A 55979-nucleotide genomic window follows, 5' to 3' on the forward strand; every position below is an offset into this window, starting at 1 on the left:
GCGTCATGATGCAAATCATGATCAGCGGCATGAGGATGCCGCACAGCGCATGGATGATCGCCACGCGGGAGTAGATCAGCTGGAAGAACACTTCCCAGTTGCTGCCCACGGTTGCCAGCTGACCGCCGAGCGTGGCCTGGTCCAGACCACCTGCGACACCCACCAGAATTGGCGTACCCACCGCACCGAAGGACACTGGTGTGGATTGCACCATCATCCCCAGCACCACCGCCGTCAGCGCCGGAAAGCCCAGTGCGACGAGTAGCGGCGCAGCGACCGCTGCTGGAGTACCGAAGCCCGAGGCGCCCTCAATGAAGCAGCCGAACAGCCAGGCCACGATCAACACCTGGACGCGCTTGTCCGGGCTCACGTTGGCGAAGCCCCGACGAATCGACGCGATACCCCCGGAGTGTTTAAGCGTGTTCAGGAGAAGGATGGCGCCAAAGATGATCCAGAGGATCGCGGCGGTGAGAATCAAGCCTTGCAGCGTGGAAGCCAGGACCCGGTTGAAGGTCATGTCCCAGGCCAGCAGCCCGATCAACGCAGTGAGCACGAAAACCAGCGGCATTGCGTACTTGGCCGGCCAGCGAAAGCCGATCAGCAGTACCCCCGCCAGCACCAGCGGCACGAAGGCCAGTATGGACAGCAGTGTCTGACTCATTGTTGGGTTCCTTGTTTTTTGTTGTGAACCGCTTACATCCGGGAAAGCCCGGTCCCACGCATGGCTGAAATGAAGAATCACCTCAGTCCGAGAAGCTGACTAGCAAGTCATGTTAGCCCGCCCCTCTTGCTCGAAAGCCCCGGACGCTGGAAGCGCCCGGGGCTCATCAAATCGCGTCGGCGATCAGCTCATGCTGACCGCCGACTGTCTTGCTGATGCCGCTCAACCGACCTGCTGCTTGAAGCGCTGACGCCAGGCATGCAGCAGCGGCTCGGTATAACCGCTGGGCTGCTCGCGACCCTTGAACACGAGGTCACAGGCCGCCTGGAAGGCCGCCGAACCCGCATAGTCGGCAGCCATCGGGCGATAGGCCGGATCGCCGGCGTTCTGCTGATCGACCACCTTGGCCATGCGTTCCAGGGTCTCGCGCACCTGCGCTTCATCGACCACACCGTGATGCAGCCAGTTGGCCAGGTGCTGGCTGGAGATACGCAGCGTGGCGCGGTCTTCCATCAGGCCGACATCATGGATGTCCGGCACCTTGGAGCAACCAACGCCCTGCTCGACCCAACGCACCACGTAGCCGAGGATGCCCTGGCAGTTGTTGTCCAGTTCCTGCTGGATCTCGTCGGCGGACCAGTTGCGCTCCGGCGCGACCGGGATGGTCAGCAAATCGTTGGTCAGCTTGTCGCGCTCGGCGGCGAGATCGACCTTTTCCAGCTCAGCCTGAACGGCCTGCACATCGACCTGGTGGTAGTGCAGCGCATGCAGCGTCGCACCCGTCGGCGACGGCACCCAGGCGGTGTTGGCACCAGCCTTGGGATGACCGATCTTCTGCTCGAGCATGGCGGCCATCAGGTCCGGCATGGCCCACATGCCCTTGCCGATCTGCGCCTTGCCACGCAGCCCGCAGTTCAGACCGACCAGCACGTTGTTGCGCTCGTAGGCCTGGATCCAGGCGGTGCTCTTCATGTCGCCCTTACGCAGCACGGCGCCGGCTTCCATGATGGTGTGCATCTCGTCGCCAGTGCGATCAAGGAAGCCGGTGTTAATGAAGGCCACACGGTTCTTCGCGGCGCCAATGCAGGCCTTGAGGTTGACGCTGGTGCGGCGCTCCTCGTCCATGATGCCGACCTTCAGCGTATGGCGCGGCAGGCCGATCAGGTCTTCGACGCGACCGAACAGCTCATCGGTGAAGGCGACCTCGGCAGGGCCGTGCATCTTCGGCTTGACGATGTACATCGAGCCGGTGCGCGAGTTGCCCTTGCGCTGCTGGTCATGCTTGGCGATCAGGCTAGTGACCACACCGTCCATGATGCCTTCGGGGATCTCGTGGCCTTCACCATCGATGATCGCCGGGTTGGTCATCAGGTGACCGACGTTACGGATGAACAGCAGCGAGCGGCCATGCAGCTTCAGGTTGGAGCCATCAGCGGCGGTGTACTCGCGATCTTCGTTCAGGCGGCGGGTGATGCGCTTGCCGCCCTTCTCCATATCTTCGACCAGATCGCCCTTCATCAGGCCCAGCCAGTTGCGGTAGACCAGTACCTTGTCGTCGGCATCGACCGCGGCGGTTGAGTCTTCGCAATCCATGATGGTGGTGACGGCGGCTTCCAGCAGCAGATCCTTAACCCCAGCGGCATCGGTCTGGCCGATGGGGCTGTTCGGATCGATCTGGATTTCGACGTGCAGGCCGTTGTTCTTCAGCAGAATCGCAGTCGGCTCGATTGCTTCGCCCTGGAAGCCAACGAACTTCTCAGGTTGCTTCAGCCGGGTGACACTGCCGTTTTCCAGGGTGACCTTGAGCTCGCCATCCTGCACACGGTAGCTGACCGAATCCGCATGGCTGCCTTCGGCCAGCGGCGCGGCCTGATCGAGGAAGTTACGTGCGAACGCGATGACCTTGGCGCCACGTACTTCGTTGTAGCCGGGGCCTTTCTGCGCGCCGTTCTCTTCGCTGATGGCGTCGGTGCCGTAGAGCGCGTCATACAGCGAGCCCCAGCGGGCGTTGGCGGCGTTCAGTGCATAGCGCGCATTGCCGATCGGCACCACCAACTGCGGGCCGGCCTGGGTGGCGATTTCGCTGTCGACGTTGCTGGTGCTGATCTTCACCTCGCCCGGCTCGGGCTGCAGGTAGCCGATGGACTCGAGGAAGCTGCGGTAGGCCGGCATGTCGCTGATCGGGCCGGGATGGCTGCGGTGCCAGTTGTCAAGCTCGACTTGCAGGCGGTCGCGCTCAGCAAGCAGGGCACGGTTCTTCGGCGCCAGGTCATGCACCAGCTGGTCGAAACCACTCCAGAAAGCAGCCGCCTCGACGCCGGTGCCCGGCAGAACTTCGTCTTCGATGAAGCGTTGCAGGTTGGCCGCGACTTGCAGACGGCCCAGGGTTACACGCTCGGTCATGTTGTTCTCCTATCCGAATCAGTTGGCGACAGCGGCAACGCCAGCCTTGGCGACCTGTGCATCTTGAGCAGCGGTCACGCCGGAGACGCCGACCGAACCGATCACCTGCCCATCGACGATCACCGGCACGCCACCTTCCAGCGAGCACACCACCGGCGCAGACAGGAAGGCATTGCGACCGCCGTTGACCATGTCCTCGTAGCCCTTGGTTTCGCGACGACCCACCGCGGCGCTGCGCGCTTTCTCAGTGGCGATGTAGGAGGCGATCGGCGCACAGCCGTCCAGACGTTCCAGCGCCAACGGATGGCCGCCGTCGTCGGCAACCACAATGGTCACGGCCCAGCCGTTGTTCTGCGCTTCGCTGCGCGCGGCGGCCAAAATGGCGGTCACTTCGGTCTGGGTCAGCATGGCTTTGGTTTTCATTGTTTCTCCTGTCTTCAGATTCGGTTGTTCGTTTGGGCCGCGGCCAGAGCTGCCAAGTTGACCGGTAGGGTGGGCCGGGCAACGTTCCGCTTCAGCCCACCGGGCGGCATGTGATCAGCTATTGGTGGGCTGAAGCCCGCCCTACTTCGACTTCGGCGATTTCAATCTAGCCTTCGACGTTGTCACCCCATCGCCTCCTCGACGATTTCGATCCAGTGCCGCACCGGTGTCCGCCCGGCGCCGTCGAGGTGCGTCTGGCAGCCGATGTTGGCGGTGACGATGACTTCCGGCTTGCCGCTTTCCAGTGCGTTGAGCTTGTTGTCGCGCAGCTGATGAGAGATCTCCGGCTGGGTGATCGAATAGCTGCCTGCAGAACCGCAGCACAGATGCGCATCCGGTACCGCGGTGAGATGGAAGCCGAGCCGGGTGAGCACGTCTTCGACCGCGCCGCCGAGTTTCTGTGCGTGCTGCAGGGTGCAAGGGCAATGAAAGGCCATGCGCTTGTCGGTCTCGACCTTGAGCCGTTCCAGCTCAGCGCTGCGCATCACTTCCACCAGATCCTTGGCCAGCTCGCTGACCCGCGCGGCCTTGGTCGCGTAAGCCGGATCGCCTCGCAGCAGATGACCATAGTCCTTGATGAAGGCACCGCAACCACTGGCGGTCTGAACGATGGCTTCGGCGCCGCCTTCGATGGCGGGCCACCAGGCGTCGATATTGCGGCGAGCACGGTCGAGGCCGGCTTCCTGGGCGTTCAGGTGATAGTCCACGGCCCCGCAGCAGCCGGCTTCACGCGCTGTCGTCACGCTGATGCCAAGGCGATCAAGCACGCGCGCCGTGGCGGCATTGGTGTTCGGCGACAGGCTCGGCTGCACGCAGCCTTCAAGGATCAGCACGCGGCGTGCATGCAACACCTGGGGCCGCGGCTTGGCGGGGGTAACCTGACGTGGCAGGTGCGCCTTGAGCGTCGCCGGCATCAACGGACGCAGCGTGTTACCGGCACCCAGCAGCGCCTTGAACAGACCCGGGCGCGGAATCACGGTGCGCAGGCCGGTGCGTAGCAGGCGTTCACCGGCCGAGCGCGGCACCTGCTGTTCCATGAAGTCGCGGCCGATATCCAGCAGATTGTGGTACTGCACGCCGGACGGGCAGGTGGTTTCGCAGTTACGGCAGGTCAGGCAGCGGTCCAGGTGGGTCTGGGTGGCCTCGGTAACTTCGCCGCCTTCGAACATCTGCTTCATCAGATAGATGCGCCCACGCGGGCCGTCCAGCTCATCGCCAAGCAACTGGTAGGTCGGGCACGTGGCGTTGCAGAAGCCACAGTGCACGCATGATCGGAGGATGCTTTCGGCCTCCTCCGCCCGTGGCAGCTTCTTCGCGGCTTCGCTCAGATTCGTTTGCATATCAGACCTCGGAATACATGCGGCCGGGATTGAAAATCCCCTGCGGGTCGAGCGCCGTCTTGAGCTGGCGGTGGTAACGCAGCAGCGGCTCAGCCAATGGCTGAAACGGGCTGGTGGTCGCGCCAGCGGTAAAGCAGATCGCATGACCCCCGACTTCACTGACGATGGCGCGAATGGTTTGCGCATCGGCATCGGATTTGAGCCAGCGCTGGGCGCCGGCCCAGTCAATCAGCTGCTCGCCGGGTAGCGCCAGCACCGGGGTATCGGTAGGCAGCGACAGACGCCACAGCGGACGGGCATCACCGAAGAAGCCCAGGCGCTGTTCGCGCAGTTCATTCCAGTAGCCAACGTCCAGCGTCTCGCCACCGATACGGTCGCAAGCGGCGTTAACCGAGCCTTCGCCGCCTTCGAGACGCAGATGCAGCGCCTGTCCGTCATGGCTCGCCGCCGTGATCGGCACCGGTTGCTGTCCCCACTCGGCGAGCTTGAGCAGTGCACGGTCGACCGGAATCTCGACCCGCAGGCTGCGACACAGGCGCGGCTTGGGCAGCACTTTCAGCGAGACTTCAGTGATCACGCCAAGACAGCCGAAGCTGCCGGCCATCAGCCGTGACAGGTCATAGCCGGCGACGTTCTTCATCACTTCGCCGCCGAAACGCAAGTGTTTACCGAGGCCAGTAATTACGCGTGTGCCGAGCACAAAGTCGCGCACAGAGCCGGACCAGGGCCGGCGCGGACCGGACAGGCCAGCGGCGATCATCCCGCCAACTGTGGCCCCTTCGCCAAGATGCGGCGGTTCGCACGGCAGCATCTGGTTGGCCTCGTCGAGCGCGGCTTCCAGCTCCGCCAACGGGGTGCCGGCGCGAACGCTGACCACCAGCTCGGTAGGGTCATAGGTGACGATGCCGCGATGGGCGCGGGTGTCGAGCAGCGTGCCCTGGACCTCGCGGCCGAGAAACGCCTTGCTGCCGCCGCCCTGAATGCGCAGCGGGATATTGCTGGCCAACGCCTGGTTGACCTGTTCCAGCAGCTGTTGGCTGTCGTCGAAGGAAACCGTCATCAGAAGCGCTCCAGTTCAGGGAAGGGCAACTGCCCGCCATGGACGTGCATGCCGCCGAATTCGGCGCAGCGATGCAGTGTCGGGATGTTTTTACCGGGGTTGAGCAGGCCGCTGGGGTCGAACGCAGCTTTAACCGCATGGAACAGGGTCAGCTCGTCGGCGTTGAACTGGGCGCACATCTGGTTGATCTTCTCGCGCCCGACGCCATGCTCGCCGGTGATCGAGCCACCCACCTTGACGCACAGCTCGAGAATCTTGCCACCCAGCGCCTCGGCGCGCTCCAGCTCGCCTTCGGTGTTGGCATCGAACAGGATCAGCGGGTGCATATTGCCGTCGCCGGCGTGGAACACGTTGGCCACACGCAGGCCGTATTCGTCGGAAAGATCACTGATGCCCTTGAGTACACCCGGCAGCTCGCGGCGCGGGATGGTGCCGTCCATGCAGTAGTAGTCTGGCGAAATCCGTCCGACCGCCGGGAAGGCGTTCTTGCGTCCGGCCCAGAACTTGACCCGCTCGGCCTCGTCCTTGGCCAGCCGCACTTCGGTGGCGCCGGCTAGCTTGAGCACCTCGCCCACACGGGCGCAGTCATCATGGACGTCGGCTTCGACACCATCCAGCTCGCAGAGCAAAATCGCCTCGGCGTCAACCGGGTAACCGGCATGGATGAAGTCTTCGGCGGCGCGAATCGACAGATTGTCCATCATCTCCAAGCCACCGGGGATGATGCCGGCCGCGATGATATCGCCCACCGCGCGGCCGGCTTTTTCCACCGAATCGAATGCCGCCAGCAGCACCTTGGCCACCTGCGGCTTGGGCAGCAGCTTGACCGTGACCTCGGTGACGATGCCGAGCATGCCCTCGGAACCGGTAAACAGCGCCAGCAGGTCGAAACCTGGCGAATCCAGCGCGTCGGAACCCAGTACCATGCGCTCGCCCTCGACGGTGAGGATCTCGACCTTGAGCAGGTTATGCACCGTCAGCCCGTATTTCAGGCAGTGCACACCACCGGCGTTCTCGGCGACGTTGCCGCCGATGGAGCAGGCGATCTGTGACGAGGGATCCGGGGCGTAATAAAGGTCATAGGGCGCCGCCGCTTGGGAAATCGCCAGATTGCGCACGCCGGGCTGGACGCGAGCGAAGCGACCGGCCGGGTCGACTTCGAGAATCTTGTTGAAGCGCGCCATGACCAGAAGGATGCCCTGCTCCAGCGGCAACGCACCGCCCGACAACCCGGTTCCCGCGCCTCGCGCCACAACCGGCACGCCGCGCTTATGAGCGATTTTCAGTAGGGTTTCGACCTGCTCGATGCGCTCGGGCAGCACCACCAGCATCGGCGTGGTGCGGTAAGCGGAAAGGCCATCGCACTCGTAAGGCTTGAGGTCTTCGCCGCGATGGAGAATGTCCATGTCGGGCAATTGCGCCTTGAGCTCGGCAAGCAATGCCGCTTTGTCGACCTTGGGCAGCTCACCATCGACGCGTTCGTCGTAGAGGATATTCATGGCAGTCGGTGCTCTCATTGTTCACCGCGCGCACGGCCAGCTGCGGTGGTTTGACGCATCATTAGCCCGACACCTTCCTGCCGTCCACACTAAAAACCACTGGTCCTACCAGTTTCTTTCATTAGCCTTTCAGCGGGAATGGCCACAAGCACCGGATATACGGGCCTTTAGCGGAGCGATTCGAGATTGATGTAAGATCCGGCCAAACTGGTCCTACCAGTAACGGAGCCCACTATGCTGACTGAAAACTCCCAGGATCGCCGCCAGCTGTCGGACGTAGTAGCCGAGCGTATAGAGCGCCTGATCGTCGACGGCGTGCTCAAGGTTGGGCAGGCGCTACCATCGGAACGGCGCCTGTGCGAAAAGCTGGGCATTTCGCGCTCGGCACTTCGCGAAGGGCTGCGGGTGCTGCGCAGCCGCGGGATCATCGAGACCGCCCAAGGGCGAGGCTCCCATGTGGCAAAGCTGTCCGGTGAGCAGGACGCGAGCCCACTGATGCACCTGTTCAACTCCCAGCCGCGCACCCTATACGACCTACTTGAGGTCCGCGCCTTGCTCGAAGGCGAATCGGCCCGGCTGGCCGCACTGCGCGGCACTGATGCCGACTTCATCCTGCTGCGCCGCCGCTACGAGGAAATGCTCGCCGCGCACACCACGGAAGAAGCCGACCCGCGCGAGCATGCACGCCTCGACCACGCCTTTCACCTGGCCGTCAGCGAGGCGTCGCACAACCCGGTGCTGGTGCATACGCTGCAGTCGCTGACCGATCTGATGCTCTCCACCGTGTTCGCCTCGGTGAACAACCTCTATCACCGACCGATGCAGAAGCGGCAGATCGACCGGCAGCACTCGCGGCTATTTCACGCCATTACCGAGCGCCTGCCGGATCAGGCCCAGCGCGCCGCGAGAGACCATATCCACGGCATTCGCGACAACCTCAAGGAGATCGAACAAGAGGAGCAGCGTCTGGTGCGGGCGACCATGCGACTGGAAGGCTGGGGCTGACGCCCACCCCGGCAGACACAATTGAGCCCTCAAAGCACGATGTTGACGCTAGGGAATATCCGCTGACTCTGCCCATCCCTCCCTTGCATGAATCCCTGCGCCGCCCCTAAAGGCTGTCCGCCCTGTAGTCCAGCGCGCCCGCCAGTCGTGGCTGGCTCCGACTGATTGCTGAACTGTGAAAGACGCTCCCTGTCGACTTTATTAAGCGCGGACGAACCGTCACAGGTTGCGCATATGCGCTGCCGCTTCGGCAATTCCGCGTCCTTAGCCAGTCATTCGGAGGAATGTTGCATGAACAGATCAGCCAAATTTGCACTCGGCAGCAGCCTGCTTGCGCTCATGCTCGGAGTAGGTGGTTGCACCATCGAGAAGGAAGAATCCGGTCGGTTGCCCGACGTAGATGTGCAGGGCGGCAACATGCCTGAGTACGACGTTAAAGACGCTGACGTCGATGTGGGTATCAAAGAACGATCTGTGCCACTTCCGAACGTAGACGTCGACACCGAGTGATAGCCCCTGGAAGCACCGGGCTCGATAGCGCCCTTACTAAGGAGGACCCGTGCGAAACAATCACCCCCGTCTCGCCAGCCGCAGCGATCAGACGCCTGACGGATAAACCGTGATTGCTCAGCAAAACCCCAACTATTACCTGTGAGGAATGAACGATGAACGCATTGAACAAGAAGCCACTAGCACTCGCCACCGCCCTGATGGCCGCCAGCCTAGCGCTGCCCGCCGCCGCCCAAGAGACGCAAAAGGGCATGCAGACTCAGCAGGCAGGCACCTCCATTCGAGTTGGCCATAACGTCGTTGATGCCGTTGACGATGTTCGCGAGAACGTTGCCGATTTGATCGGATCGCTGCGCCAGTCCGGGGTATCCATGGGCATCACCAACTGGCAGCAGAGCGATGGTCAGCTGGCAAAAATGGAACAACAGCTTAACCAACAGATGGAGCACCGGCTGGACGAGAAAGCCGAACGCACTGACGATGATTGGATTACCTGGATCCGCGACGAAGATTACAAGGTTGGCGTGACCAAACAGGTCAACGAGCTGGCCAGCAACTTGGACGAAGTGGCGAAGATGCTCAGCGGCGCGTCAAGCCAGAAGATGCAGGAAATCGACAGCGCCGACGTCGTGAATCAGGTCGATGACCTGCAGGAAACTGTCGAGGACTTGGTTCAGGCACTGCAGGACATGGACGGTATGAACGTCAACAAGCAGAACCTGCAGCAGGCACAGCAGCGCCTGGATACCCTGGAGAAGGAGCTGGACCGCCTGAATGATATGGCCGAGGCGGAATGGCGCACCTACGCCCTTGGCGAGCAGTTCAATCCCGCCGTTCATAAAAACATATCCGAGCTTGCGCAGATCCTGCGGAGCCTGTTCCAGCAAAGCTAACCCCGTCCTAGGACTCGGTTCGCACCAAGCCCCGCCAGCGCCAAAGAGTCGCATGGCGGGGCTCGCTCCCTCCCGTACAACATGCCCTCAGACCCCGACGCTTCGGTCGAGAAGGCGTTCAACCTCGAGCGCTCACGTCGCAGTGCTAAACGGTCTTGGTGCCCAAGGCAAACCCTACGCCTTTAAGCCCGCTAAGAGCCCCCATGCTAGACTGGCCGCCTCTTTCCGCTACCTGTTACCGCCCGTGCCCGATTCTCAAGCCTGGCTGCCTGCCGACCGCCTTTGCGCCCCACCCGCACCTGATCTGCACGACTGGCTTTACCTCGACAAGGGGTCGCTCACCCGTCGCCTGACCGAGCTGGCCGACGGCGCGTTCAGCGTCGAGCCCCTGAATGAAGGCTGGCAGGTCATGCGCGCTGACGAATGCGCCGCGCTGGACGTAGCTGAAGGGAGTGAAGGCTGGGTTCGCGAAGTCTATCTACGTGGCCACCATGAGCCCTGGGTATTCGCCCGCAGTGTCGCCGCCCGCCAGGCCCTGGAACAGTCCGGACTGGATCTGCCACACCTGGGTAGCCGCTCGCTCGGCGAACTGCTGTTCAGCGACCCGGCGTTCAGCCGCGGCCCACTGCAAGCCCGACGCTACCCCGCCGCCTGGTTGCCGCAGGATGTTCGCCAATCGCAGCTGTGGGCGCGCCGTTCCTGTTTCAGCCAGGACAAGCTGCGCGTGCTGGTGACCGAAGTGTTTCTGCCAGCACTGTGGCAGGCCGCACGGATCACCACCTGAACGCGGCACAGACTGCCCGTAACCGCCGCTCACCGACCGGAGCCCCGCCGATGTATCAAAAGCTTCTGCAATCGAGCAATCGCCTTCATCCGCGCGCCTGGGACTTTATCCAGCTGATGCGCCTGGATCGCCCGATTGGCACCTATCTATTGCTGTGGCCGACGCTCTGGGCGCTGTGGATCGCTGGCGAGGGGTCGCCCAGCGTGAAAAACGTCGCAATCTTTGTGCTCGGCGTGATCCTCATGCGTGCGGCCGGCTGCGTGATCAATGATTTCGCCGACCGCAACCTGGACGGGCACGTCAGCCGTACCAAGGGCCGTCCACTGGCGACGGGCAGGGTCACCTCGAAGGAGGCCTGGATCCTCTTTGCCGTCCTTGTCGCACTGAGCTTCGGCCTCGTCCTGCTGACCAACGCGGCCACGGTCTGGCTATCGTTTGGCGCGCTCGGTGTCGCATCGCTCTACCCCTTCATGAAGCGCTACACCTACTACCCGCAGGTTGTGCTCGGCGCGGCGTTCTCCTGGGGCATGCTGATGGCCTTTACCGCCGAGCGAGGCGAACTGCCCCCCGAAGCCTGGCTACTGTTCATCGCCAATGTGCTGTGGACGGTCGGCTACGACACCTATTACGCCATGGCCGACCGCGAGGACGACTTAAAGATAGGCATCAAATCCACGGCGATCCTATTTGGCGAGGCTGATCGGGTCATCATCGCCACGCTACAGGGCCTCGCCCTGTTCTGCCTGATTCTCGCTGGCGTGCGCTTCGAACTCGGGCAGTGGTTTCATCTTGGGCTGACCATCGCCGCGGCCTGCTTTGCCTGGGAGTTCTGGAAAACCCGCTCGCGCAAGCCACAGGTGTGCTTCCAGGCCTTTTTGCATAACCACTGGGCAGGGCTGGCGATTCTTGCGGGGATCATGCTCGACTACGCTACAAGAGCGGGCTAGTGCGCCCCAGCACGCAGCATGACCGAACCCAGCAGCTTCGAGACGCTTGCTAGACGGGGTTGGGCGGCATTCGTTCTGGGGCAGAGGCGCCAACTCCTGTCACATGGCTGCAACATTTCCGTTATCTAATGCCGAGCGACAATAAAACGGACCGAGAGCGGACATGAACGGTAAATGCATACTGATCGTCGATGACGAAGCGCCGATTCGGGAAATGATCGTGGTGGCGCTGGAGATGGCCGGCTACGAATGCCTTGAAGCGGAAAACGTCCAGCAGGCCCATGCGCTGATCATCGATCGCCAACCGGATCTGATCCTACTCGACTGGATGCTGCCCGGCACATCCGGCATCGAGCTGGCTCGGCGCCTCAAGCGCGACGAGATGACAGCCAACACACCGATCATCATGCTCACCGCCAAGGACGCCGAGGACAACAAGATCCAGGGCCTGGAAGTGGGCGCCGATGACTACATCACCAAACCCTTCTCGCCTCGTGAACTGGTGGCGCGCCTCAAGGCTGTGCTGCGCCGCGCCGGCACCAGCGACAACGAAACACCGATCGAGATCGGCGGTCTGCTGCTCGACCCCATCAGCCACCGGGTGACTATCGACGGCACACCCGCAGACATGGGCCCGACCGAATACCGCTTGCTGCAGTTCTTCATGACCCATCAGGAGCGTGCCTACACCCGTGGGCAGTTGCTCGATCAGGTCTGGGGCGGCAATGTGTATGTCGAGGAGCGCACGGTGGATGTCCATATCCGCCGCCTGCGCAAAGCACTGGGCGAAACCTATGAAAACCTGGTGCAAACCGTGCGTGGCACTGGTTACCGTTTTTCCACCAAGAGCTGAACAAGCCGCAACCGCCGAGCATGAGCTGGCGTTGTAGATGATTTCCGGCCGGCCTCAAGCTGCCTCAAGGAGCGTTAGCGGTGAATCAAGACTGGCAAGGCGCTCTGGCGCGCCGCCTGCTGTTGATACTGGCTGGATGCCTGCTGGTGGGCCTGGTCACGGGCGAATATGCCTGGGCACTGGTGATTGGCCTTACCGGTTACCTGGGCTGGACGCTGCGCCAGATCCGGCGCCTGTTGCTGTGGCTGAAGAGCGATCAAACCGATCAGCCTCCGCCGGACAGTCATGGCATCTGGGGAGAAATTTTCGACAACCTGTACCAGCTCCAGCGCCGCGATCTGCGTCTACGAGCCCAGCTGCAATCGGTGATCGACCGGGTGCAAGGCTCGACCACCGCGCTTCGAGATGCGGTGATCATGCTCGACAGCGATGCCAATCTTGAATGGTGGAACCCTGCCGCGGAGCGCTTGCTGGGTCTGAAGAAACCGCACGATACCGGCCATCCGGTGACCAACCTGGTGCGTCATCCGAGCTTCAAAGAATATTTCGACAAAGGTCGTCACGAGGAACCGCTGGAGCTGTCGTCGCCAGTCAACGACCGCCTCTGGCTGCAGATCACCATTACCCGCTACGGCAACAGCGAGCATCTGATGGTGGTACGCGACATCACCCGCCTGCATCTGCTGGAGCAGATGCGCAAGGACTTCGTTGCCAATGTGTCCCACGAGCTGCGCACGCCGTTAACGGTGATTGCCGGCTACCTGGAAACGATGCTCGAACATACCGACGAAATGCCTCCGCGCTGGCCTCGGGCGTTGAACCAGATGAGCCAGCAGGCCGGCCGCATGCAGCTCCTACTCAACGATCTGCTGCTACTGGCCAAGCTCGAAGCGACCAACCCGCCGACCAATACCCAGCCGGTGGCCATCGCCAAACTGCTGCAGTCCATCAAGAGCGACGCCTTGGCGCTGTCGGCCGAGCGCAACCACCAGATCACCCTGGAAGCGGACCCTACCCTGCTGCTCAAGGGCAGCGAGAGTGAGCTGCGCAGCGCGTTCTCTAATCTGGTATTCAATGCGGTGAAATACACGCCGGACAATGGCGAGGTGCATATCCGCTGGTGGTGCAACGAAAATGGTGCACACCTGGCCGTGCAGGACTCAGGGATCGGCATCGAACCCAAGCACCTGCCGCGTCTGACCGAACGCTTCTACCGGGTCGACTCCAGCCGCGCGAGCAGTACCGGCGGCACCGGCCTCGGCCTCGCCATCGTCAAGCACGTATTGCTGCGGCATCAGGGCCGTCTGGATATCAACAGCACGCCCGGCAAAGGCAGCACATTCACCTGCCATTTCCCACTGACCCAGGCCACGGTGCCGTGACCGCTGTGCAACCACCCGGCAGCTGACGCCTCAACGGCTCCTTGAAATAACCCCGAGCCGGCCCCATCCTTGGGCCGTCTTTGACTACCCGACACCCTAATGGACCCTTCCCCCGCTAGTTACGCCGCTTCATCCTACTTCGCCGATTTCGGCATGATTCTGTTTGCACTTTTCCTGGTCTTGCTCAACGGCTTCTTTGTGGCGGCCGAGTTCGCCATGGTCAAGCTGCGCTCCACCAAGGTCGAGGCGATCGCCAAGCAGCACGGCTGGCGCGGGCACATCCTGCGCAAGGTACACAGCCAGCTGGACGCCTACCTGTCGGCTTGTCAGTTGGGTATCACCCTGGCATCGCTAGGCCTCGGCTGGGTCGGTGAGCCGGCCTTTGCCCACCTGCTGGAGCCGGTACTGGCCGCCGCAGGCGTGCAATCCCAGGCAGTTGTACATGGCATCGCCTTTTTCACGGCTTTTTTCATCATTTCCTACCTGCACATCGTCATCGGCGAGCTGGCCCCCAAATCCTGGGCGATTCGTAAACCCGAGCTGCTGTCGCTGTGGACGGCGGCGCCGCTCTACCTGTTCTACTGGGCGATGTATCCAGCGATCTACCTGCTCAATGCCAGTGCCAACGCCATTTTGCGGGTGGCCGGCCAGGGCGAGCCGGGGAGCCACCACGAACACCACTACAGCCGCGACGAGCTCAAGCTGATCCTGCATTCGAACCGGGCGCTGGATCCGGCCAACCAGGACATTAGGGTGCTCGCCTCGGCGGTCGAAATGAGCGAACTGGAAGTGGCCGACTGGGCCAACTCCCGTGAGGACTTGCTGCAACTGGAACACAACGCTTCGCTGGCCGACATCCTCGACCTCATTCGGCGCCACAAGTACAGCCGCTACCCGGTCTATGACAGCGAGCAGGGCGACTACATTGGCCTGTTGCATATCAAGGATCTGCTACTGGCGATCGCAGGCGACGAGCAGCTGGCTGAGCATTTCGTACTCAGCGACATACTGCGGCCGCTGGAGCGGGTGCCGCGCTATCTGCCGCTGAACGTGCTGCTGGACCAGTTCCGCCAAGGTGGTGCGCATTTCGTGCTGGTTGAAGAAGGCGACCACAAGGTGGTGGGCTTCCTGACCATGGAGGATGTGCTGGAAGTGCTGGTGGGTGACATTCAGGACGAGCACCGCAAAACCGAGCGCGGCATTCTTGCCTATCAGCCAGGCAAGCTGCTGGTACGGGGAGACACGCCACTGTTCAAACTCGAGCGCCTGCTTGGCATCGACCTGGATCATATCGAGGCCGACACGCTGGCGGGACTGATCTACGAGACGCTAAAACGAGTGCCGGAAGAAAACGAAGAGCTGCTGGTGGATGATCTACAGATCGTGGTCAAGAAGATGCGCGGACCGAAGATCGTTCTGGCCAAGGTACTGAAGCAGGAATAAGCCCGCATGGAGCCGTCATGCGGCAAAGAGCGGTGGCGTCGAGCGTTTTGCTTTCAGTTGATGGGCTAGGGCTTGCAGCGGCCCTTAGTCCCCACCAACCGCAAAATTGGGCAGGCTGTTGACCGGCTGGGCGAAATCGAAGGGAATCGATTCGACGGCCAAACCGACGTTGCGCTGGACCACGAAATGCAAATGCGGGCCGGTGCTGTTGCCAGTGTTTCCGGAGCGGGCCAGCAAGCTGCCGGCTTCGATGTGCTGGCCTTCGCGTACGCTCACCGAGCCCTTCATCAGGTGCAAGTAAACGCCCATGGTGCCGTCATCGTGCAGGACCCGGACGAAATTGCCGGCTGGGTTGTTGCCCCGGCCACTCTGCGCGTTCTCGATTTTTACCACCATGCCGCCGCGCGCCGCCACGATGGGCGTGCCTTCAGGCATGGCGATATCGGCGGCGTAGCGACCTTTAGGCGTGAAGTGACTGTACTTGCCGTTGGCGCCCTGAGTCAGGCGGAACGGGCCGCCACGCCACGGCAACGGATACCGGTAGGGTTTGGGCAGCAGACGCGGATCACCCAACGCGTGACGTAGCTTGGGTGTGTACTTGAGCGGCTTTGATGGGTCGAGCGGCGCGAGTGTTGCCAATCGGATCTGGCTACGCGGCGGCAGTACCCAACGGATCGGTTTATCCGGGGCGCCGACGGCATTCTGTACGCCGGTCAGCTTGAGCTCAATATCCACGGGCGCAAACAGATCGTTGCGAACCAGCAGCGTCTCGCCCGCGGCATGCTTGCGGGTTTCCAGCTTTACCTGGTTGTCGAGTTTCTCGACCATGCGATCGCTGAAGGTGAATAACCTCGCGCCTGGTGCAGCCTGGTCGCTGTAAGTGACCACGCCGTTGGCGTCAGTGTATTTGTAGATGGTCAGGGCCGACGCGGGCGAGGCCAGCCAGAACGACCCGAGAACGAGAATGATGCGCCACGACATAACGGCAGACTTCATAGGGTTATGTAGTAAGAGGGCTGCAGACTAGCAGCGCAACGGTGCGCACGCGAGCCACCGACCGTCGGCCTGTGAAATTGTTCCGGCGGCACTGCAAATTTCAGATGACCGGAGCTTCTATTTGCAGACCTAAGCGGTGCTCGTCTCTATTCAGGCGCCTGGGACGAAGTGCCGTTGTGCTGTCCCGCGGGCGATGAGGCGTGACAGATAATCGAGCTTCTGCGGATCACGATCGACGAAGCGGAAGGTCAGCTGCAACCATTCACTGTCCGGCTTCGGCTCCAGCGCCGCGACGGCGTGAAGGTAACCGTTGAGGCGGGCCACCTCGCCGCCTTCGCCCTGCTCCAGATCAAGCACGGCACTTTCTAGCACTTGCGGCAGCGTCTCGCCGCGCTTGACCACCAGCAGCCCCTCTTTGAGGCTGAGGGCCTTGATTACACAGGCAAGCGTTCCGCTCGGCAAACGCAACTGGCCCTGGCCGCGGCCGCCGCTGGCCGCAGTCGGTTTGGCTGCGCCCGGCTGAGCGAGCGGCGCGGCGAACCCGGGTGCCGGCGAGGCGACCGGCGCAGAAGCCGGTTTGACAACTTCAGCTTTACCGCCCGTCAGCGCAGCCAGGGAATCGTTCGCCATTCCGGTATTGGTCGGCCGTGCCGGTGCGCTGGCGGCCAACGCGTCGAGCTTGCCGGCCCGTCCGAGCGCCTTGCGTACCTTGGTAGTCAACTGTTCGTTGGAGAATGGCTTGCCGATGAAATCGGACACACCTGATTGGATCGCCTGGACCACGTTCTCCTTGTCGCCACGGCTGGTGACCATGATGAACGGGGTGGTCTTGAGCTTTTCCTGGGCACGGCACCAGGTCAGCAGTTCAAGGCCGGACATTTCCGGCATTTCCCAATCACAAAGAATGAGGTCGAACGAATCCCGATCGAGCATCTGCTGGGCCTTGCGCCCGTTCACAGCGTCCTCGATACGAATCCCCGGGAAGTGGCTGCGCAACCCCTTCTTGATCAGATCCCGAATGAAGGGCGCGTCATCCACCACCAGCACACTGACCTTGCTCATCACTCGCTCCTGCTTGAATGGCCGCCAGCATAGCGTTAGCAGCCCGACGAAAAAAGCGTTCCAGATCAAAGCAGCGGCCAGCCTCCTACTGTACGCACGGCTGCTGCCTGCTCCCGATCAGGACAACGCCTGGATCTGGCCGGCATACTGCAGGTATTTCGCCCAGCAAAACGCGAGGCCTTCATGGTTCAGCACATTCTTGTCGCCCACGATCTCAGTCCCGATGCCGACCTGGCCCTGGGCCGCGCCGCACAGTTGGCGCAGCAGACCGGGGCACGACTGAGCGTCTTACACGTTCTGACCGGCAACCCAGGGGCAGCGGAGCAGCGAAATGCACAGAGCTATCTGCAGACAACGCTTGAGCGCCACGGCCTCGCCCAGCTGCAGCCCTGGATTCGTAAGGGCCGCGCCGCTGAAGAAATTCTTACCCAGGCCGCTGGGCTGGAAACCGATCTGCTGGTGATGGGCCGCCACCACCGCCAATCTCCGCAAGGATTTGCTGGCACCACACTGGAGCAAGTGCTGCAGAGCTGCACCGCACCGCTGCTTCTGGCTGTCGCACCGGCAGCGCCCTATTCACAAGCGCTCGCCGCGCTGGATTACTCCAGCTGCGCCAGCCGCGCGCTGCAGGCTGCGTGGCAACTATTGCCGGCTGCCAGCGATCTGACCGCACTGAACATCTACGAAATGCCGGACCTTGATCAGCCGAGCGAGCCCGACCTGGCATTGCAGCGCGAACTGTTCGATCAGTTGCTCAGCGACCTTCAAGCGGGTCTGGACAATTCCGGCGCGCGACTTCATTCGAACCTTCTCCACGGTGAGCGCAATAGTTGCCTCGATTCGGCCATCGCCGCGCTGCAACCGCAACTTCTCGCACTGGGGAGCCACAGCCGTGGTGAAATCAGCAACGCGCTGCTCGGCAGCCTGACTCGGCAATACCTCGACCTGCCGCCCTGCGATGTGTTGATCTCTCATTGACCGCCCAAGGCGGGCGACATGCGCGCCCCCAGTCCAACCGCCTGCGTGACACAAGCCGGGGCGCCACCGTTATGTCAGCTAGCCTGAGTGGCGCGCTTTACGGCTTTACGCTACGCGTATCGTCCGCCGCATTGAGTGAACACGAAGCGCGCTCATTCGATCAGCCCGCATTTTCCAGGTAGGTGTGCAGCTCGACGAACTGCTGCGTCAGCTTGTGCCGCGGGTCGAGGTGGATCAGCGGCGTGCAGACCTGATGCGACTCGCGCATGCGTACCGAACTCATCAGGTGCACCGGAAGTACGGGTAACCCCTCAGCCAGCAGTTCGTCGATCATCTGTTGCGGCAGGGCCGCGCGCGGCTGGAATTGGTTGACGACGATGCCTTCGACACGCAGCGCTTCGTTATGGTCTTCCTGCAGCTCCTCGATTTCGTCGAGCAGGCTATACAGCGCCTGACGGGAGAAGCTGTCGCAGTCGAATGGAATCAGGCAGCGGTCCGCAGCTATCAAGGCCGATAGGGTAAAGAAATTCAGGGCCGGTGGCGTATCCAGATAGATACGTTCGTATTCTTCGGAAAGACTTTCCAGCAGTTTGCGCAGCTTGTTGATCTTGTGCTTGGCTTCGAGCTTGGGTTGCAGATCGGCCAGTTCTGCGGTGGCGGTAATCAGGTGCAGGTTTTCGAAACGGGTTTCCGTGATCGGTGGGCGAGCCTTCTTGCCCGCCGGCCCTCCCGCCAGGATCTGCTTGAAGTAATCGGCGATGCCCGTTGGCAGTTCGTCGCCGGTGAGGCCGGTGAGGTAATGGCTGGAATTGGCCTGCGCATCCAGGTCGATCAACAGCGTGCGATAACCTTGCGCTGCGCTGACTGCCGCCAGGTTGCAGGCAATGCTGGACTTGCCAACACCACCCTTTTGGTTGAATACGACCCGTCGCATGCTCCGTCCTCTGATCATGGTTTCACCGGAGTCTATACAACGCAGATGGCACTCTGGCGACTTTTCATGGACCGAAGGCGCCGCAGGCCCACCGTTCAGCTTTGCTACCCTTGGCGCATTACGACAACGAGGAAAGACCTGTGCCGAGGTTTCTGATCGCTTTGCTGTTCGCCTTATTGAGCCAGCAGGCCGCCGCCCAATCACAAGGCGACGTGCTGCGTGTAGGCATCACGGAGGTCCCACCCTTCGTCATCCAGGAGGCCGATGGCAGTTGGAGCGGTATCAGCATTGACTTGTGGGAGGCGATCGCAGAGCAGGAAGGTTATCGCTACGAGCTGCGACCTTTGCCGTTCGACCAGCTGCTACCGGGCCTGCAGGACGATCGGCTGGATGTGGTGGTCGGTGCCCTGACCATGACTGCCGAGCGCGAGGCACTGGTGGACTTCACGCACCCGTTCAATCGCACCGGACTGGCAATTGGCGTTCCCCAGGATCAACAGGGTGCCGGCTGGGGCGCCGTCCGTGCGCTGTTCTCCTGGCAATTCGCAAGCCTGGTGCTGGGCCTGGGTGCGTTGCTGCTACTGGTCGGCGCGCTGCTCTGGCTGTTCGAGCGCCAGCGCAACCGCGAGCAGTTCGGCGGCAGCTCGGTTGAAGGGCTCGGTAACAGCTTCTGGTGGGCGGCGGTCACCATGACCACGGTCGGCTACGGCGACAAGGCACCCGTGACTCTCGGCGGTCGGCTGATTGCAATCGTCTGGATGTTCGCGGCATTGATCATGGTGTCGACCTTCACTGCAGCCGTGACCAGCACCTTAACGGTCGGCAGCCTGCAGAGCGGCCTGCAAGGTCCGGACGATCTGCGCAGCGCACACGTTGCGACAGTGGACGGCACCGTAAGCGCAGGCTACCTGCAAGAGCACCGCATCCGAGCCACCGCGTTCCCTGATGTGAGCCAAGCCATTAAAGCCGTGCTCGAAGGAGAAGCAGAGGCGGTGGTGTATGACCAGCCCATCCTGCAGTTCCGCAACACCGAGTTGCTGGGCAAAGGCTTGCGGCTGCTGCCCGGCACCTTCGAGCAACAGTCCTACGCCTTTGCAGTGCCCGCTGGCAGCCCCTACCGGGAGCCGCTGAGCCAAGCGATTCTGGACATCACCAACAGCACGCGCTGGCTAGACGTGCAGACGCGCTATCTCGGCGAGCAGTAATCCATAGCGCCCCTCACATGCCGAGAGCGGCGAGACATTCAGACGGCGACGGGCGCCTTGATGTGCGGATGGGCCTCGTACCCTACCAGCTCGAAATCCTCGAAGCGGAAGGCGAACAGGTCCTTCACGTCGGGATTGAGCTTCATCGTCGGCGGCGGTAGCGGTTCGCGGGTTAGCTGCAGGTCGGCCTGTTCCAGGTGGTTTGCATAGAGGTGGCAATCCCCACCGCTCCAGATGAACTCCCCCGGCTGCAGGTCGCAGACCTGAGCCACCATCAGCGTCAGCAGCGCATAGCTGGCGATGTTGAAGGGCACACCGAGGAAGATGTCGGCTGAACGTTGGTACAGCTGGCAGCTGAGCTTGCCGTTCGCAACATAGAACTGGAACAACGCGTGGCACGGCGGCAGGGCCATCTCGTCGACCAGCGCAGGGTTCCAGGCTGAAACGATCAGGCGTCGCGAATCCGGGTTCTTCTTGATCATCTCCACCAGCTTGCTGATCTGGTCGACCGACCCGCCGTTGGGGGCCGGCCAGCTGCGCCATTGGTAACCGTAGACCGGGCCGAGCTCGCCATTCTCGTCGGCCCACTCGTCCCAGATACGCACCCCGTTTTCCTGCAGGTACTTGATGTTGGTGTCACCCTGCAGGAACCACAGCAGCTCGTGAATGATGGATTTGAGGTGGCATTTCTTGGTGGTCACCAGCGGAAAGCCTTCGCTCAGGTCGAAGCGCATCTGATGGCCGAACACGCTGTAGGTGCCGGTGCCAGTGCGATCGCTCTTGAAGGTGCCGTGCTCGCGCACATGGCGCATCAGGTCGAGATACTGTTTCATCGATGGGCTCGAAGCGGGCGCCGTGGCGCTGTGGAAGAGATCCTGCAGATAGTAAAAGTTTGGCGCTCGGCTTGTCGCGTTTATGCGACAAGCCGGGCCTTGCAACTCAGGCTGATGCCTTGGCCGGCTCGTGGCGGTAGCCCCAGGCAATCATGCCGAGGCCGATCAGGATCATCGGCACGCACAGGACCTGCCCCATGGTCAGCCAACCGAACGCCAAGTAGCCGAGCTGCGCATCGGGTACGCGCACAAATTCAACGATGAAACGGAAGATGCCATAGCAGACGGCAAACAAGCCGGAGACTGCCATGGTCGGTCGTGGCTTGCTCGAGTAGATCCAGAGAATGACGAACAACGCCACGCCTTCCAGGGCGAACTGATAGAGCTGCGAGGGATGCCGCGCCAGCTGCTGCGGGTCGGTGGGAAAGACCATGGCCCAGGGCACATCGGTCGCCTTGCCCCACAGCTCAGCATTGATGAAGTTGCCGATGCGCCCAGCCCCCAGCCCGATCGGCACGAAAGGCGCGATGAAGTCCATCAGCTCGAAGAACTTCTTGCCGTTGCGCCGGGCGAAAATCCAGGTGCACAGCAGCACGCCAAGCAAGCCCCCGTGAAACGACATGCCCCCCTTCCAGACCTGGAAGATAAGCGTTGGCTCGTTGATATAGGACGCCAGATCGTAGAACAGCACATAACCCAGCCGCCCGCCAACGATCACGCCCATCGCCACCCAGAACACCAGGTCAGAGAGTTTGTCCTTGTCCCAGCTGGGATCGAAGCGGTGCAGGCGGCGGGACGCCAGCAGCCAGGCCCCGCCTATGCCGATCAGGTACATCAGGCCATACCAGTGGATTTGCAGCGGGCCTAGCGAAACGGCCACAGGGTCTATCTGCGGATAAGGCAGCATCCGGGTTTCCTCAAATCAAGAAATTGATACCAACGCCCAACAACAACAGCGCAAACAGGCGCCTCAGCATCAGCGCCGACAGCCGATGGGCCAGTTGCGCCCCGATACGGGCAAAAAACATACTGGTGATCGCGATGCCCAGCACCGCTGGGAAATAAACGAATCCAAAGCTCCAAGCCGGGAGATGCGGGTCCTGCCAGCCGACCACTGCGAAACTCAACGCGCCGACGATGGCAATCGGCAGGCCGCATGCGGCGGACGTCGCCACCGCCTTTTGAATGGGCACGCTGCGCCAGCTGAGAAAGGGCACCGTTAAAGAACCTCCACCGATTCCGAAGATCGCCGACGCCCAGCCAACCACGACACCAACCAGCGTGAGCGCCGGCTTACCGGGCACGCCTCGGCTGGCCTTGGGCTGAAGCGAAAACGCCATCTGAACGGACACAGCGATGGCGAAGACCCCGATGATTTTCTGCAGTAGCGGTCCTTGAATCGCAGCCGCCGTGAGACTGCCCAAGGCAGCGCCAAACAGAATGCCAAGGGTCATCCATAGCACCACGGGCCAGAGCACTGCACCTTTGAGATGATGAGCTCTGATCGAGTTCAGCGAAGTAAAAACGATGCTCGCCAGCGACGTGCCGACGGCCAGATGGGTCAGCACCAACGGATCGAAACCCTGGAGAGTGAAGCTGAAAACAAGCACCGGGACGATGATCATCCCACCGCCTACACCGAACAGCCCGGCCAGCAAACCAGCAAACCCGCCGAGCAGCAGGTAAAGCGCGAACTCCATCGGGCCATCCTGACCAAAACAAAGCAGCATGTTAGCGGAAAAACTGCCCGGAAGCTGAAAGCGGGTTGCCGAGCCGGGCGGCTTGGCTTCAAGCTTTCGCCTCTCGCACCCAGCTGAGCCTGACCATGTGCCTAATCGTATTCGCCTGGCGCCCGAGCCACGCATTGCCGCTCATCGTCGCGGCCAACCGTGACGAATTTCATGCGCGTCCCAGCCTGCCGCTGGGCCACTGGGACGACGCGCCAGAAATCGTAGCTGGGCGCGACCTCCTGGCGGGCGGGACCTGGATGGGAATCAGTGCAGCGGGACGCTTCGCCGCACTGACCAACATCCGCGCACCGGGTACCCCAGCCGGTGCGCGCTCACGAGGCGAACTGCCCGAGCGCTATCTGCGCAGTGATCTGTCGCCCCAGGCCTACCTGAGCAAATTGACTGGCCACCTCGAGCATTACTCGGGCTTCAATCTGCTGGTTGGGGATGCGCGTGAGTTGTGGTACCTGAATTCAAAGTCCGCCACACCGGAACGGTTGTCGGCCGGTGTCTACGGCTTGTCGAACGCAGCGCTGGATACACCCTGGCCGAAGCTCGTTCGCGCCCGCGCCGCGTTGCAGGCTTGTACCGATGCACCGGAGGTGGACACCCTGTTGCAGGTGTTAAGCGACCCCCAACCCGCCGCAGACGGCGAGATGCCAAGCACCGGCGTGCCCTACGAATGGGAGAAGAAGCTGTCCAGCGTATTCATATCAAGCGCTGACTACGGCACCCGCGCCAGCACAGTATTGATCCGCCGCGCGGACGGCTCCGCACATATCACCGAGCGCCGCTTCGGACCGGCTGGGGTGCTGGATCAACGCCGCATCGACGTGCATTCATCCAGCCAGGAGGGGCGCTCGGATCCGATCTAGAGCGCCGCCGACGGGTTGAGCATGCGATCCAGCCCCAGGTTGCGCAGGGTCAACTGCACGGTGGCATGGATCACCTGAGGGCTGTCCATGACCATGACCTTGGCCAGCAGCTCGCGCGCCGTGACCGAGCTGATCTGACGCAGCATCCACTTCACCTTCGGCAGGTTGGTGGCGTTCATTGACAGGCTGTCGAACCCCATCGCCAGCAGCAGGATGGCCGCACCGGGGTCACCTGCCATCTCACCGCAGATGCTGACCGGCTTGCCTTCGCCGTGGGCTTCACGGACGACGCGCTGCAAGGCCTCGAGCACTGCCGGATGCAGGTAATCATAGAGATCGGCCACACGCGGGTTGTTGCGGTCGACCGCCAGCAGGTATTGGGTCAGGTCATTGGACCCCACCGAGAGGAAGTCCACCTGACGCGCCAGTTCGCGGGTCAGATAGACCGCAGCCGGCACTTCGATCATCACCCCCACCGGCGGCATTTCGACGTCGGTGCCTTCGTCACGCACCTCGCCCCAGGCGCGGTGGATCAGGTGCAGCGCCTCTTCCAGCTCGCGCGTGCCGGAAATCATCGGCAGCAGAATGCGCAGGTTGTTCAGCCCGGCGCTGGCCTTGAGCATGGCGCGGGTCTGCAGCAGGAAAATCTCGGGGTGATCCAAGGTAACGCGGATGCCGCGCCAGCCGAGGAACGGATTTTCTTCCTTGATCGGGAAGTACGGCAGGCTTTTGTCACCGCCAATATCGAGACTGCGCATAGTCACCGGCAGCGGATGGAAGGCCTGGAGCTGTTCGCGATAAATCGCCATCTGCTCCTTCTCGCTGGGGAAGCGCTCCTTGATCATAAAGGGCACTTCGGTGCGATACAGGCCGACGCCTTCGGCGCCGCGCTCCTGGGCGCGCACCACATCGGCGAGCAGGCCGGTGTTCACCCATAGCGGAATACGCAAACCATCGGTGGTCTCGCACGGCAACTCGCGCAGCACGTCGAGCCCTTCGGACAGCTGCCGTTCCTGCTCGGCCAGAACCAGATACTGCTCGCGCAGCACCTTGGCAGGATTGGTGATGATCTCGCCACGGGTGCCGTCGATGATCAGCTCGATGCCGTCGACCTTCGAGTACGGCAGGTCGACCGCCCCCATGACCGTCGGAATGCCCATTGCCCGGGCCAGGATCGCCACATGCGAGTTGCTCGATCCGAGCACCGACACCATGCCCATCAGCTTGCCTTCAGGCACTTCGCCGAGCATCGCCGGAGACAGTTCTTCACTGACGAGGATAGTGTTGTCCGGGTAGGTCAGCGTCTGCTGCCGGGCCTGCTGCAGATAGCTGAGCAGACGGCGACCGATGTCTTTGACGTCGGAGGCGCGCTCACGTAGGTAGGCGTCGTCCATCATCTCGAAGCGACCCACATGGTCGGCAACGACTTGGCGTAACGCGCCTTGCGCCCACTGGCCGGTGCGAATGACCTTGGACACCTCGCCACCTAGGGCAGAGTCGTCGAGCATCATCAGGTAGACGTCGAACAGTGCGCGCTCTTCCTTGCGCATCTGCGTAGCAAGCTTGTCGGACAAGGCACGCATGTCGGCACGTACAGCCGCGAGCGCAGCTTCGAACAGCTCGAGCTCGGCTGGAATGTTATCGATAGCCTTGTCGGGCACGACGTCCAGATCAGCCGGAGGCAGCACGACGACTGCCGTACCCACCGCCGCCCCGGGCGCACCCGGAATACCGATGAAACGGGTTTCCTGAATGCCTTTGCCCTGCCGGCCGAGGCCGCGGATCGAGCCGGTTGCCTCGGCGTGGGCGATTACCCCGGCGAGCTGCGCGCTCATCGTAACCAGGAAGGCTTCCTCGCCTTCGTCGAACAGGCGCTGCTCTTTCTGCTGGATGACCAGTACGCCCATCACCCGCCGGTGGTGGATGATCGGTGCGCCGAGAAAAGAGGCGTAGCGCTCTTCACCGGTCTCGGCAAAGTAGCGATAGCGCGGGTGCTCGGAGGCATGCTCCAGGTTCAGCGGCTCCTCGCGGGTGCCAACTAGACCGACCAGACCTTCGTTAGGCGCCATGCTGACCTTGCCGATGGCTTTCTTGTTCAGACCTTCGGTGGCCATGAGCACGAAGCGTCCGGATTCCGGATCGAGCAGGTAGACCGAGCAGACTTGGCTGCCCATGGCCTCCCGAACTCTCAGCACGATGATGCCCAACGCCGCCGTGAGGTCCTTGGCGGCATTGACTTCCTGGACGATCTTGCGAAGCGTGCCGAGCATGCTCAGGGGCTTTCTCCCGTCAATCCCGCGCCAAGAGGCGCGGGGCGAGTTCTTTTAAGGCGCGACGGTAAACCTCGCGCTTGAAGGTGACCACCTGGCCCAGCGGGTACCAGTAACTGACCCAGCGCCAACCGTCGAATTCTGGCTTGCCAGTCAGATCCATGCGCACCCGGTCCTCGGCGCCGGTGAGGCGCAGCAAAAACCACTTCTGTTTCTGACCGATGCACAGCGGCTGGCTGTGAGTACGCACCAGGCGCTGCGGCAAGCGATAGCGCAACCAGCCGCGGGTGCAAGCAAGGATTTTCACATCCTGCTGTTCCAAGCCGACTTCTTCGTTGAGTTCGCGGTAGAGGGCCTCTTCCGGCGTCTCGCGTGGATTGATTCCGCCTTGCGGAAATTGCCAGGCATCCTGATTAATCCGCCGAGCCCACAACACCTGCCCGACATCATTGGTCAGGATGATGCCGACATTGGGGCGAAAACCATCGGAGTCGATCACGGCAACAACCTCGCAAACGCATGTCGCGGCATTGTTCCACAAAAACGTGAAAAGCAGAAAGCGCGCATGGGAGCCATTGATCAACCAGAAGCGGCGCTCCATCGAAGTGCTTGGCATCTGCCATCTATCGAGCGATCCCGCTATGCTTCGCCTCCCTTCATCGCCCGAGGAACGCAGCGTGCGCCTGGCTCTATTCGATCTCGACAACACCCTCCTGGCCGGTGACAGCGACCACGCCTGGGGCGAATTTCTCTGCCAGCGCGGACTGGTCGACGCCGAGGCCTATCGCGCCCGCAACGATGCTTTTTATCAGGATTACCTGGCCGGCGCGCTGGATGTGCTGGAGTATCAGAACTTCTGCCAGGAACTGCTTGGGCGCAGCGAGATGCCGCAGCTTCAGCAATGGCATGCTGAGTTCATGCGCGACCACATCGAACCCATCGTGCTGGCGAAAGGCGAGGCACTGGTCCGCCAGCATCATGACGCCGGTGACCGGGTGGTGATCATCACCGCAACCAACCGCTTCATTACCGGGCCTATCGCCAAACGGCTGGGCGTCGATACCCTGCTGGCCACCGAATGCGAGATGCAGGAGGGGCGATACACCGGTCGGCTGACCGATGTGCCGTGCTTTCAGGAAGGCAAGGTGACACGAATCGAACGTTGGCTGATGGAAAATGACCAGAGCCTGGATGACAGCTATTTCTACAGCGACTCGCGCAACGACCTGCCACTGCTCGAGCGGGTCAGCCATCCAGTCGCCGTCGACCCCGACCCCACCCTTCGCGATATCGCTCAGCAGCGCGGCTGGAGCATCATCAGCCTGCGCTGAGTGGCGGCCGCAGACTAGACCGGCTTGGCGCCCATCAACCCCATGATGGCGATCAGAATCAGCAAGATCAGCCCAGCGTAAACCAGCGCAAAGCGTGGCAGGCGCGCGGGCGCTGGGGTATCGCCCAACGCTTGCCAGGCGCGCAACCGGCCACCGAGTAACAAGGTGAGCGGTACGAGGATCAGAAATAGCACCGAACTGACCAGCAGCCACAGCTGGCCGAGCGGTAAGCCTGCCAGATGGGCCAGCCACCAGCCTGTCACCGGCAGCAGCAATCCAAGCACGGCGAGCAACGGCAGCGACATCAGCCGGGTCCGCCGCAGTTTTTTCTGCAACACGGTGGAATCCCCCCGCCGCGAGGCTTTCCAGAGCATGACAATGTGGGCGACCAGCCCGAGCGTGAGCAGGATTGCCAGCGCGGCATGGGTAATGTTCAGCAGTTGATAGTGTTCCATCAATCCTCGCGGTACGGCTGGTCAGCCGAGAAACAGTTGGTAGGCCGGGTTGTCTGTCTCGTCCCAGTAGCGGTAGCCGATCTTGTCCAGCGCGGCCGGCAACAAGTGACGGTCCTCGGCGGGTACTTGCAAGCCGGCCACCACTCGACCGTCAGCAGCACCATGGTTGCGGTAGTGGAACATCGAAATATTCCAGCGCCCGCCGAGGTTGTTAAGAAAGTTGAACAGCGCGCCCGGACGCTCCGGGAATTCAAAGCGGTAAACCACCTCGTCGCTGACGCCGGACGCATGTCCGCCGACCATATGACGTGTGTGCAGCTTGGCCAGCTCATTGTCGGTGAGATCGAGTACCGGGAAACCCTTGGCGCGCAACCCTTCTACCAGCGCCGCACGCGGATCGTTTTCCGGATGCGTCTGCACGCCGACGAAGATGTGCGCTTCGCGATCCTGGTGGTAGCGGTAGTTGAACTCGGTGATCTGGCGCTTGCCGATGGCCTCGCAAAAGGCCTTGAAGCTGCCCGGCTCCTCGGGGATGGTCACTGCAATGATCGCTTCGCGCTTCTCGCCCAGCTCGGCCCGCTCGGCGACGTGACGCAGGCGGTCGAAATTGACGTTAGCCCCTGAATCGATGCCCACCAGTACCTGGTTCTCGACCCCGTCACGCTCGACGTAGCGCTTGATCCCGGCCACCGCCAGGGCACCGGCCGGCTCGGTGATCGAGCGGGTGTCGTCGTAGATGTCCTTGATGGCCGCACAGATCTCGTCGGTACTGACCGTGATCACTTCGTCGACATGGTGCCGGCAGATATCGAAGGTGTACTGACCGATCTGCGCCACCGCCACCCCGTCGGCGAACAAGCCCACCTGCGGCAGCACCACGCGCTCGCCGGCCGCCATCGCCTGCTGCAGGCAGTTGGAATCATCCGGCTCCACGCCGATGACCTTGATCTCGGGGCGCAAATATTTGATGTACGCGGCCACGCCCGCGATCAGCCCGCCGCCGCCCACTGGCACGAAGATCGCGTCCAGCTGGCCCTGATGCTGGCGAAGAATTTCCATCGCCACGGTGCCCTGCCCGGCAATGACGTGAGGATCGTCGTAAGGGTGGATATAGACGTAGCCCTTCTCCTCGACCAGCCGCAGCGAGTAGGCCAGCGCCTCGGGAAAAGCGTCCCCGTGTAGCACCACCTTGCCGCCGCGCGCACGCACGCCCTGCACCTTCAGTTCCGGCGTGGTACGCGGCATGACGATGGTCGCCTTGATACCCAGCTCGCGGGCCGCCAAGGCCAGGCCCTGGGCATGGTTGCCGGCCGATGCGGTGACCACGCCGCGCGCCAGCTCCTCGGGTGACAGCTGCACCAGCTTGTTATAGGCACCGCGAATCTTGAACGAGAACACCGGCTGCAGATCCTCGCGCTTGAGCAGAATCTGGTTACCCAGCCGCTCGGAAAGCTGGCGGGCAGGCTGCAACGGGGTTTCCACCGCAACGTCATAGACGCGCGAGGTGAGGATCTTCTTGACGTACTGTTCGAGCATCGTGAGCTATCTTGGCGGGCCTTGCGGGGCAGACGAGTCTACTCTGCGAAAAACCCTGCGACCACCGTCAATCGGCGCGTAAAACAGCAGTACAGCCTAAGCAGGCAAGACCCGCCGCGGAGCCCCCGCTATACTCCCACCCTTCGACTCACTCACCGCCCCGGACCTTTACGCCATGACTCAGGATCAACTCAAGCAGGCTGTCGCCCAGGCCGCTGTCGACCTCATCGTGCCGCAGCTCACCGACCGCAGCATCGTCGGCGTTGGCACCGGTTCCACCGCCAATTTCTTCATCGATCTGCTGGCCAAGCACAAAGGCTTCTTCGACGGCGCGGTAGCCAGTTCCGACGCAACCGCCGAGCGTCTGAAAGGCCACGGCATCCCGGTTTACGACCTGAATTCGGTATCGGACCTGGAGTTCTACGTCGACGGCGCCGACGAGACCAACAGCCATCTGGAACTGATCAAGGGCGGCGGCGCAGCCCTGACCCGGGAAAAGATCGTCGCCGCAGTGGCGCGCACCTTCATCTGCATCGCCGACGGCAGCAAGCTGGTCGAACGCCTCGGCGAGTTTCCCCTGCCGGTCGAAGTGATACCGATGGCCCGCAGCCACGTGGCGCGTGAATTGGTCAGGCTGGGTGGAGATCCGGTCTACCGTGAGGGCGTGGTGACCGACAACGGCAACGTCATTCTGGTCGTGCACAACCTCATGATCGGCTTCGCCCCGGATGTGGAAGCGCAGATCAACAACATCGTCGGCGTGGTCACCAACGGGCTGTTCGCTGCACGCCCGGCCGACATTCTGCTGCTAGGCACCAAAGACGGTGTTCAGACCCTCAAGCGTTGACTATTTGGTTGTTGGCACCGGCGAGCTCGGTCCACGCACCGACCTCCAACCACATGAAGTACTGCAAGCCTTCGTCGCTGATCACGTTAAGTGACAGCGATCGGGGCGATCCAAATCGAAGGTCAGCGCCTACGACTGAAAACATAGAAGCGGTTCGGCTCCGCGACGACATAGATATTCCCCTGCCCGTCCATGGCGACACCCTCGGCCTGGTCTATTCCCTCCACTAAGCCGTTGAGGCCGCCGAGCAGTCTGATGAAGCTGAGCGGCCGGCCTCGCTGGTCGAGTTCGACCAGCAGGCGCGATTCATCGGACAGCATCAGGGTGTGGCCGGTGCGCGGGTCGATGGTCACCGATGAGATATCACGCACCAGCAACGGCTGCTCGGGCCAGGCCTCGAGGATGCCGGCGGCACCGTCCTCTCCGGGAAAAGGCAGCTCGAACAATCCCTGCGGATCGCGCTCCTTGGCCAACAGCATGCGTTTGGTGCGCGGATTCCAGGCCAGCCCTTCAAAGCCTTTATTACCTGCACCGTTGAAACCCAAGTCATAGGTTGCGAGATCATCAAGATCGAGACTTTCCACCCCTGGCGCCAGCCGAAACACTGCAACCAGCCGACGCCGCTCGTCGACGATACCGAGTCGCCCGTCATCCAGCGCTTCGACCGCTTCAGGATCAGAGAATCCGGTCAGGGTGATGCGCCGCAGCACGACGCCGCCAGGGGAAAACTCCACGAGCTGCGGGTTTTGGCCGGTGACGGTAAATAGCGTCCCGGTCGCAGCATTCCAGGTCAGCCCAGAAGTTTCGTCGTCTTCCAGGCCAAACAATTTGGTCTCCAACGCCAGCTCATAGTCTGGCAACCAGATGCTCGCCGCGCGCTCTTGAGAATCGATGTATTGCTCCTGCCAGTAGAGTTTCAGCTGGTCGTCCCAATGCAGCATCCAGCCGACCAGCAAGGCCATCGCGATGGTTAGGACTAAGGAAACGTACAGAAACAGGCGGATGCGGGATGGTCGGATGGCGGCGTCAGGCATGTAGGCAAACCCAAGTAGAGCGTGCGATTACAGCATGACCTTCACAGGGAGGATATAGCGCTGCAGGCCGGATACGTCAGACGTACCCGGCCCATACTGGGTTAAAGCACGCGACTTTCGAAGCGAGACAACCCGACCAGTTCCAGTACCAGTTCGTCACCCTGATGGAGGGGGCCAACACCCACCGGCGTGCCGGTCAGCACCACGTCGCCCGGTTGCAGGCTGAAGTGCCCGGCGATGTGCTGCAGCAGCGGCAGGATGGCATTGAGCATCTGGTTGCTGTTGCCGTCCTGACGCACCTCACCGTTGATGGTCAGGCGCACGCCGATGTCAGTCAGATCTTCCACTGCATCGCCCGGCACGAATGGAGCCAGCACGCAGGCACCGTCAAAGCTTTTAGCGATTTCCCATGGATGGCCCTTTTCCTTCAGTTTGGCCTGCACGTCGCGCAGGGTCAGGTCGAGGGCTGGGGCAAACCCGGAGATCGCGTCGCGAACCTCTTCTTCGTTCGGCTTGCGCGACAACGGCTTGCCGATCAGCACGGCGATTTCCGCCTCGTAGTGCACGGCACCACGGTCAGAGGGAATACTGAAGCCGCTGTCCAGCGGCACGGTGCAGCTGCCGGCCTTGATGAACAGCAGAGGCTCGGTCGGCACCGGGTTGTTCAGCTCTTTGGCGTGCTCGGCGTAGTTACGACCGATGCAGACGACTTTGCCCAACGGGTAGTGGATCGTGGTGCCGTCGGTGTACTGGTGCTTGTAGGTCATGGAGAGTTCCTGTCTGCTCAAACAGCGAAGATCTTGCCCGGATTCATGATGCCGTTCGGATCGAAGGCTGCCTTGACCGCCTTCATGTACTCGATTTCCACCGGCGAACGGCTGTACTCGAGGTAGTCACGCTTGGTCATGCCGACGCCATGTTCGGCAGAGATCGAACCGTTGTACTTCTGTACGGTTTCGAACACCCACTTGTTCACCGTCGCGCACTTGCCGAAGAACTCGTCCTTGTCCATCGCATCCGGCTTGAGGATGTTCAGGTGCAGGTTGCCGTCGCCGATGTGGCCGAACCAGACGATCTCGAAATCCGGGTAGTGCTCACCGACGATGGCGTCGATTTCCTTGAGGAAGGCCGGCACCTTGGCGATGGTGACGGAGATGTCGTTCTTGTACGGCGTCCAGTGGCTGATAGTTTCGGAGATGTACTCGCGCAGCTTCCACAGGTTCTGCAGTTGCTGCTCACTCTGGCTCATCACGCCATCGAGTACCCAGCCCTGCTCAACGCAATGCTCGAAGGTCGCCAGCGCCTGATCGGCGCGCTCATCGGTGGTGGCTTCGAATTCCAGCAGCGCGTAGAACGGGCAGCTGGTTTCGAACGGTGCCGGCACGTCGCCGCGGCCGAGCACCTTGGCCAGTGCCTTGTCGGAGAAGAACTCGAAGGCGGTCAGGTCCAGCTTGTCCTGAAAGGCGTGCAGCACCGGCATGATCGAGTCGAAGTCCGGCGTGCCCAGCACCAGCGCAGTCAGATTGGTTGGCTGGCGCTCCAGGCGCATCGTCGCCTCGACGACGAAGCCCAGTGTGCCCTCGGCACCGATGAAGAGCTGGCGCAGGTCATAGCCGGTGGCGTTCTTGATCAGGTCCCTGTTCAGCTCGAGCAGGTCGCCCTTGCCAGTGACGACCTTAAGCCCCGCTACCCAGTTACGGGTCATGCCATAGCGAATCACCTTGATCCCGCCGGCATTGGTGCCAATGTTGCCGCCGATCTGGCTGGAGCCTGCGGAGGCGAAGTCCACCGGGTAATACAGGCCCTTGTCTTCGGCGAACTGCTGCAGCTGTGCGGTGACCACGCCCGGCTGGCAGACCGCGGTGCGGTCCATCTCGTTGAATTCGAGAATCTGGTTCATATAATCGAACGACACCACCACCTCGCCATTGGCCGCCACGGCGGCAGCGGAAAGGCCGGTGCGGCCGCCCGAGGGCACCAGAGCGATCTTTCGCTCGTTGGCCCAGCGCACGATAGCCTGCACCTGCTCGATGGTCTTCGGGAACACGATGGCCGAGGGTGCCGGGGCGTACTGCTTGGTCCAGTCCTTGCCGTAGGTGTTCAGCGAATCGGCATCGGTCAGCACCTTGCCAGGCTCGACCAGGGTCTTCAGCTCGTCGATCAGGGCGGGGTCGGTCATCATGGGAACTCTCATTCGATTCATGGTCACCCTGAGTACGCTTCAGCTCAGGACATGGGTGTTTCGAGGGGTGCGTATGCTAGCATACGCACCCTTTTGAAACGTGCCTCGGCAGACTCCCGACACCGCTGATACCGGGTCGGCCAGCCTTCGCTGGACACTTCGTCCTACCCTTCGGCCTTAAGGTTTAAATGCAGATGAGCCAGACCTCTCTCGACAAGAGCAAGATCAAGTTCCTTCTTCTCGAAGGCGTGCACCAGAACGCTGTCGACACCCTCAAGGCCGCCGGCTACTCCAACATCGAGTATCTCAAGACCGCGCTGACCGAGTCGGAGCTGAAAGAGAAGATCGCTGACGTCCATTTCATCGGGATTCGTTCGCGCACTCAGCTCACCGAGGACGTATTCGAAGCAGCAAATAAACTGATCGCTGTCGGCTGTTTCTGCATCGGCACCAACCAGGTCGATCTCAATGCCGCCCGCGAGCGCGGCATTGCGGTATTCAACGCCCCGTACTCCAACACTCGCTCGGTGGCCGAGCTGGTGCTGGCCGAAGCCATCCTGCTACTGCGGGGCATTCCGGAGAAGAACGCGTCCTGCCATCGCGGCGGCTGGATCAAGTCGGCAGCCAACTCCTTCGAAATTCGCGGCAAGAAGCTGGGCATCATCGGCTACGGCTCCATCGGCACGCAGCTGTCGGTGCTCGCCGAGGGCCTCGGCATGCAGGTCTTCTTCTATGACGTGGTGACCAAGCTGCCGCTGGGCAACGCCACTCAGATCGGCTCACTGTATGAGCTGTTGGGCATGTGCGACATCGTCTCCCTGCACGTCCCCGAGCTGCCATCCACTCAGTGGATGATCGGTGAGAAGGAAATCCGCGCCATGAAGAAAGGCGCAATCCTGATCAACGCTGCGCGCGGCACCGTGGTCGAGCTGGATCACCTCGCCGCTGCGATCAAGGACGAGCACCTCATCGGCGCCGCCATCGACGTGTTCCCGGTCGAGCCCAAATCCAACGATGAAGAGTTCGAAAGCCCGCTGCGTGGCCTGGATCGCGTGATCCTGACCCCACATATCGGCGGTTCGACCGCCGAAGCACAGGCCAACATCGGCCTGGAAGTGGCGGAAAAGCTGGTCAAGTACAGCGACAACGGCACCTCGGTATCGTCCGTCAACTTCCCGGAAGTGGCCTTGCCATCGCACCCCGGCAAGCACCGCCTGCTACACATCCACCAGAACATCCCGGGCGTGATGAGCGAGATCAACAAGGTGTTCGCCGACAACGGCATCAATATCTGCGGCCAGTTCCTACAGACCAACGAGAAGGTTGGCTACGTCGTCATCGATGTAGATAAGGACTATTCCGACCTGGCGCTGGAAAAACTGCTGCAGGTCAACGGCACCATCCGCAGCCGCGTGTTGTTCTAAGCGCTGCACTGGCAGTATCGAACGGGAGGCTTAGGCCTCCCGTTTTCGTTTTGCCGCATGGCTGCACGGTTTCGCACGATTGTTCAGCTGGCTGAGGCTGAATCGTCGCTTTCGCCCGAACGTGTGTCCGGCCGATCCGGCGACGATGGGCGTTCATCAGGCGTAACGGGTGGCACCTCAGGCGGTGCTTCCAGCGTCGGGGGCCTCGGCTGGCCTTGGCTGTCATCTCCGCTCTCGATTACATCCTGCCGCGGCTCGCGCGTGTCCAGTGGATGTTCGCGGGCTTCCTCAGGGTGCGTGGGACCGGTGCCGGCGGCGATTGTCAGCGACGCAGCCATCAATGTTGAAACGAATAACGAAACGCGTATAGCCATGAGCGTCTCCCGATTAGAAGCCATGGGGTGTCCCGGCGCAATCAGCTGCGGCAGCGGGAGCCCAACGGCTGCGCAAGAAAAAGCCCCGTCCGAAGCCGGGGCTTTTCATCTAGCGGCGAAGGCATATCAGTTGCCCGTAGCACTGCTTCCCGTGGCGGTCGTGTTGCCGACACTGGTACCTGTTTCAGTTCCCGGACCTGCCGGCTCACCGTCAACGGTGGTGCCCATACCGGTTGTCAGGCCTTCGCGGTCGGTGTCGTCGGTAGTTTTGCCGTCCATCATAGTGTCGTCATGGGCGCCGCCCATTTTGCCGTCGTGAGTGCCGCTCTTCATTGAGCTGCTATCCGCGTCGTAACGGCCCTTGTCATGAATGGCTTCGTTGTCCGTTGTGCCTGCGGCAAATACAGCGGTAGACATAAGGCCGGCTAGAGTCAGCGCGGCGAGCTTGGTCGTTTGCATGATCGCTCTCCAGTTTCAAGGGGTTCACATACTCCGGCACTGTCCACGAAAATAAATTTCACCCCAGCGCGTGACAGGATCTTTCAAAACGCTGAAACCCAGATGTGGCGGGCGTTGTAGCCCTGCCGCCATTGGTCGCCATGCTGGCAGCAGACCGTTCATCGGATGTCCACGCGCCATTCTGCCTCGAGGACGCCTGACCAAAACTCAGCGCAACAACTGCCACAACGAAATCCCGATACCAGCCATGCTTTCACCGGCCACTAACCCGGCGGCGGCAACGATCACACAACGTTCGGCCAGGCTGCCCCAGCGGGCCACGAACAGCCAGGCCAACACGGCGCCGAACGCCATCATCAGCGAGATCGAGGCAGGAATGATGAATGCCAGCCCCAGCGCCGCCGAACTGGGTAACCAGCGCAACCGCCAGACCGGCGCCGAGCCTTCGAGCAGGCCGAGCACAACGCCGACCAGTGCTCCGATCAACATCGCCCAGCGGATGTCCAGGCTGATCGAGCCGAGCCCTGCGGTCAGCGCCTGCGCCACGGCTTTCCAGGTCGCCACGGCGGGCGCTGGCCACTCGGGGGTGATCAGCATGGCCTGAGGATCAGGAATCAGCAGTTGATAGACGAGTACCCCTACCAGGCTGCCGACCAGAATACCCAGGCACTGTGCGACCACCTGGCGCGAGGGGGTCGCGCCGATTGCATGACCGACCTTGAAGTCGTTGAGCAGATCGGTGCATTGACCCGCAGCACCGCCTGCAGTGTTGGCACTCATCAGGTTGATCGCCACCTGACCAGGCGCAATGGCAGCGAAACTCAGCTGCGACAGCTGCCCGATCGCACCAATGGGCGGTATCCCGGTGGCGCCGACGACACGTGCCGCAACCATGGCCAGCACCAGCGCCAGTGGGATCGACAGCGCGGCCATGAGTGGATGGATATCAAACAGGCTCATCTGCAGGGCGATCACCAGGATGGCCGCCAGGCCCAGCCCGAGCGCCGGCAGTGGCGCGGGCCGAGCGAATCGCATGCGCTGTGCTGCAGCGCCTCGTCGGGCGCGTAAAAAACGCAGGCTGAGTGAAATCAGCGTAGCGCAGACCATCAGGCTGACTCCCGGCCACAGCAGCCACTCGATCAGCACTCCGAATTGCGGCCCGCTGGCGCCCGCGGGGATCGTCACCAGACCTTCCGTCAACAACCAGGGTGCCAGCACGCCCCAGGCAATCAACGCGCCGAGCAGCAACGACAACCCAACCCGTAAGCCGATGATTCCGCCGAAGCCCAGCAGCAACAGCGACGGTTCGAGGCTGAACGTCAAGCGCTCCAGCTGCGCACTGGGAGCCCAGCGCGGCACGCTCCACCACAGACCGTCCACCAGCTTGGCTAACGCCGCCAGCAGCGCAGCCGAGCCCAGCACCCATAAGCGCCGCGCCGCCTCAGCGCCATGGCTGTAGATCTGCTGCATGGTGGCTAAGGTCGCCATGCCTTCAGGAAAGCGCAGCTGCGTTTCGATAATCAGTGATGGCCGCAAGTACCAGGCGACCCAGATGCCCAGAAAGCTGACCGAGAACACCCAGGCCACCAGCGGCAAGGTGTCGAACTGCTGGCCGGTGATCAAGGTGTACGCAGGAATCGGCGCGACCAAACCGCTGGAAATGATCGAAGCCGCGGATGAGGCCGTGGTCTGGTTGATGTTGCTTTCGTGCAGGGTCCAGGCGGGCCTTCTCAGCACTCGCGCCAGGCTCTGCCAGAAGGCGAAACCGACCAGCAGCGCGATGATCGACATGTTGAACGACCAGCCGATCTTGAGCCCCGAGTAGATATTCGAAGGCGTCAGCACGGCCCCCAGCAGCAGGCCGGTCAACAGCGCGCGCAACGTCAGTTCGCGGGAGGGGTCACTCATGCAGGCTCCATCGAATGGGCGATTGACTCACCTTAGTCCATTAAGTCCACCACAGCGTTTCTTCAACCGTCCGTCGGGATGTCATCCTCAGCGCGCAGATGCCGACCTAATCCCAACGTGAACGCTGAACTTCGTCATTTCTGGCCGGTCGTTTAGTAACTTTTCTATGCAGCATAACGGCACTCCAAACCAAGGATTGAACATGGACGAAGCGGACTTCACCCACCTGGAACGTAACCGGCCTACCGTCACCCTGCTGACCGGCAATGAGCTTCTCGGGCTGTTCTTCAAGCACTTTCTTGGTGAACAGGCTCAGCTAGAGGTAGCCCTGGCGCGGCTCGAGAAGATCGTCCCGGGCAGCACCGATCTCTACCTACTCGACTCGGGAAACAGCCAGACCGAGCAATTGTCGACTCTGCTCGATCAGCTCGACGAGCAGACACCCGTTGCGCTGGTCAACATCGCCCCGGAACAGGCCGAGCAACTTGTCGACAAGCACCCTGCCATCCGCGGCGTGTTTTACAGCCATGCCACTCGCGAGCACCTGCTCGACGGCATCCAAGTATTGCTCGAAGGCGGCGACTGGCTGCCGCGGGTCTTGACCGAACGCCTGCTCAGCCAGTGGCGACGCATGCGCCAACTCGCTGGCAGCAAACCGTCGTTGACCCTGCGTGAGCGGGAAATCCTCAGCCTCGCCGGCAAAGGCCTGTCCAACGCCGAAATAGCCGAGCAGCTGTGCCTAAGCCCCCACACCATCAAGAGCCATATCCACAACCTGTTGCGCAAGATTGGTGCCTCCAACCGGGCCGAGGCGGCCTTTCTGCTACGTGGCCGACTGGATTGGTCCGAGTCGTGTCACGCCTGACGCTGTGCCTGTTGCTGCTGAGCCTGCTCGGCCCGCTGCAGGCTCAGGCAGCGCTGGGCCAGGCGGAAGGCGAGGCGGAACTGAGCGGGCTGATCATCGACAACACCATCACTCGCTTCGGTCACGACTTCCACCGCTACCTGAGCTTTCAATTGCAGGACGCCAGCGCGCTTGAAGGCGATCTGGTGGTGCGTGAACGTCCTTCCGCGCGCTGGGGCAGCCTGGTCTGGGTGGAGTATGGGCAGCGCACGGTCTACCGGCGCTTTCTGCAGCCCAACGTAGCGGAGATCGAAGACATCGCCACCCAAGCCGCGCAGCTGATCTTGGAGGAAGTCAACCGCAGCAAGCTGCAGAACCTACTCCAGGACACCTTCGACATGGACCGGGACGAGCTGTGAATTGCAAAAGGATTAATTCGCCCCGTTCATCACGTAGCGCTTGTTTTGCACCGTTCGATGGATGTTCAGCGCCCCGCCTGCAGTCAAGAATCCGAACACTATTCCGAGGTGCCTGCATGGATTGTCTAGCCCTATTCCGCCGCGGCTTGTTCGCCGCGCTTCTGCTCACCGGTCACGCGGTTCATGCGGCCGACCTGATGGACAACGGAGACCTTGCGGGAGGCTCAGCGAGCCTCGCTGATCAGTCGGCGGCTGCGTTGCAATTGCCCGACATGCAGGTCGCGCGAGTGCTGCAAACAGGCAGCGACAACCTCGCTGACGTAAGCCAGACCGGCACGGCTCAGCTGGCGAACATCATGCAGCAGGGCAGCGACCAGCAGGCCTTCATCCTCCAGCAAGGCGAGAACCAGATCGCCACCATTCTGCAGATCGGCCAGGGCAACTTGGCCGACATCAGCCAGATCGGCAGCGACAACCAGGCCGCGATCGCTCAGATTGGTTCGAACAACGCTGCCAGCATCGAACAGCTCGGCAGCGGCTTGAGCAGCAGTGTCACCCAATACGGCAGCGGCCAACGCGTTCAGATCGTCCAGCATCGCTAATCACCAGCATCGCTAATAAAAAGGTAACCCTATGCGCAGTCTGCATCTCCTTGCGTCAGCCGCTTTGCTGTCTGTCGCCGTTGGCGCCCATGCCGACAACAGCGCCAAACTCGTGCAGACAGGCAATGACAACGACGCCACGGTTGATCAGACCGGGCTGCTTAACGAGGCCACGATCCGCCAGAACGGTACGGCGAACAGCGGTTCGATCTTTCAGGGCGTGATCGCCGAGGAAAATGTCGCCAGCATTGTGCAAATTGGCAGCAACAGCGCCTCCATCTACCAGGGCGATGAGACTCGCTTCTCCAGCGCCAGCGTCTATCAGCAGGGCACCGGCAACCGCGCCGAGGTCGAGCAGCACTGGTATACCAATGAGCTGCAAATCAGCAGCATCGGCGACAACAATTCCATTTCGGCCACTCAAAATGGTTTCGCTCGGGCCGAGGCACGTCAGATTGGCAATGGCAATTCGCTGGTAATGACCCAAGACGGCATTTACCACGGCAATTGGACAGCTGTGTATCAGGTCGGCGACGAGAACAGGGCTAGCATCGAGCAGGGCGATGGCAGCGATATTCAACTGGCCCAGAACGGCAACCTGAACACCGCGACGATCTCGCAGTACAACCTGTTTGGTGAAGTCGAGTTCAATCAGGCAGGCGACGACAACCTGCTGACAGTTGAGCAGAGCGGGCGCAGCAATGCATTCCGAGGCTCGTCAACTGGAAATGGCAACAGCGTCGAGTTGGTGCAATGGTTCGATGGCAACCAAGCCAGCGTGGTGCAATCGGGCGATGACAACATCGCCGCCATCAACCAGCTAGCTGGCTACAACGAGGCCCGCATCAACCAGGTCGGCATGGCAAACCAGGCCTCGATCACTCAGAACGCCGAACTCATGAACGCGGTGATTTCGCAGACGGGGACCGGCAACATGGCCACCGTTACCCAACAGTGATCCAGACCTTGGCCATCCCCTATGCTCACCGCGACCCTCGCCGCCATGCTGCTCGCCTCCGCCGGTCCGGTTGATGCTCGCCTGGAGCTGCTGCCCGAAGCCGACCGGTTGAATGTGCGGTTGTGCTTCAGCAGTGCCGAACCCCACCGGCTTAGCTACCAGCTGGAAGTGCGTTCCAAGGGCCACGCCGGTACCAGCCGCAGCCGCCAATCGGGAGAGTTGACCAGCGGGCCTGAAACGCAGTGTCCGCTGAACAACCGACTCGGTATCGCACCTGACAGCCAGATCGAGGCGACGGTCACCTGGTCCGTTGATGGCCAGCAGCAAGTGCCTCTGCACCAGACCTACCCAGCAAGCCAACCCACCGATTCGGCGCCCTCGGCGCCAGATTCCACGCCTGCTGCAGCGGATCATCTATTCGTCAAGGCTGATTCAAACCGGCGATAGCGGTCTTGGCTGACTGCGTGCAAGCCGGCGCCCCACCTCGATCCTCTTCAGCTCGACGTAGTGATACGTCAGGCTCGATAGCGCGCGCACCATGGCCACCTCAAGCAGGGTCAGCAAACCGTCGACCAGAATGCTGCCGCTACTGATGCAGCGCGTGATTTGCTCGCTTCCTGGCTGCTGAAGAATGGTGATGTATTCGGTCAGAACATGCCCGCTGTACCTCGGCAGCGCCAGCAGCACCACCCAGCCCAGGATCGATCAACCGCTGCCATCCATCGCCTGCCCGGAACCGGAAGCGCGGCCACGGCTTCTACCGAGCCAATCCACATCGCCGCTATCCGAGGAGATCCCGATGCGCATTTCTCTCAAACCCTTGCATGAGCAGGTCATCGTTATCACCGGTGCTTCGAGCGGGATCGGCCTGGCGACCGCCCGCCTCGCCATCGAAAGAGGCGCACGCGTGGTGCTGGTGGCGCGTAACGAAGAAGCCCTGCTCGACATCGAGCGTGATCTGAACGCGGGTGACCGGGTTCTTCACGTCATGGCCGATGTCGGCCAGCGCGCGCAGCTGGAACGCGTCGCCAGCGAGACCGTCGCCCGCTTCGGTGGCTTTGACACCTGGATCAACAATGCCGGCAGCTCGGTATGGGGACGCTTCGATGAGGTCAGCGACGAAGACCACTATCAGGTGATGCAGACCAACTTCTGGGGCACTCACTACGGCTCCTCCATCGCCGTTAAGCATCTGCGCGACAAAGGCGGCGCCCTGATCAACATCGGCAGTGTGGAATCGGCCAATGCCCTGCCCTTCCACAGCAGCTACAGCGCCAGCAAGCATGCGATCAAGGCGATGACCGACGTGCTGCGCGTCGAGCTGCAAAAGTCGCACTCGCCGGTATCGGTAACCCTGGTACGCCCCTCCTCGACCGACACCCAATTCATGGATCACTCGAAGAACTACCTGCCCAGCGCGCCAGTGTTTCCGCCGCCGGTCTATGCCCCCGAAGTGGTCGCGCGGGCGATTCTGCATGCCGCCGAGCACCCGCAGCGCGACGTTTATATCGGCAATGCCAAGTTGCTCTCGCGACTCGCGCAGAACGCGCCGCACCTGGCCGACTGGATCAACCGCACCTTTGTCTACGACACCATCAAGAGCGGCCGCCCAGACCGACACCCACGCGGCGCGCTCTACGACAGCGATGTCGGCAGCGCGGGTGACGGCAGCGCCAGTGGCGATTATCCGGGCATGGTGCTGACACGCAGCCTGTACACCCGTGCCACGCAGCATCCGGTCGCGACCACAGCCGCCGTGGCGGTGGGGGCAGCAGCATTGGTCGCCCTGCTGGGGCGTCGCGGGCGCTAGCTGACCACCAGCGCAGCCCAGGCTGCGCTGGCTGCATGATCGTTCAGCTCAGGTTCAGCCAGGGTTCAGGCGCTGTTCAGCCTCCCGCAGGCACGATGGAGACGTAAATTTTTCCACGCCTGCAAAGGAGCGACACATGAACAAGCTGCATACCCTGGCCATCGCCACCACTCTCAGCGTCTTTACCCTCGGCGCCCAAGCCGCCGACAACTTCGCTGGCCTCACCTGGGGCAAAAGCACCGTCAACATCGACCGTTCCAGCACCCTGAAGCAGAACATGCCGGGCGCGAACCGTTTCGACGACACCATCAAGAACAGCGGCACCTGGGGCATCCGCGCCGGTCAGATGACCGATGAGGCACGCTACTATGCCACCTACGAAAACGTATCCGACGACTACGGCAGCTCGCTCAAGCTGCGTCAGCAGAACCTGCTCGGCAGCTACGACATGTTCCTCCCGGTCGGCGACACCACCCGCCTGTTCGGTGGCGCCAGTGCCGGTCTGACCAAGCTCGAGAATGAGTCCAGCGGTTACCGCCGCGACAGTGACATCGGTTATCTGGTGGGGCTGCAGGCTGGTGTGCTGCAAGACGTCGGCAAGAACACGTCGATCGAAGCGGGTTACCGCTATCTGCGTAGCAACGCTGGCACCGAAGTGGCCGAGCGCGGCGTTGGCAAGGTCGGTTCGATCGACCTGCATAGCAGCAAGCAGGCCTACCTGGGCGTGAACTACAAGTTCTAAGCAGGCGCGCTTGCATCAACAGGAACACGGCCGGGGATTGTCCCGGCCGTTTGCATGACAGGAGCCGCACATGAAAGTGCTGGTGGTGGAAGACGAGGCGCTGCTGCGCCACCACCTGCTGACTCGCCTGAGCGAAAGCGGGCATGTGGTCGATGCGGTGGCGAATGCCGAAGAGGCGCTTTACCAGACACGGGAATTCAATCATGACCTGGCCGTGGTCGATCTCGGCCTGCCGGGCATCTCCGGCCTGGATCTGATTCGCCAGCTGCGCAGCAATGGCGAGCGCTTTCCCATCCTCATCCTCACGGCGCGCGGTAACTGGCAGGACAAGGTCGAAGGATTGGCCGCCGGTGCCGACGACTACGTGGTCAAACCCTTCCAGTTCGAGGAGCTGGAGGCACGGCTCAACGCGTTGCTGCGACGCTCGTCCGGCTTCACCCAGGCGAGCATCGAAGCCGGCCCGCTCAAGCTTGACCTCAACCGCAAACAGGCACTGGTGGATGACGAGCCCCTGCCGCTGACCGCCTTTGAATATCGCATTCTGGAATACCTGATGCGTCACCAGCAGCAGGTGGTCGCCAAGGAACGGCTGATGGAGCAGCTCTACCCGGACGACAACGAACGCGACGCCAACGTCATCGAGGTGCTGGTCGGCCGGCTGCGTCGCAAGCTGGAAGCCCACGGCGGGCTTAAACCCATCGATACCGTTCGCGGCCTGGGTTATCTGTTCACCGAGCGCTGCCGATGAGCCTCAATTGGCGCCGCTGGCGCGTGCTGGCTCGGGCCGCACGCAACGGCACCCTGTCGCTGCGCCTGCGCCTGATGCTGGGCGCCACCTGCCTCGCCGTTCTGTTCATGCTTGCCCTGCTGCCGGTGCTGCAGGCTGCGTTCAGCCTCGCCTTCGAGCGGGTCATCGAAGAGCGCCTGGCCGCCGATGCCAATACGCTGATCACCGCATCGCGCATCGAACAGGGCCGATTGGTGATGCCGGCGCGGTTGCCCGATGAAGAATTCGACCTGCCCGATGCGAAGCTGCTGGGTTACATCTACGACCCGCAAGGCAAACGGCTCTGGCAGTCACGTTCGGCCGAAGACGAATCCATCGACTATCAGCCACGCCTGCAGGGCGACGTCACCGAATTCCAGCGGATCCGCGATGCCGATGGCGCCGAGTACTTCGTCTACGACGTGGAGCTGCGGCTGAACACCGATCAGCGTCAGGCGTTCAGCTTCGTCACCATGCAACCCACCAGTGAATACCGCAGCCTGTTCGAGGAATTCCGGCAACAGCTGTATCTCTGGCTCGGTGGCGGATTGCTGGTGCTGCTGACGTTGCTTTGGCTGGGCCTGACCTGGGGCTTTCGCTCGCTCAAACGACTAAGCCTCGAGCTGGATCAGGTCGAGGCGGGGCGGCTGGATCGGCTCAGCGATCGACACCCCCGCGAACTGTTGCGCCTGACCCGCTCGCTGAACCGCTTGCTCGACGGCGAGCGACGCCAGCGCGAGCAGTACCGCAACTCGCTGGGCGACCTGGCCCACAGCCTTAAGACGCCATTGACGGTGCTGCAGAGCGTCGGCGAGGCGATCAGTACGCAGCCGGACAACCGCGAACAGTCCCGTGTGATGCGCGCGCAGATCGAGCGCATGAGCCAGCAGATCGGCTACCAGCTGCAGCGGGCAAGCCTCGGTCAGAGCGGCCTGGTGCGCCACCGGGTAGCGCTGCAGCCGCTGCTGGTGCGCCTTTGCAGCACGCTGGACAAGGTTTACCAGGACAAGCGCGTGCAGGTCGAGCTGCAGGTTCCAGCAAAGGCCACCCTGCCGCTGGAGCAGGGTGCGCTGATGGAACTGCTCGGCAACCTGCTGGAGAACGCCTACCGGCTCTGCCTCCATCAGGTGCGCATCAGCCTGCAGCAGGGCGACGAATACCTGACCCTGAGCGTCGAAGATGACGGGCCCGGCGTGCCGGTCAACCAGCGCGCCCGGATCCTGCGTCGTGGTGAACGGCTGGATGCCCAGCACCCCGGCCAAGGCATTGGCCTGGCAGTGGTGAAGGACATCATCGACAGCTACGGCGGCGAGCTCAGGCTCGACGATTCCATGCTTGGCGGCGCTGCGTTTCGGTTGCGCCTGCCGGTGGATTGAGCCGACGAAGGGATCTGTCGATTGATGCCTGTTCCGGGTGGCGGCTGCTACAGTTCGTAGTCCCGCCACTTACCGGACGCGACAAATGTCACTGGACGACAACAAACGGCTGGTCCGCCAGCACATCGATCTGAGCTGGAACCGCGGACACCTGGCCCTTGCCGAGAAGCTGCACAGCAAAGACTTTCTCTACAAGAGCTCCTTCGTCGGCCATCCGATGGCCAGCCCTGAGTTCGCCGCGATGGTGACCCAGATCCGTACTGCCATGCCCGATCTCGAAGTGGTGGTCGAGGAATGCGTTGCCGAGGGCGACAAGGTCGTCACCTGGAGCACCCTGATTGGCACCATCGAAACACCCGCGCTCGGCTACCCACCCAGCGACAAGGTCTTGAGCATTTCAGCGATGGCCTTCTGGACCCTGACGCCGGGGCAGCAGATCCGCGAGATCTGCACCATGTTCGACATGGAAAGCTTCCGTTCCCAGCTCGGACTGGCGACCCGCACCTACGCCGAAAAAGCCCTGCCCTGACGGCCGCGAGCGGCCAGAACGGGAGCGTTTCGCGCTTTCGCAGCAGTCATCGCCCCGGTTTCGCGGTCCATTGCACATGCGCCCGATTCCGAAAAAGGCAGGTTGAATGCACCGACCGCTGTTGTTCAAGACCCTGGTTTTCCTCGTTGTACTGGCCTTGCTGGCCTCCGCCATCAACCCGCACGACCGTACCACCTGGCTGATGGAAGTCCTTCCCGTGGTCATCCTGCTGCCGGCATTGGCTTACACCCATAGACGATTTCCGCTCTCTTCGCTGCTGTACTTGTTGCTGGCTGTCCAGGCCCTGGGGCTGGTTGCGGGCGGCCATTACACCTTCCCCCGTGTCCCGGTCGGCTTCTGGCTGCAGGACTGGCTGGACCTGAGCCGTAACCCTTACGACCGGCTTGGCCATTTTTTCCAGGGCGTTGTGCCTGCGCTGATCGCGCGGGAACTGCTGGTGCGTAATGAGCGCGTTCATGGCAAACACCTGTTGCCGTTTGTCTGCGTAAGCATGGCGATGATGCTCAGCGCTGTTTACGAGCTGGTCGAGTGGGCGGCGGCCCTTTCGCTTGGCCAGGGCGCCAAAGCCTTTCTGGGCATGCAGGGCGATCAGTGGGACACGCAGGCCGACATGTTCTGCGCGTTGCTTGGCAGCCTGACCGCCATGACGCTGTTGGTGCATCTACACGACCGCAGCATGGCCGCGATCGGTAAACCTCGGCAAAGCCTAACGGCTGTACAAGGCGAAACCGCCCGATAACTACGGTCAGCTGGTTAACTATCGATTTAATTGAATTAAATAATTGGCTGAATTAATCAATTAGCGACAGCGACACTTAGTATCACAGTTGTCGATTTGTACTATTGATACGCTCGCGTTTGTTCAACTGACCCTCGCCCGTAGCATGTGTCCCGTACCCACTAATACCGAGGACACACTCATGAAAAAGCTATTAGCAGCTGCCATCCTGGCCAGCGTTGCTTCGACGGCCTTTGCGATCCCGCCAAGCCATCCGCAACCAATTCTGGGGGAAGCGCAAAGCACCTCAACCGTCCAAAAGCAGTTATCAACTGACCGCACCCTGTCTGAAAACGGTTTCGATCGCACGCCATTGAGCGAGCAAATTGCTGAAGACGGATTCGATCACACTCCCATCAGCGAGCAGATTGCTGAAGACGGTTTTGACTCTACGCCGCAAGCGGAGCAATTCGCAGAAGATGGATTTGATCTGACACCTCAAGCCGATCAAGTCGCCGATGACGGTTTCGACCGTACTCCGCTGGGGCAGTTACTGGCGGAAGATGGCAGTGATCGTACCGAGCTCGGCACAGCCTGAACTTAACGCTTCAACTCAAGGCGCCGTTGGCGCCTTTTTTATGTGGCAATAAAAAATTAATAAGCACTCGCTCCGCGAGTATTTACAGCCGGATAAATCCACAGGAGCAAATAGCTTTCTGACGGCCCTTAGCCTATCGGAAGGCTCGCTCACAGAAAACCGTACGATTCCTGTACAGCATCGATACCAAAGTACAGTACTTATGATGTCTTGATGCCACTACCCTGACTGAATAGTCATTTCAGGGACGATGGTGCAGTCAGCTCAGGGAAGATCCTCATAAATTGTGCGGAAATCCCATGAACCTAACCGTCAAATTGAAGCTCGGCCTGAGCTTTGCAGCACTTACGCTGATCGTTCTGCTCATTTCTGCGTTGGCGATTGCCGAGCTTTCCAAGTTCAACGATGCCTTCTCTGACTATGTCGAAGGTGTTAACGCCCGCGAAGAGCTGGCGTCAGCATTACTCATCGCGGCGCAACGCCGCGCAGTCGCAGCCCGTAACCTGGTGCTGGTGTCCTCGGAAGCTGACCTGAAGCTCGAACATGCAGCAGTCCTCGAAGCACACCGCGACGTTCAGACTCATCTCAGTAATCTCAAGACGGCGGTAGATCGTTTGTCTGGTGCTGAGGCCAAAGAAGAAAAGCAGCTTCTTGCCGAGATAGCCCGCATAGAAAGCCTTTACGGTCCAGTAGCACTGGACATCGTCGAACGCGCCGTAGCCGGGCAGCGCGAAGACGCCATCGTGCGGATCAACCGAGACTGCATTCCACTGCTGCGTCAGCTGCTGGCCGCCGGCGAACGCTATATGCAGCACAGCCGTAGCGCCGCGAACGCGGAAGTGGTGGCCGAGCGCAACGAATATGAAACCCAACGCAACCTGATGATCGGTGTCTGTTTGATTGCCGTATTGCTCGCGCTCGGTCTGGGTATCGGCATCGTCCGCAGCTTGTTGCGCACGCTGGGCGCCGAGCCGCTCGATCTATCCGCTGCAGCCCGCCGCGTCGCTGCTGGTGACATGCGCAGCATGCCGGGAATGGAGCACGCGCCGGCTGGCAGCGTCATGGCCTCCCTTGGAGAGATGCAACGCAGCCTCGGCGAGCTGATCGGGCAGGTACGGCGCTCAGCTGAAACGATATCGTCCTCCGCCGAAGAGCTATCCCAGTCTACCGAGCAGGCGAGCCAAGGCGTCATCGCACAAAAACTGGAAGTCGATCAGGTAGCCACGGCGATTCATGAAATGGCTGCGACAGTGCTCGAGGTCGCGCGAAACTCCGAGCAAGCGGCCAGCGCGGCGGATTCAGCCGATCAGCAAGCGCAAGCCGGCGAGGCGACGGCACGCCAGGCGGTGGTACAGATCAAGCGGCTTGCCGATGAGGTGACAAAATCGACCGCGGCGATGGCGCGCCTGAAGAGTGAAAGTGAGCGGATCGGCGGTGTACTGGACGTTATCAAGTCGGTAGCGGACCAGACCAACCTACTCGCGCTGAACGCTGCGATCGAAGCCGCACGCGCTGGCGATGCCGGCCGAGGTTTCGCCGTGGTGGCCGATGAGGTGCGAACACTTGCTCGTCGCACCCAGGACGCGACGGTCGAAATCCAATCACTGATCGAAGGGCTGCAGCGGATTGCCGAGGAGTCCGCTAAAACCATGCAGGGCTGTAGCGATCTGACGGAGGCCACCGTGGCGGGCGTCGACGAGACTGGTGCGGCGGTGGCAGACATCACCTGCATGATCGCCGCTATTCAGCAAATGATGCAGCAGATCGCAACTGCGGCCGAAGAGCAAAGCGCCGTGGCTGAAGAAATCAGCCGCAGCGTGACCCGAGTACGCGATATTGCCGATCAGTCCGCGACGTCCAGTGAGCAGACAGCCGCCTCCAGCGTGGAGCTCGCACGGCTCGGTAGCGCTCTGACTCAGCAGGTCCGGCGGTTCGAGATCTGACGCGGGCTACGCCTGATCGATGAGCGCAAACGGGAAGCCGAATGGAATCGGCCCTGCGTTATCGGTGCCGTGTATTTAGGGCCGTGCGTGTTCGGCCATCCCTCCCCACGCCGTAACCGCAAGCGAGGTGTAACCAGGGTTGCAAGCGCAACGCGTCACCACAACCAACCCAACCACAGCAAAGCGGCCAGCAACCAGGCGCTCATGGTGAGTGCGCCGGTGCTCCAGAAGCGGTTCCAGCGGCGCTCCCGTTGCCGCCAGCGCGAGGTGTTCGGATGGAGGGTTGGAACGGCCATCGGTGGGCGTAATACCAGATGCCGGAGTCGCAGCGAGAGCGTCAGCGCCGGGTTGGGTAGATTCGCCAGGCGTGCCGGAACCTTCCAGCCCCTTTTCAAGGCCACGCCAGCCAAAACCGATGCCAGCAGTAGCGGCCATAGTGCGGCCCAGATGCCCCCAGGATAAAGGCCATGCAGCATCGGCTCGCGCAGGGCGGGCCACAGCCAGGGCAAGAGTAACGAGCTGCTGCTAAGCAACGCCCAGGGCAACAGCTGAGGTAGCGGTGGACGCGTCGCGGGCGCATCGCGGGCATCCTGGCGTAGCAACCACAGCGCGCGAATCAAAAGCAGGGCGGTAGTCAGGCTGCTGAGGCTCAGCCAGACCAGCCAACCTTCGAACTCACCGGCATGCCAGACGTCTTTCAACGCGGTCTTGACTGCCCCGCCGCTGGTCAGCGGCAAGCCCACAATCGCCAGGGCCGGCAGTGCCAAAATCGCCCAGCCGATGCGCGGAAGACGACCGGCATGGATCAAGCCCGCCGCGAGAAACAGCGCCCCCTTGGCCAGGCCGTGATGGACGCCGTAGAGCATCAGCACGACGGTCATCGCCTGGAGTTGCTCGGGATGTCGCCAAGCCAGCGCCAGCAGCATCACCAGATAGCCCATCTGACTGACCGATGAATAGGCCAGCACCGCTTTGGCCTTTCTTGCCGCGAGCCCGAGCAATGCGGGGTAAACGGCGCCGAAGATGCCCATGGCGAGCAACACGTCCGCCCAGCTCGACAGCAACGGATCGCTTTCTGGCAAGCATCGCCAAATGCCCAGCAGACCGGCCTTGAGCATCGCCCCGGACAGGACCGCGCTGGCCGGTGCAGGTGCTGCCGGATGGGCCAGGGGCAACCAGACGTGCAGTGGCCAGAAACCGGCCTTGAGCCCCAGCCCCGCCAGCAACAGGACCAGCGTCAGGCCATCCATGGGCAGCATTTGCCAGGCGGCGAAGGAGAAATCGCCGTCCGCGTCGTGGCTGCGCAGCATCAGCCCAGCGAGCAAAGCCATTTCGCCGCAGATCGCCAGTTGCAGGTACAGCCGTCCGGCGCGACGGGGGCCGGGCCCACGCCGATGCACGATCAACCCATACGCGGCGAGGCTCATGGCGCTGAAACCGAGGTAGAAGCTCAAGGCGTCGGTCGAGATGATCAGCATCAGGTTGCCGGCCAGCGCCAGTAGCCAAAAGGTCCAAAAGCGAAGCCGATGAGCGTCATCCTTCTGGCTGCTGCTGGCGAAGACGCTTGCACAGCCCCACAGCAGCGCGGTGAAGCCCAGCCAGGCACGGCTAAGGTCATCACTGGCACCCCAGCGCACGCCATCCCAGAGCATCGGCAGCTCCAGCAAGGGAACGGGCTGAGCAACCAGCGCCAGCGCCGGAATACAGGCCAGCCATAGCCAGCCGATGGCCCGTTCGCGCCAGATGGCCAGGCAGCCCGCGGCCAGAAGTGGCGCCACCGGCACCAGCATCCAGAGCCAGGCGCCGCTCATATCTCGAACTCGCGATTGACGATCAATTGCGCCCAGCCCAGCGGGCTCAGCGCCGTGCCGGCCAGCACGCCCACCAGCACTGACAAAAAGGCGGTGAAGATCGCGGGGAGCAACAACATCCAGTGGGTTTCCCAGCGCTCCTCGCGCCAGTTGTCTTCGTGCCAGTCAGCCGGTTCGGCGAACCAGCCACGCCACAGGAGCGGCAGGAAATAGCCGGCATTGAGCAACGCAGACCCCATCAAGACCAGCAGCACCCAATCCTGCCCGACCTCCAGCGCGCCCATGCCCAGCGCCCACTTGCTGACGAAGCCAGCAATCGGCGGAATGCCGATCATGCCCAGCGCACCGATACTGAACGCCGTCATGGTCAGCGGCATGCGCCGGCCGACACCGTCCATTTCGCGAACACGATGGATGCCAAGGGTTTCGGCGAAATTGCCCGCGCAATAGAACAGCGTGACCTTCATCAGCCCCTGATGGACCAGATGCACCAGCCCACCGACCGCCGCAATCGGCCCGAGCAGCGCAACGCCAAGTGTCACGTAGGACACCTGACTGATGGTCGAGTAGGCCAGGCGCTTCTTCAGCTCCTGCTGCTGCAGAGCGCGCATCGAGCCATAGAGGATCGTTGCCGCGGCCAGCCAGAGCAGCGGCCCGGCCATGTCCAGTTGACCCATCGCCTCGGCGCCATAGACGTCATAGACCACCCGGATAATCCCGAACGCACCGGCCTTGACCACCGCCACCGCATGCAGCAGAGCACTGACGGGCGCCGGAGCCACCATCGCCTTTGGCAGCCAGCCATGCAGCGGGATCAGCGCCGCCTTGACCCCAAGCCCAGCGACCAGCAGGACGAAGGCGACGCGCAACGCCAGGTCGTGCTCGCCCACCGCCGGCAGCAAGTAGCCGCCCGGCTGGAAGTCCTGCCCGCCGGCCAGGCCATGCAGCAGCGCCACGCCCATCAATACCAACGCACCACCGCCCACGGTGTAGGCCAGATAGACGCGCCCGGCGCGCAGCGCTTCGGGCGTACCGCGATGCACCACCAGCGGGAATGTCGCCAAGGTCAGCATCTCGTAGAACAACAGAAAGCTGACCAGATTGCCCGCCAGTGCGAGGCCTACGGTGGCGCTCACGCAAAGGCTGAAATAGCCGAAGAAGCGCGACTGCAACGGAGAATTTTCAAGGTAGCCAATGGCGTAAACGGTAGTGGCCAGCCACAGCACAGACGACAGTGCGACGAACAACAGCGACAGCGCATCGCCTTGCAGCACCAGCGGCGCGCCGGGAAGGAATGGCAGACTGAAGCGAAACTCCAGGCCTTTGCTCACGCCATAGATCATCGCCGCCACCAGCAACAGCTTGATCACCACACCACAGAGGTTGAGCGTGACCCGCAACCGATGCTGGTCTTCGTGCAGGGTGAAGATCAGAAGGCCCGGCACCAGCGAGCTGAGCACGATGGCCAGCGGTAACCAATGGGTCCAGTTCATCGTGCCACCCCACCGAGCCAGAGCAGCAAGGGCTCGCTGATCAGCGCCAGGCTGAGCACCAACAGCGCCGGCAGCATCGCCAGCCATTGCGCAACGGGATCAGGCTTGACGCTGGGTGGGTTGGGCCGCGCACGATCGAAGCCCAGCGCCACCACACGGAACACATAGGCCGCCGACATCAGCGTGCCGAGCAGCACACCAAAAGCCCATGGCCAGTGCTGCGGTTGCTCGAACAGCGGCTGCAGCAACAGCCACTTGGCAAGAAAGCCTCCACTGGGCGGCAAGCCAATCAAGCTGCCACCGGCGACAGCGAAGGTCGCCATGGCCACCGGCATGTTCTGGCTGGCCCCTTTCAACGCACGTACCCGACGCGTACCCAGCACCCGCTGCAGCTCACCGGCAGCCAGGAACATCGACACCTTGGCCAGCCCATGCGCCAGGATGAACAGCCACAACGCTGCCTCCATTCGCGGCTCCTGCCAATGCAGCAGCAGGCCGAGCGCCAACAGCGCATAGCCCAGCTGCGCAACCGTTGAATAGGCCACCAGCATTTTCAGGCGCGGCGCGCGCAGCGCCGACCAGCCGCCAGATATCAACGCCAGGATGCCGGCCCCGGCGAATAGAAACCCGGCCTGACGCCCCAGCTCCGGTGGCGCGATCTGGCTCCAGATCAGCCACAAGATATAGATCGGTCCCTTGACCACCAGCGCGGAGAGCAAGGCGCTGACCGCCGTCGGTGCGCCGGAATGCGCCGGAGGCAGCCACAGGTGCAGCGGCCACAATGCCGCCTTGAGCATCAGCCCGACACTCATCAGCAATAGCGCCAGCCGGGTCGTGCTGTCGGCCTCGGTCAGCTCGGCCAGCACCAGCACATCGAGCACGCCGTAGCGGCCATAGAACAACGCCACGCCGAACAGGTAGGCGAGCGACCCGGCCAGCGACAACATCAGGTAGTTGAAGGCCGGTCGATAGGCCTTACGCCCGGCCAGGGCCACCAGCGCCACGGCACAGAGGCTCAGCAATTCAAGCGTGACGTACAGGTTGAACAGGTCTGCCGATAGCCACAGCGCGACCAGCGACGCATGCAACAGGCACGACAACGGCCAGTAATCCTCGTTGCCAGTGGCGTGCGGGCTGCGCGCTGCATAGAGCGCGACCAGCAGATGCAGGCCGGCGGTAAAGACCATCAGCAGCGCGGTGAGCGGGGTCAGCTGGAACCGGATCGCCAACGGTGTCTCCCAACCGCCGATCTGCAACAGCTGCGGCCCGAGGCTGATCGCCTGCTGCAAGGCAAACGCCGCGGCGGTCAGGCTGGCTGCGCTCATCAGGATCACGCAGAGGCCACTGCGAGCCGGCCGCAGCAACACCAGCAGCAGAGCTGCAAGCAGCGGTAGGGACAGGCTCAGCAACGCCGCATTCATTGTCGCGGCTCCTGCTGGCCCTTTGAGTGCTCCTGACCCTGCGCCACGCCGGCCAACCGCAACGCCAGGGCGGTGGCGCTGACCGCCACCACCAGCCCGGTCACCACCAGCGCTATCAGCAGCGGATCGCTCGGCTGGCTGCGCGCCGCCAGGGCAATCATCACCAGAAACACACCACTGCCCATCAGGTTGAAGGCGATGATCCGGCGCAGTGCCTGACGCAATGTCAGCAGGCCGTGCAGCCCCAGTAACCAGAGCGTGGCACCGATGATCATCCAGAACAGGCTGCTGGTCATGAGGAAACGTCCTCCCCTTCGCCCACCACCAGCAGGCTGAGGCTCGCAGCGATCGACAGGGTCGCTACGCTCTCGATCAGGACGATGAGCAGCTTCGCCGCCCCGCGTGGGTAGGTCAGCCAGCCCTCGCCCAGCCAGGCGGTCATCAACGCAACACCGATAAACACCAGCAGGCCGCCCAGCACCAGCAAGCGCAACGGCGTGAATGACCAGCGCAACCGTGGCACCAAGCTCGACAAGCGCAGTAGCACCACACCCGAGGCCAGTAGCGCCCCAGCCTGAAAGGCGCCACCTGGCGCGCTGGCTCCGCGCCAAAGAATGTAGCCGGCAGCCAGCACCAGCAGCGGGGCCAGCACCCGCGCCCAAGCTCGTAGAAGCGGCCAGGGCTCCGCCAGATCCAGCGGTCGCGGCCCCAGTTGCCGAGCGCCAAGCAGCGCCAGCAGCAGGACGGCCAGTTCCAGCAGCGTGTCCCAGGCGCGGTAGTTCAGCAGCACGGCGGTTACCGGGTGGCTGACACCGGTCTCATCCAGATGCAGTGCGATCAGCGCCGGCATACGCGGCTCTACCTCACTCAGAGGCGCCAGCCCTTGCACCAGCAGGATCAGCATTGGCAGCACCACAGCCGCGGCGCCCAGGCGCAGTCGCGTACCGGTGGCATCTGGCAGATCCGCCGGCCCGGGCTGGCGCGCCAGTGCGGTGAACAGCAGAACACCCGTCAGCCCGGCGCCAATCGCCGCTTCGGCCAACGCCAGGTCCGCTGCGCCCAGGCGCGCCCAGATCAACGCCAGTGCGAGGCCGAAGGCGATGAACAGCAGCACGCTGGTGTAGAGGTTGCGACCATGCAGCGCGCCAAAGGCGAGCCCCAACAGGAGTAGGCCAAGCACGCCGTCGAACAGCCATTCAGTCATCGCGCGGCTCCTCACCGGCCTGTCGCGCCAGCAACTGGCAGGCGGTGGCGCTGGAGGCCAGCAGCAACAGCCAGATCAGCACCATCTGCCCGACCTCCCATAGGCTGTCGGCACGCAGCGAGAGGCCGGCAATCACCAGTCCGAGGCCCAGGGTGTCCGCCTTGGTTAAGGCATGCAGACGGCTGACGGTGTCGGGAAAGCGCAGCAGACCGATACTGCCCGCCACGAAAAACAGCAGACCGCCAATCAGCAGCAGCCAGCTGAGGCCATCCAGCAGCAGCTCAGTCATGTCGGCCCCTGCGCAGCAATTGCACCAGCGCGGCGCTTGCGACCGCTGCGAGTAACCCCAGCAGCAGCGCCACGTCACGTAGCGCCGGTTGGTGTTGCCATTGAGCCAGCACCAACAGCAAGGCCGTGCCGGTGGTGCCGAACAGCTGAATCGCCAGCAGCCGATCCACCCGACCCGGCCCCCACACCACGCGGCCGAGCCCTATGATGATGGTTAGCAGCAGCAGGGACGCGTACACCGCCATCAATGCGAGCGCCCCCGCACCAGGAGCTGCTCAAGTCGCTGTTCGAGTTCGCTCACGGTGGGTTTCCACGGTTGGCGCTCATCAAGCACATGCACCCGCATCTGGTCGCCCTCCACTCGCGAGGCCAGGGTGCCGGGTAACAGGCCGACCAGCGCAGAGAGCACCAGCCGCACCTGAGGCGAAGAGCTAGCAACCGGATAGTCGAGCCACGCGGGCTGCAGCGGTCGGCGTGGATGAACCGCACGCACGGCCACATCCCAGGCACCAGCGGCCATCCTGCCGAGAAAGAAACCGACAAACCCAGGCAGCGCCCGCAGCGATGGGTGCCAGGGCCGCAACCCTAACCAAACTGAAAGCCCTGCGGCCAACAGGATGGTCGGTACGCCCAGCGACCATCCGCCACCTTCGCTGAAGAGTGCCCAGACCAACGCATAGATCACCACCCAGCCCAACCCATCCAGCCATCGGCGAGCGCTTCCGACCTCCATCATCACT

Annotated in this window: 57 protein-coding genes (1 of these 57 cut by a window edge); 27 read left to right on the top strand and 30 right to left on the bottom strand. The window is 62.2% G+C overall.

The window, feature by feature from the left end:
• The 6 genes from RT21_RS12630 to glcD all read right to left on the bottom strand — a co-directional run.
• Nucleotides 1-661 carry the 5' end (the start) of an L-lactate permease gene (locus RT21_RS12630; protein ID WP_046162990.1) on the bottom strand. 1049 nt of this gene lie to the left of the window's left edge, so 661 of the gene's 1710 nt are visible here — the first part of the coding sequence; the start codon lies at nt 659-661; its stop codon lies beyond the left edge, outside the window.
• Between the two features lie 222 nt (nt 662-883).
• On the bottom strand, nt 884-3064 hold the full coding sequence (locus RT21_RS12635; RefSeq protein ID WP_046162991.1) for a malate synthase G: 2181 nt from the start codon (nt 3062-3064) through the stop codon (nt 884-886).
• 18 nt (nt 3065-3082) lie between these two features.
• On the bottom strand, nt 3083-3487 hold the full coding sequence (locus tag RT21_RS12640; protein ID WP_045160358.1) for a heme-binding protein: 405 nt from the start codon (nt 3485-3487) through the stop codon (nt 3083-3085).
• Nucleotides 3488-3669: 182 nt separating this feature from the next.
• Nucleotides 3670-4887, bottom strand: coding sequence for a glycolate oxidase subunit GlcF (gene glcF, locus RT21_RS12645; RefSeq protein ID WP_046162992.1), 1218 nt, complete (start codon nt 4885-4887; stop codon nt 3670-3672).
• Nucleotide 4888: 1 nt separating this feature from the next.
• Complete coding sequence (glcE, locus tag RT21_RS12650) at nt 4889-5947, bottom strand: glycolate oxidase subunit GlcE (RefSeq protein WP_046162993.1); 1059 nt, start codon at nt 5945-5947, stop codon at nt 4889-4891.
• Nucleotides 5947-7446 (bottom strand): glycolate oxidase subunit GlcD, encoded by a 1500-nt coding sequence (gene glcD / locus RT21_RS12655; RefSeq protein ID WP_046162994.1) that lies wholly within the window; start codon nt 7444-7446, stop codon nt 5947-5949. The genes glcE and glcD overlap by 1 nt, the downstream gene beginning before the upstream one ends.
• A gap of 234 nt (nt 7447-7680) precedes the next feature.
• On the opposite strand from glcD, the gene glcC reads away from it, so the two are divergent.
• From glcC to RT21_RS12695, 8 genes are all read left to right on the top strand, one after another.
• Entirely contained in the window at nt 7681-8451 is a 771-nt protein-coding gene (glcC, locus tag RT21_RS12660) for a transcriptional regulator GlcC (RefSeq protein ID WP_046162995.1), read from the top strand.
• A gap of 291 nt (nt 8452-8742) precedes the next feature.
• On the top strand, nt 8743-8961 hold the full coding sequence (locus RT21_RS12665) for a hypothetical protein (protein ID WP_045431207.1): 219 nt from the start codon (nt 8743-8745) through the stop codon (nt 8959-8961).
• A 155-nt stretch (nt 8962-9116) separates the two neighbouring features.
• Nucleotides 9117-9854, top strand: a complete 738-nt coding sequence (locus tag RT21_RS12670) for a hypothetical protein (protein WP_046162996.1) — start codon at nt 9117-9119, stop codon at nt 9852-9854.
• 244 nt (nt 9855-10098) lie between these two features.
• On the top strand, nt 10099-10638 hold the full coding sequence (locus RT21_RS12675) for a chorismate--pyruvate lyase family protein (RefSeq protein WP_082082158.1): 540 nt from the start codon (nt 10099-10101) through the stop codon (nt 10636-10638).
• A gap of 50 nt (nt 10639-10688) precedes the next feature.
• Nucleotides 10689-11585, top strand: coding sequence for a 4-hydroxybenzoate octaprenyltransferase (gene ubiA / locus RT21_RS12680; protein ID WP_045431212.1), 897 nt, complete (start codon nt 10689-10691; stop codon nt 11583-11585).
• Between the two features lie 163 nt (nt 11586-11748).
• Nucleotides 11749-12438: a phosphate regulon transcriptional regulator PhoB gene (gene phoB, locus RT21_RS12685; protein WP_046162997.1), complete on the top strand. Its 690-nt coding sequence runs from the start codon at nt 11749-11751 to the stop codon at nt 12436-12438.
• Between the two features lie 80 nt (nt 12439-12518).
• On the top strand, nt 12519-13820 hold the full coding sequence (phoR, locus tag RT21_RS12690; RefSeq protein ID WP_046162998.1) for a phosphate regulon sensor histidine kinase PhoR: 1302 nt from the start codon (nt 12519-12521) through the stop codon (nt 13818-13820).
• 99 nt (nt 13821-13919) lie between these two features.
• Entirely contained in the window at nt 13920-15263 is a 1344-nt protein-coding gene (locus RT21_RS12695; RefSeq protein WP_046162999.1) for a hemolysin family protein, read from the top strand.
• An 84-nt stretch (nt 15264-15347) separates the two neighbouring features.
• Here RT21_RS12695 and RT21_RS12700 read toward each other — a convergent pair whose 3' ends face one another.
• Both RT21_RS12700 and RT21_RS12705 read right to left on the bottom strand, forming a co-directional pair.
• The gene (locus tag RT21_RS12700; protein WP_046163000.1) at nt 15348-16244 is read right to left on the bottom strand and encodes a peptidoglycan DD-metalloendopeptidase family protein; all 897 of its coding nucleotides are present in this window, start codon (nt 16242-16244) and stop codon (nt 15348-15350) included.
• 165 nt (nt 16245-16409) lie between these two features.
• Entirely contained in the window at nt 16410-17321 is a 912-nt protein-coding gene (locus RT21_RS12705; RefSeq protein WP_046163001.1) for a response regulator, read from the bottom strand.
• Nucleotides 17322-17504: 183 nt separating this feature from the next.
• Between RT21_RS12705 and RT21_RS12710 the strand changes: the two genes are divergently transcribed.
• Nucleotides 17505-18299: a universal stress protein gene (locus tag RT21_RS12710; protein WP_046163002.1), complete on the top strand. Its 795-nt coding sequence runs from the start codon at nt 17505-17507 to the stop codon at nt 18297-18299.
• 160 nt (nt 18300-18459) lie between these two features.
• Here the strand turns inward: RT21_RS12710 and RT21_RS12715 are convergent, their stop codons facing one another.
• Nucleotides 18460-19233 carry a ParA family protein gene (locus tag RT21_RS12715; RefSeq protein ID WP_045431229.1) on the bottom strand — a complete coding sequence of 258 codons (774 nt, stop codon included), beginning with the start codon at nt 19231-19233 and terminating at the stop codon, nt 18460-18462.
• A 140-nt stretch (nt 19234-19373) separates the two neighbouring features.
• Between RT21_RS12715 and RT21_RS12720 the strand changes: the two genes are divergently transcribed.
• The gene (locus RT21_RS12720) at nt 19374-20438 is read left to right on the top strand and encodes a transporter substrate-binding domain-containing protein (protein WP_046163003.1); all 1065 of its coding nucleotides are present in this window, start codon (nt 19374-19376) and stop codon (nt 20436-20438) included.
• Between the two features lie 38 nt (nt 20439-20476).
• Here RT21_RS12720 and RT21_RS12725 read toward each other — a convergent pair whose 3' ends face one another.
• The 3 genes from RT21_RS12725 to RT21_RS12735 form a co-directional block, all read right to left on the bottom strand.
• Nucleotides 20477-21271, bottom strand: a complete 795-nt coding sequence (locus RT21_RS12725) for a thymidylate synthase (RefSeq protein WP_046163004.1) — start codon at nt 21269-21271, stop codon at nt 20477-20479.
• Nucleotides 21272-21377: 106 nt separating this feature from the next.
• Nucleotides 21378-22178 (bottom strand): prolipoprotein diacylglyceryl transferase, encoded by an 801-nt coding sequence (lgt, locus tag RT21_RS12730; RefSeq protein ID WP_046163005.1) that lies wholly within the window; start codon nt 22176-22178, stop codon nt 21378-21380.
• A 10-nt stretch (nt 22179-22188) separates the two neighbouring features.
• The gene (locus tag RT21_RS12735; RefSeq protein WP_046163006.1) at nt 22189-22971 is read right to left on the bottom strand and encodes a sulfite exporter TauE/SafE family protein; all 783 of its coding nucleotides are present in this window, start codon (nt 22969-22971) and stop codon (nt 22189-22191) included.
• 125 nt (nt 22972-23096) lie between these two features.
• Here RT21_RS12735 and RT21_RS12740 point away from each other — a divergent pair, with 125 nt between their 5' ends.
• Entirely contained in the window at nt 23097-23876 is a 780-nt protein-coding gene (locus RT21_RS12740) for an NRDE family protein (protein WP_046163061.1), read from the top strand.
• Here the strand turns inward: RT21_RS12740 and ptsP are convergent.
• Together ptsP and RT21_RS12750 are read right to left on the bottom strand one after the other, a co-directional pair.
• The gene (ptsP, locus tag RT21_RS12745; protein ID WP_046163007.1) at nt 23873-26146 is read right to left on the bottom strand and encodes a phosphoenolpyruvate--protein phosphotransferase; all 2274 of its coding nucleotides are present in this window, start codon (nt 26144-26146) and stop codon (nt 23873-23875) included. The genes RT21_RS12740 and ptsP overlap by 4 nt on opposite strands.
• A 19-nt stretch (nt 26147-26165) precedes the next feature.
• A complete protein-coding gene (locus RT21_RS12750; RefSeq protein WP_045432287.1) occupies nt 26166-26645 on the bottom strand; it encodes an RNA pyrophosphohydrolase in 480 nt (159 codons plus the stop codon).
• A gap of 178 nt (nt 26646-26823) precedes the next feature.
• On the opposite strand from RT21_RS12750, the gene RT21_RS12755 reads away from it, so the two are divergent.
• The gene (locus RT21_RS12755; protein ID WP_046163062.1) at nt 26824-27477 is read left to right on the top strand and encodes a histidinol-phosphatase; all 654 of its coding nucleotides are present in this window, start codon (nt 26824-26826) and stop codon (nt 27475-27477) included.
• A 14-nt stretch (nt 27478-27491) separates the two neighbouring features.
• Here the strand turns inward: RT21_RS12755 and RT21_RS12760 are convergent, their stop codons facing one another.
• Together RT21_RS12760 and ilvA are read right to left on the bottom strand one after the other, a co-directional pair.
• Nucleotides 27492-27932 (bottom strand): DUF2269 family protein, encoded by a 441-nt coding sequence (locus RT21_RS12760; protein ID WP_046163008.1) that lies wholly within the window; start codon nt 27930-27932, stop codon nt 27492-27494.
• Between the two features lie 21 nt (nt 27933-27953).
• On the bottom strand, nt 27954-29468 hold the full coding sequence (gene ilvA, locus RT21_RS12765) for a threonine ammonia-lyase, biosynthetic (protein ID WP_046163009.1): 1515 nt from the start codon (nt 29466-29468) through the stop codon (nt 27954-27956).
• 175 nt (nt 29469-29643) lie between these two features.
• Between ilvA and rpiA the strand changes: the two genes are divergently transcribed.
• On the top strand, nt 29644-30315 hold the full coding sequence (rpiA, locus tag RT21_RS12770; protein ID WP_046163010.1) for a ribose-5-phosphate isomerase RpiA: 672 nt from the start codon (nt 29644-29646) through the stop codon (nt 30313-30315).
• A 122-nt stretch (nt 30316-30437) separates the two neighbouring features.
• On the opposite strand, the gene RT21_RS12775 is transcribed toward rpiA, so the two are convergent.
• The 3 genes from RT21_RS12775 to RT21_RS12785 form a co-directional block, all read right to left on the bottom strand.
• Complete coding sequence (locus RT21_RS12775; protein ID WP_046163011.1) at nt 30438-31349, bottom strand: SdiA-regulated domain-containing protein; 912 nt, start codon at nt 31347-31349, stop codon at nt 30438-30440.
• 101 nt (nt 31350-31450) lie between these two features.
• A complete protein-coding gene (locus tag RT21_RS12780) occupies nt 31451-32116 on the bottom strand; it encodes a fumarylacetoacetate hydrolase family protein (protein WP_046163012.1) in 666 nt (221 codons plus the stop codon).
• A gap of 17 nt (nt 32117-32133) precedes the next feature.
• Nucleotides 32134-33528 carry an FAD-binding oxidoreductase gene (locus RT21_RS12785; protein WP_045432291.1) on the bottom strand — a complete coding sequence of 465 codons (1395 nt, stop codon included), beginning with the start codon at nt 33526-33528 and terminating at the stop codon, nt 32134-32136.
• Nucleotides 33529-33725: 197 nt separating this feature from the next.
• Here RT21_RS12785 and serA point away from each other — a divergent pair, with 197 nt between their 5' ends.
• The gene (gene serA / locus RT21_RS12790; protein WP_045432294.1) at nt 33726-34955 is read left to right on the top strand and encodes a phosphoglycerate dehydrogenase; all 1230 of its coding nucleotides are present in this window, start codon (nt 33726-33728) and stop codon (nt 34953-34955) included.
• 500 nt (nt 34956-35455) lie between these two features.
• Here serA and RT21_RS12800 read toward each other — a convergent pair whose 3' ends face one another.
• Together RT21_RS12800 and RT21_RS12805 are read right to left on the bottom strand one after the other, a co-directional pair.
• Nucleotides 35456-35788: a hypothetical protein gene (locus tag RT21_RS12800; protein ID WP_052724748.1), complete on the bottom strand. Its 333-nt coding sequence runs from the start codon at nt 35786-35788 to the stop codon at nt 35456-35458.
• Nucleotides 35789-35995: 207 nt separating this feature from the next.
• On the bottom strand, nt 35996-37696 hold the full coding sequence (locus RT21_RS12805; protein WP_046163013.1) for an OPT family oligopeptide transporter: 1701 nt from the start codon (nt 37694-37696) through the stop codon (nt 35996-35998).
• Between the two features lie 280 nt (nt 37697-37976).
• On the opposite strand from RT21_RS12805, the gene RT21_RS12810 reads away from it, so the two are divergent.
• The 5 genes from RT21_RS12810 (at nt 37977) to csgH (ending at nt 40966) form a co-directional block, all read left to right on the top strand.
• Nucleotides 37977-38561 (top strand): helix-turn-helix transcriptional regulator, encoded by a 585-nt coding sequence (locus tag RT21_RS12810; protein ID WP_045432296.1) that lies wholly within the window; start codon nt 37977-37979, stop codon nt 38559-38561.
• Complete coding sequence (locus RT21_RS12815; protein ID WP_045431266.1) at nt 38549-38959, top strand: CsgE family curli-type amyloid fiber assembly protein; 411 nt, start codon at nt 38549-38551, stop codon at nt 38957-38959. Before RT21_RS12810 ends, RT21_RS12815 begins: the two co-directional genes overlap by 13 nt.
• A 116-nt stretch (nt 38960-39075) precedes the next feature.
• Nucleotides 39076-39561 carry a curli production assembly protein CsgB gene (locus tag RT21_RS12820; RefSeq protein ID WP_046163014.1) on the top strand — a complete coding sequence of 162 codons (486 nt, stop codon included), beginning with the start codon at nt 39076-39078 and terminating at the stop codon, nt 39559-39561.
• Nucleotides 39562-39592: 31 nt separating this feature from the next.
• Entirely contained in the window at nt 39593-40519 is a 927-nt protein-coding gene (locus RT21_RS12825) for a hypothetical protein (protein ID WP_046163015.1), read from the top strand.
• Between the two features lie 21 nt (nt 40520-40540).
• Nucleotides 40541-40966: a curli-like amyloid fiber formation chaperone CsgH gene (gene csgH / locus RT21_RS12830; protein WP_046163016.1), complete on the top strand. Its 426-nt coding sequence runs from the start codon at nt 40541-40543 to the stop codon at nt 40964-40966.
• Here csgH and RT21_RS12835 read toward each other — a convergent pair.
• Nucleotides 40952-41206 (bottom strand): hypothetical protein, encoded by a 255-nt coding sequence (locus RT21_RS12835; protein ID WP_156155717.1) that lies wholly within the window; start codon nt 41204-41206, stop codon nt 40952-40954. The genes csgH and RT21_RS12835 overlap by 15 nt on opposite strands.
• Nucleotides 41207-41318: 112 nt before the next feature.
• On the opposite strand from RT21_RS12835, the gene RT21_RS12840 reads away from it, so the two are divergent.
• The 8 genes from RT21_RS12840 (at nt 41319) to RT21_RS12875 (ending at nt 49022) form a co-directional block, all read left to right on the top strand.
• A complete protein-coding gene (locus RT21_RS12840; protein ID WP_046163018.1) occupies nt 41319-42329 on the top strand; it encodes an SDR family oxidoreductase in 1011 nt (336 codons plus the stop codon).
• A 136-nt stretch (nt 42330-42465) separates the two neighbouring features.
• Entirely contained in the window at nt 42466-43071 is a 606-nt protein-coding gene (locus RT21_RS12845; RefSeq protein WP_046163019.1) for an outer membrane protein, read from the top strand.
• A gap of 70 nt (nt 43072-43141) precedes the next feature.
• Complete coding sequence (locus RT21_RS12850) at nt 43142-43819, top strand: response regulator (protein ID WP_045431287.1); 678 nt, start codon at nt 43142-43144, stop codon at nt 43817-43819.
• Nucleotides 43816-45213 carry an ATP-binding protein gene (locus RT21_RS12855; protein WP_046163020.1) on the top strand — a complete coding sequence of 466 codons (1398 nt, stop codon included), beginning with the start codon at nt 43816-43818 and terminating at the stop codon, nt 45211-45213. Before RT21_RS12850 ends, RT21_RS12855 begins: the two co-directional genes overlap by 4 nt.
• Before the next feature lie 85 nt (nt 45214-45298).
• Nucleotides 45299-45742: a ketosteroid isomerase-related protein gene (locus RT21_RS12860; RefSeq protein WP_046163021.1), complete on the top strand. Its 444-nt coding sequence runs from the start codon at nt 45299-45301 to the stop codon at nt 45740-45742.
• 106 nt (nt 45743-45848) lie between these two features.
• Nucleotides 45849-46502, top strand: coding sequence for a DUF2238 domain-containing protein (locus tag RT21_RS12865; RefSeq protein ID WP_046163022.1), 654 nt, complete (start codon nt 45849-45851; stop codon nt 46500-46502).
• Nucleotides 46503-46683: 181 nt separating this feature from the next.
• Nucleotides 46684-47079, top strand: a complete 396-nt coding sequence (locus RT21_RS12870) for a hypothetical protein (protein ID WP_052724749.1) — start codon at nt 46684-46686, stop codon at nt 47077-47079.
• A gap of 299 nt (nt 47080-47378) precedes the next feature.
• Nucleotides 47379-49022 carry a methyl-accepting chemotaxis protein gene (locus RT21_RS12875; RefSeq protein WP_046163024.1) on the top strand — a complete coding sequence of 548 codons (1644 nt, stop codon included), beginning with the start codon at nt 47379-47381 and terminating at the stop codon, nt 49020-49022.
• 155 nt (nt 49023-49177) lie between these two features.
• Here the strand turns inward: RT21_RS12875 and RT21_RS12880 are convergent, their stop codons facing one another.
• From RT21_RS12880 to RT21_RS12915, 8 genes are read right to left on the bottom strand one after another with little or no spacing between them, the layout of a single operon-like run.
• Nucleotides 49178-50833 (bottom strand): complex I subunit 5 family protein, encoded by a 1656-nt coding sequence (locus tag RT21_RS12880; RefSeq protein WP_046163025.1) that lies wholly within the window; start codon nt 50831-50833, stop codon nt 49178-49180.
• Entirely contained in the window at nt 50830-52326 is a 1497-nt protein-coding gene (locus RT21_RS12885) for a complex I subunit 5 family protein (protein WP_046163026.1), read from the bottom strand. The genes RT21_RS12880 and RT21_RS12885 overlap by 4 nt, the downstream gene beginning before the upstream one ends.
• Complete coding sequence (locus RT21_RS12890) at nt 52323-53747, bottom strand: complex I subunit 5 family protein (RefSeq protein ID WP_046163027.1); 1425 nt, start codon at nt 53745-53747, stop codon at nt 52323-52325. The genes RT21_RS12885 and RT21_RS12890 overlap by 4 nt, the downstream gene beginning before the upstream one ends.
• The gene (locus RT21_RS12895; protein WP_046163028.1) at nt 53744-54043 is read right to left on the bottom strand and encodes an NADH-quinone oxidoreductase subunit K; all 300 of its coding nucleotides are present in this window, start codon (nt 54041-54043) and stop codon (nt 53744-53746) included. Before RT21_RS12895 ends, RT21_RS12890 begins: the two co-directional genes overlap by 4 nt.
• Nucleotides 54040-54951 carry a hydrogenase subunit MbhD domain-containing protein gene (locus RT21_RS12900; RefSeq protein WP_046163029.1) on the bottom strand — a complete coding sequence of 304 codons (912 nt, stop codon included), beginning with the start codon at nt 54949-54951 and terminating at the stop codon, nt 54040-54042. The genes RT21_RS12895 and RT21_RS12900 overlap by 4 nt, the downstream gene beginning before the upstream one ends.
• Nucleotides 54944-55240, bottom strand: coding sequence for a cation:proton antiporter (locus RT21_RS12905; RefSeq protein ID WP_045431315.1), 297 nt, complete (start codon nt 55238-55240; stop codon nt 54944-54946). Before RT21_RS12905 ends, RT21_RS12900 begins: the two co-directional genes overlap by 8 nt.
• Complete coding sequence (locus tag RT21_RS12910; protein WP_046163030.1) at nt 55233-55484, bottom strand: MrpF/PhaF family protein; 252 nt, start codon at nt 55482-55484, stop codon at nt 55233-55235. Before RT21_RS12910 ends, RT21_RS12905 begins: the two co-directional genes overlap by 8 nt.
• Nucleotides 55484-55975 carry a Na+/H+ antiporter subunit E gene (locus tag RT21_RS12915; protein ID WP_046163031.1) on the bottom strand — a complete coding sequence of 164 codons (492 nt, stop codon included), beginning with the start codon at nt 55973-55975 and terminating at the stop codon, nt 55484-55486. The genes RT21_RS12910 and RT21_RS12915 overlap by 1 nt, the downstream gene beginning before the upstream one ends.
• Nucleotides 55976-55979 lie beyond the last annotated feature (4 nt).

It is taken from the genome of Pseudomonas sp. 10B238 (assembly GCF_000970615.1).
Lineage (GTDB): Bacteria > Pseudomonadota > Gammaproteobacteria > Pseudomonadales > Pseudomonadaceae > Stutzerimonas.

Excerpts from the sequence above, each read along its gene's own strand:
- RT21_RS12635 (WP_046162991.1), bottom strand. The coding sequence starts at position 3,064 with ATGACCGAGCGTGTAACCCTGGGCCGTCTGCAAGTCGCGGCCAACCTG.
- RT21_RS12640 (WP_045160358.1), bottom strand. The coding sequence starts at position 3,487 with ATGAAAACCAAAGCCATGCTGACCCAGACCGAAGTGACCGCCATTTTG.
- glcF (WP_046162992.1), bottom strand. The coding sequence starts at position 4,887 with ATGCAAACGAATCTGAGCGAAGCCGCGAAGAAGCTGCCACGGGCGGAG.
- glcE (WP_046162993.1), bottom strand. The coding sequence starts at position 5,947 with ATGACGGTTTCCTTCGACGACAGCCAACAGCTGCTGGAACAGGTCAAC.
- glcD (WP_046162994.1), bottom strand. The coding sequence starts at position 7,446 with ATGAATATCCTCTACGACGAACGCGTCGATGGTGAGCTGCCCAAGGTC.
- glcC (WP_046162995.1), top strand. The coding sequence starts at position 7,681 with ATGCTGACTGAAAACTCCCAGGATCGCCGCCAGCTGTCGGACGTAGTA.
- RT21_RS12665 (WP_045431207.1), top strand. The coding sequence starts at position 8,743 with ATGAACAGATCAGCCAAATTTGCACTCGGCAGCAGCCTGCTTGCGCTC.
- RT21_RS12670 (WP_046162996.1), top strand. The coding sequence starts at position 9,117 with ATGAACGCATTGAACAAGAAGCCACTAGCACTCGCCACCGCCCTGATG.
- ubiA (WP_045431212.1), top strand. The coding sequence starts at position 10,689 with ATGTATCAAAAGCTTCTGCAATCGAGCAATCGCCTTCATCCGCGCGCC.
- phoB (WP_046162997.1), top strand. The coding sequence starts at position 11,749 with ATGAACGGTAAATGCATACTGATCGTCGATGACGAAGCGCCGATTCGG.
- RT21_RS12695 (WP_046162999.1), top strand. The coding sequence starts at position 13,920 with ATGGACCCTTCCCCCGCTAGTTACGCCGCTTCATCCTACTTCGCCGAT.
- RT21_RS12700 (WP_046163000.1), bottom strand. The coding sequence starts at position 16,244 with ATGTCGTGGCGCATCATTCTCGTTCTCGGGTCGTTCTGGCTGGCCTCG.
- RT21_RS12705 (WP_046163001.1), bottom strand. The coding sequence starts at position 17,321 with ATGAGCAAGGTCAGTGTGCTGGTGGTGGATGACGCGCCCTTCATTCGG.
- RT21_RS12710 (WP_046163002.1), top strand. The coding sequence starts at position 17,505 with ATGGTTCAGCACATTCTTGTCGCCCACGATCTCAGTCCCGATGCCGAC.
- RT21_RS12715 (WP_045431229.1), bottom strand. The coding sequence starts at position 19,233 with ATGCGACGGGTCGTATTCAACCAAAAGGGTGGTGTTGGCAAGTCCAGC.
- RT21_RS12725 (WP_046163004.1), bottom strand. The coding sequence starts at position 21,271 with ATGAAACAGTATCTCGACCTGATGCGCCATGTGCGCGAGCACGGCACC.
- lgt (WP_046163005.1), bottom strand. The coding sequence starts at position 22,178 with ATGCTGCCTTATCCGCAGATAGACCCTGTGGCCGTTTCGCTAGGCCCG.
- RT21_RS12735 (WP_046163006.1), bottom strand. The coding sequence starts at position 22,971 with ATGGAGTTCGCGCTTTACCTGCTGCTCGGCGGGTTTGCTGGTTTGCTG.
- RT21_RS12740 (WP_046163061.1), top strand. The coding sequence starts at position 23,097 with ATGTGCCTAATCGTATTCGCCTGGCGCCCGAGCCACGCATTGCCGCTC.
- ptsP (WP_046163007.1), bottom strand. The coding sequence starts at position 26,146 with ATGCTCGGCACGCTTCGCAAGATCGTCCAGGAAGTCAATGCCGCCAAG.
- RT21_RS12760 (WP_046163008.1), bottom strand. The coding sequence starts at position 27,932 with ATGGAACACTATCAACTGCTGAACATTACCCATGCCGCGCTGGCAATC.
- ilvA (WP_046163009.1), bottom strand. The coding sequence starts at position 29,468 with ATGCTCGAACAGTACGTCAAGAAGATCCTCACCTCGCGCGTCTATGAC.
- rpiA (WP_046163010.1), top strand. The coding sequence starts at position 29,644 with ATGACTCAGGATCAACTCAAGCAGGCTGTCGCCCAGGCCGCTGTCGAC.
- RT21_RS12775 (WP_046163011.1), bottom strand. The coding sequence starts at position 31,349 with ATGCCTGACGCCGCCATCCGACCATCCCGCATCCGCCTGTTTCTGTAC.
- RT21_RS12780 (WP_046163012.1), bottom strand. The coding sequence starts at position 32,116 with ATGACCTACAAGCACCAGTACACCGACGGCACCACGATCCACTACCCG.
- RT21_RS12785 (WP_045432291.1), bottom strand. The coding sequence starts at position 33,528 with ATGACCGACCCCGCCCTGATCGACGAGCTGAAGACCCTGGTCGAGCCT.
- serA (WP_045432294.1), top strand. The coding sequence starts at position 33,726 with ATGAGCCAGACCTCTCTCGACAAGAGCAAGATCAAGTTCCTTCTTCTC.
- RT21_RS12800 (WP_052724748.1), bottom strand. The coding sequence starts at position 35,788 with ATGCAAACGACCAAGCTCGCCGCGCTGACTCTAGCCGGCCTTATGTCT.
- RT21_RS12805 (WP_046163013.1), bottom strand. The coding sequence starts at position 37,696 with ATGAGTGACCCCTCCCGCGAACTGACGTTGCGCGCGCTGTTGACCGGC.
- RT21_RS12820 (WP_046163014.1), top strand. The coding sequence starts at position 39,076 with ATGGATTGTCTAGCCCTATTCCGCCGCGGCTTGTTCGCCGCGCTTCTG.
- RT21_RS12825 (WP_046163015.1), top strand. The coding sequence starts at position 39,593 with ATGCGCAGTCTGCATCTCCTTGCGTCAGCCGCTTTGCTGTCTGTCGCC.
- csgH (WP_046163016.1), top strand. The coding sequence starts at position 40,541 with ATGCTCACCGCGACCCTCGCCGCCATGCTGCTCGCCTCCGCCGGTCCG.
- RT21_RS12840 (WP_046163018.1), top strand. The coding sequence starts at position 41,319 with ATGCGCATTTCTCTCAAACCCTTGCATGAGCAGGTCATCGTTATCACC.
- RT21_RS12845 (WP_046163019.1), top strand. The coding sequence starts at position 42,466 with ATGAACAAGCTGCATACCCTGGCCATCGCCACCACTCTCAGCGTCTTT.
- RT21_RS12850 (WP_045431287.1), top strand. The coding sequence starts at position 43,142 with ATGAAAGTGCTGGTGGTGGAAGACGAGGCGCTGCTGCGCCACCACCTG.
- RT21_RS12855 (WP_046163020.1), top strand. The coding sequence starts at position 43,816 with ATGAGCCTCAATTGGCGCCGCTGGCGCGTGCTGGCTCGGGCCGCACGC.
- RT21_RS12860 (WP_046163021.1), top strand. The coding sequence starts at position 45,299 with ATGTCACTGGACGACAACAAACGGCTGGTCCGCCAGCACATCGATCTG.
- RT21_RS12865 (WP_046163022.1), top strand. The coding sequence starts at position 45,849 with ATGCACCGACCGCTGTTGTTCAAGACCCTGGTTTTCCTCGTTGTACTG.
- RT21_RS12870 (WP_052724749.1), top strand. The coding sequence starts at position 46,684 with ATGAAAAAGCTATTAGCAGCTGCCATCCTGGCCAGCGTTGCTTCGACG.
- RT21_RS12875 (WP_046163024.1), top strand. The coding sequence starts at position 47,379 with ATGAACCTAACCGTCAAATTGAAGCTCGGCCTGAGCTTTGCAGCACTT.
- RT21_RS12880 (WP_046163025.1), bottom strand. The coding sequence starts at position 50,833 with ATGAGCGGCGCCTGGCTCTGGATGCTGGTGCCGGTGGCGCCACTTCTG.
- RT21_RS12885 (WP_046163026.1), bottom strand. The coding sequence starts at position 52,326 with ATGAACTGGACCCATTGGTTACCGCTGGCCATCGTGCTCAGCTCGCTG.
- RT21_RS12890 (WP_046163027.1), bottom strand. The coding sequence starts at position 53,747 with ATGAATGCGGCGTTGCTGAGCCTGTCCCTACCGCTGCTTGCAGCTCTG.
- RT21_RS12895 (WP_046163028.1), bottom strand. The coding sequence starts at position 54,043 with ATGACCAGCAGCCTGTTCTGGATGATCATCGGTGCCACGCTCTGGTTA.
- RT21_RS12900 (WP_046163029.1), bottom strand. The coding sequence starts at position 54,951 with ATGACTGAATGGCTGTTCGACGGCGTGCTTGGCCTACTCCTGTTGGGG.
- RT21_RS12905 (WP_045431315.1), bottom strand. The coding sequence starts at position 55,240 with ATGACTGAGCTGCTGCTGGATGGCCTCAGCTGGCTGCTGCTGATTGGC.
- RT21_RS12910 (WP_046163030.1), bottom strand. The coding sequence starts at position 55,484 with ATGGCGGTGTACGCGTCCCTGCTGCTGCTAACCATCATCATAGGGCTC.
- RT21_RS12915 (WP_046163031.1), bottom strand. The coding sequence starts at position 55,975 with ATGATGGAGGTCGGAAGCGCTCGCCGATGGCTGGATGGGTTGGGCTGG.